Below are 57,671 nucleotides of genomic sequence, written 5' to 3'. Positions count from 1 at the left end.
AACAGCTATTGCAGAAGGCTTGGCCCATCGAATCATTCGAGGTGACGTTCCGGAAAACTTGAAAGACAAGCAAATTTTCTCTTTAGACATGGGAGCACTAATAGCCGGTGCAAAGTTTAAGGGAGAATTTGAAGAACGCCTAAAATCTGTTGTGAAAGAAGTTACTGGAGCCGATGGAGATATCGTATTATTCATCGATGAAATTCACACACTCGTCGGTGCTGGAGGAGGACAAGGAGCCATGGATGCCGCGAATATATTGAAACCTGCCCTTGCCCGTGGTGAACTCCGTGCCATTGGAGCGACCACCTTAGATGAGTATCAAAAGTACTTTGAGAAAGACAAAGCCTTGGAACGTCGTTTTCAGAAGGTATTGGTCGATGAGCCTGATACGGAAAGTGCTATTTCTATACTTCGAGGTATCAAAGACAAATACGAAACACACCACAAGGTGCGCATAAAAGACGAAGCCATCATAGGTGCCGTAGCCTTATCACAACGCTATATCACCAATAGATTTTTACCGGACAAAGCCATCGACCTCATGGATGAAGCCGCGTCAAAACTCCGTATGGAAATAAACTCGAAACCCGAAGAACTGGACGTGCTTGACCGCAAAATCATGCAGTTAGAAATTGAAATTGAAGCGATAAAACGCGAAAATGACGACCAGAAACTCAAAAGCCTCAATGCTGACTTAGCCAATTTAAAGGAAGACAGGAACGAGATCAATGCTAAATGGCAATCTGAAAAAAGTGTTGTTGACAAAGTACAGCAATTAAAAACCGAGATAGAACAATTTAAAATTGAAGCCGAAAAGGCAGAGCGCAATGGCGATTACGGAACCGTTGCTGAATTGAGATACGGTAAAATTAAAGCTGCTCAAGAGGCCTTGGAAACTCAACAAGCGCTGTTAGCAGAACAAAGTGAAAACGCACTCATCAAGGAAGAAGTCAATTACGATGATATTGCGGAGGTAGTAGCGAAATGGACCGGAATCCCCGTGACGAAAATGCTGCAATCAGAACGCGAAAAACTACTGGCTTTAGAAAACGAACTACACAAACGCGTCGTTGGTCAGGAAGAAGCCATTGAAGCTGTTTCCGATGCTGTTCGTCGCTCGAGAGCCGGGCTTCAAAACCCGAATAAACCTATAGGTTCCTTTTTATTTTTAGGAACTACCGGTGTTGGTAAAACAGAGCTCGCGAAGGCCTTAGCATCCTATTTATTTGATGATGAAAACGCCATGACACGTATTGATATGAGCGAATACCAAGAGCGTCATTCCGTGAGTCGACTCGTGGGAGCTCCTCCGGGATATGTAGGTTATGACGAGGGTGGACAGCTTACAGAAGCTGTAAGAAGAAAACCGTATTCGGTAGTTTTACTAGATGAGATTGAGAAGGCCCATCCAGATACTTTTAATACCCTATTACAAGTACTCGATGAAGGGAGGCTTACCGATAACAAAGGTCGTGTCGCGGATTTTAAAAACACCATTATCATCATGACTTCCAATATGGGGAGCCATATCATCCAAGAAAAATTCGATACGATGAAAGGAGAGATTGACACGGCAATGGAACTCGCAAAGTCTGAAATATTGAGTTTATTAAAACAACAGGTTCGTCCTGAATTTTTAAACAGAATTGACGACATTATTACCTTTACCCCGCTCACACAAGCGAACATCGAAAAAATTGTTGCGCTTCAGTTGGAGCAGGTCAAAAAAATGGTAGCAGCACAGCAAATAACCATCGACGCTACAGACGAAGCCATTCGATACCTCGCCCACAAAGGGTATCAACCGGAATTTGGTGCACGTCCTGTAAAACGAGTTATTCAAAAAGAAGTCCTCAATCAGTTATCAAAAGAAATCCTATCTGGGAAAGTCACCACCGATAGCATAATCTTACTCGATGCTTTTGACGAGCAACTGGTATTTAGAAATCAATCCGATTTGGTGAATCAATAAAAAAAGCTGCGAATGCAGCTTTTTTTTATAATTAAATTGCCGTTAGCGCAAATTCAGCTACAGCATGATCGTTTTCAACGGTGCTACCGCTAACTCCGATGGCCCCGATAACAGTTCCGTTGTTATCTTTAATAGGTAAACCTCCTGGGAAAGTAATCAATCCTCCGTTCGAATGTTCGATATTAAACAAGGCTCCTCCTGGTTGTGATAGTTCTCCAATAGCTCCTGTAGGCATATCGAAGTAACGTGCAGTTTTCGCCTTTTTTTGTGCAATATCAATCGACCCTAACCAAGCGTCATCCATCTTAGCAAAAGCAACTAAATTAGCTCCTGCGTCGACAATAGCTATATTCATTTTCACTCCTAATTCCGTAGATTTTTCACGTGCTGCAGCGAGCATTTTTTCCGCTTGTTCTAATGTAATATTCATAAATATATCTTTTTATTTCCGGTACAAAATTACAGGAGTTGTCTCGTAATTTTTTAGCTATTTAGGGCAGATACTTATGAATACGGGTCACCCTCTTAAGATCGAGCTATTTTGGACGGGCTCACCCCAAATTTAGTTTTAAATGCACTGCTGAAATTTGATAAGCTGGTATACCCCAACTTCCAATAGACCTCTGCAAGGGGTTCTTGTCCGGAATGCAGTAAAAATTTTGCGTGGTCCAATCGTTTATTTCGCAACCACTTTCCCGGTGACTCTTTGTAGAGTTGCTTAAACTGCCTTTTGAACGTCGATAAACTTCTGTTAGACAAAAAGGCCAACTCCTCTACGGAAAGCGAACTGTACGTATTGGCTTGTACCACAGCCGCTACATCTTGATTTTGAACGCTGCTCAGCAAACCTGCTAAATACGCTTCAAAAGGAGTACCGTACTTCTCTAATAAATACAATAGTAATTCTTCAAACTTAAGCGACAGAAACCTTTCTTGAAAGCGCTTTAACGCTGGGACCTGCCCTAAAGAAACGACAAAGGCGTCGATATAGGCATCATTTTCAATGATAAACGAACTCCTCGCACTGATAGTAGCAGAGACGCCACCGTATTCTTGTAATACGCGTCGCAGTGCAACATCTGAAAAAAACAAAAGCTTGCAATAGTAGGTAGCCTCAGCGTCTAAGGTTTCTGACCATAAGCAGTGTCCTTGTTTAAGCATAAGCGATTGACTTGCATCGACCTGAAAAGATTTAGTAGACAGATGTACCTGTTTGGTTCCTCTTTGCAAAAAACTAAACATATGCCTACTGAGCTGTACCTTATCTTTTACAATTGCAGACTGCATGTGCAAATCGTACACCATCAATTCCGGTACATCGGCGCCTTCAGCAATATATACTTCAGGAATAGAGGCTATGTTTACAAAGGAATCTTGCGTCATTTCCTACAAAAAACCTTGTTCTTTCATCCAATTATCAGAATAAATCTTATTCATATATCGCGATCCATGGTCTGGAAAGATGACCACAACAACACTGTTTTCATCAAAGTAACCTTTAGCAGCGTATTGTAAAGTTCCCTGAATAGCGGCTCCAGAAGTATAGCCTGCGAAAATACCTTCTGACTTTACCAATGCTCTCGCCATTAATGCTGACTCTTTATCCGCAACTTTTTCATAGACGTCAACCACGTCAAAATCCGTTGAAGTAGGAATTAAGTTTTTCCCCAAGCCTTCTATTTTATAAGGACTAATTTCATCGGCATCAAACTCACCAGTCTCGTGATACTTCTTAATCACCGACCCCATGGCATCGATACCTAATATTTTTATTGCTGGATTTTTTTCTTTTAAAAATCTCGCTGTTCCCGAAATCGTCCCCCCGGTTCCACTAGCAGCTACTACATGGGTCACACGACCTCCGGTTTGCTCCCAAATTTCAGGCCCAGTACTTTTGTAATGCGCTTCTATATTGAGTTCATTAAAATACTGATTGATATAAATAGACCCTGGATTTTCACGGTGTAAACGCTTAGCCACTTCATAATACGATCTCGGATCGTCAGCTCTTACATTAGCAGGGCATACGTGAACCTCTGCTCCCATAGCTCTTAGCATATCAATTTTATCTTGTGACGACTTATCACTCACAGCCAAAATACATCGATACCCTTTTACTATGCTTATCATAGCCAATGAAAAACCTGTATTTCCCGATGTTGTCTCAACAATAATATCCCCTTTCTTTACAATACCTTTCTTCTCCGCAGTTTCAATAATATGCAGTGCAATACGGTCTTTGGCCGAATGCCCTGGATTAAAAGCTTCTACTTTTGCGTAGTAGGTACCAGGTAAGTTTTCTGTAATTTTATGAAGTTGTACTAAAGGGGTTTCTCCTACAAGTTCTAATACGGATTGGGTAATACCGGGATGTCTCATTCTTAATAAATATAAAAGGCGTCATTACGAGTAGTGCGCTTTATACAAACTTATACTCGTAATGACGCCCTACTTAATTTCGTGGGCAAAAATATAACTATTTTTCTAACTGACCTTCTAACATCAAAAAGAACGCGTATTCTTCTGCTGTTTCTTTCAGTGCTTCAAAGCGACCTGAAGCCCCACCATGTCCTGCATCCATATTTATATGCAAAAACAACATATTGTCATCCGTTTTGTATTCTCTTAATTTAGCTACCCATTTTGCAGGCTCCCAATACTGCACTTGACTATCGTGCAACCCTGTTGTCACCAACATATTAGGATACGCTTTTTTCTCAATTTGATCATATGGCGAATACGATTTAATATATTCGTAATATTCCTTATCGTTAGGATTCCCCCATTCATCGTATTCTCCTGTAGTCAACGGAATGCTATCGTCGAGCATGGTTGAAATCACATCAACAAATGGTACCGCTGCAATCACTCCATTGTAAAGTTCTGGATTCATATTAATTACTGCTCCCATCAACAATCCTCCTGCTGAACCTCCCATTGCATACAAATGAGCTGGAGAAGTATAGCCTTGATCAATTAAATACTTAGAGCAATCTATAAAATCTGTAAAAGTATTTTTCTTGTTCAACATCTTTCCGTCTTCATACCATTCTCTTCCCAAGTATTGGCTTCCTCGAATATGTGCTAGTGCATAAACAAATCCTCGATCCAACAAACTCAAACGCGTCGTTGAAAATCCGTCTGATATGGTATATCCATACGACCCATAGGCGTACTGTAATACTGGAGTGTCTTTCGTCAACTTGGTATCTTTGTGGTGTACTATAGAAAGTGCAATTTTTTTACCGTCTCTTGCAGGCACCCACAAACGCTTACTTACGTAATTTGCCTTGTCAAATTTACCTCCTAAAACTTCCTGCTCTTTTTTAACCTCTTTGGTTTTATCCGCCATATTAAAATCGATTACAGAGCTCGGTGTTGTCATCGAATTGTACGAATAACGAATCACGTCTGTATCGAATTCAGGATTTGAATACACTCCTGCTGAGTAGGTTTCCTCATCGAATGGCAAATAATAATCGGCTTTTCCATCCCAGCGCTTGATACGGATTTTATTCAAACCTTCCGTACGCTCTTCGAGTACTAAATAATCTTTAAAGATCGAAAAATCTTCAAAAAAGGTATCTTCTCGATGTGGAATTACATCTACCCAATTCTCTTTAGTAGTCTTGTCTTCTGGAGTTTTCATCAACTTAAAATTGACTGCTCCATCTTTATTTGTCTTGATATAAAAATGATCTCCGTAGTGCGCAATATCGTACTCTAAATCTCGCTCTCTAGGCTGAATTACATGTAACGCTGCATTCGGGTTATCCGCTGGTAATACCTGATACTCGGAAGACACCGTTGAATACGAACCTACAACAATATACTTTTGAGATTTAGTTTTGGTTACAAACACGCCAAAAGTATCGTCTTTTTCCTCAAAAACTAATTGATCTTCGGAAGCTGGCGTTCCTAAAACATGCTTAAAAATCTGAGAACTTCTCAAGGTTACTGGGTCCTTTTTGGCATAAAACAAGGTTTTATTATCGTTGGCCCAAACAGATCCTCCTGTAGTATTTTCTATCTTGTCTGCGTATACCTCACCTGTCGTTAAATTTTTTACCTGTATGGTGTATTGTCTTCTACTTACCGTGTCCACAGCAAATGCCACCAAAGCATTATCCTTAGACACATTAAGACCTCCTAACTGAAAATACTCATGTCCTTCTGCCTCTTTGTTCACATCGAACATTACTTCTTCTGCAGCTTCTAAACTTCCCTTTTTACGACTGTAAATAGGGTATTGTCCTCCTACCTCATAACGAGTAATGTAATAGTAATTATTTTTGTAGTACGGTACCGACTCATCATCTTCTTTGATTCGTCCTTTCATTTCCTCAAAAAGATCTTTTTGGAAATCTTTGGTCGCTGCTGTTTGCTCCTCGTAATAGGCATTTTCAGCATTCAGGTAATCGTATACTTTTTGCGTTTGTTCGTCTTTATTCTCGGCATTTTTTTGCTCGTCCGACAAGCGCATCCAAAAATAATTATCTATTCTTTTATCTCCGTGTTTCTCTAATACAGTTGCTTGTTTTTCAGCAACAGGGGCTTTGGTATCTATTTTCATTCTCTCATTTTTGCAGGCTGCAAAAATAAGACTAAAAGCCATAGTAGGCAGCATTATTTTTTTCATTTTTTTAAAGTATGGTTAAGATTTCAGTGAAAATACTACTTTTGTACCTTTAAATTCGTTAAAATTAAAATAAATGTTCGGAGATATCTCAGGAATGATGGGTAAGTTAAAAGAAGCCCAAGAAAAAGTAGAAGAGACTAAAAAGAGACTAGATACGGTGCTTATTGACGAAGCTGGTGCAGACGGTGCTGTAAAGGTAACCGTAACTGCGAATCGCGAAATCAAAGCCATCCGCATAGACGACAGTTTACTGGAAGACACAGAAGAGTTAGAAGACTACCTCATTTTAACACTGAACAAAGCGCTTTCAAGAGCTAGCGCCATCAATGAACAGGAGCTTGCCATCGCAGCCAAAAGCGGCATGCCAAACATCCCTGGAATGGACCTCTTTAAATAGTTCTTATGCAAGGTAAAGCTGAAGAGTACATGCTCCCCTGCCTCAATAAAAAATTATTGGGCGTTGAATGCCCTGGTTGTGGAATGCAACGCGCTACGGTACTCGTTTCAAAAGGCGAATTTCAAAAGGCGTTTACCACATTTCCACCAGTGTATACCACTTTGCTCTTTTTATTGGCGGCTGTGGTTCATTTGTGGATCCGGAAAAAGAAATCAGCTAGACTCTTACTCATATTAGCTGTAATTAATGGACTCTTTGTAGCGATTGCCTACATTGTAAAAATGACTAAATAATAAATTCATATCTCATGCACGAATTCGAAGAAAAAAAACTCCCCAATGCCACAGCAGTGCTCATCCTAGGAATATTCTCTATCCTAAGTTGCTGTTGTTATGGACTCCCGGGAGTTATTATGAGTATTGTCGGGATTATTCTCTACAATAAAGACAAAAAACTGTACAATGAAAGTCCTGGTATCTATACCAACTACAACAGCCTTCACACGGGGTTTATACTTTCAATTATAGGAATAGTCCTCAACGTACTGAGTCTCATTTACATCATTGCCGTGATTATTATGTTTGGAACAGGTGTATTTGACGATCCAGAACAGCTCCGTGAGTTCTTTGAACAAGCGAGCTAAAAAAAACACCTTGTGAATCACAAGGTGTTTTTTTTTAGGAGTACCCAACTCCCCTTCAACAAGTTATCAAAAGAACAGTTCATTTGTTAACATCCCTTGTGCATTCGGCATAAAAAATCCTATTTTCGCAGGCCTTCAAATCGAAAGAATTTGAAATGTATTAGGGAATAGCAAGCACCATATGAACGACGAAAAAAACTGGCTGTTATACTATAAAAACAGTCTTTTTGACAGCGAAAACCTCGCGGTAGATATCGCGAGAATCAAACATTTGTACCGACAAAACTCTTCTGATCTCAGCGCACCACAACTGAGCGAAAAACACGCTACAGAATTGGTAGACAACGAAGAAAGGCGCATCAATAGACTTCGAGGGGTTACTAAAAAAGACAGTACACACTGGTATGAAATTACCGATACGGAAATACTTATTGCTCCCTTTTATCTAGAACACGATTCGGAAAACACCAAGTTTAAACAACGTATCATCCACCCATTTTGGATCAAAGCTCGCATTGACAGGAAAGGACAATTGTCGGCTCCAAAAGACTTGTTTCCTCTCATTGTTCGCAATTACCTAGCGCCCATCGCCGATGTGAAAAACGACTTTATTTTTTCGAGTATTGACGCAGTTTCTGAAGCACAACTCATAGAAACTCCAGAGCCAGAGTACGAAGATGAAACAGTTGGATGGGACAGTTATTGGAGCTATGTAAACGAGGTGTTCCAAACCATTTGTTACAGCTCTGTATACCACTACAAAACAGCAAAGTATTTTACCCGCTACAAACTGACCTATTTCGCTGTAAGTTCAAAAATATCAACGGCCAAAAGCATCTTATTCCTCTATGATAATTTGCTGGATACCGCACCTGAATTACCGCTGTTATCAAAACTTATCACTCCAGAAGACCGACTCCGAAAAGATCCGGTGACGGACGAAGGTTTCTTATACTACAATCACCTTCACTTAGGGCAAATGTCTAATGAGTTTCCGCTATCTATTAGTCAGCGCAAAACGCTACTGTCTTATCTCACTGGTGAAGAGAGTCCTATTATGGCCGTTAACGGTCCTCCTGGTACTGGAAAAACTACCTTATTACAAAGTTTGGTTGCTACGGAAGTGGTCAAAGCAGCCATTCGAGGAGAAGATGCTCCTGTCATACTCGCTTGCTCTAACAACAACCAAGCAGTGACGAACATCATCGACAGTTTTATTAATTCGGTAAGCACTTTAGAAGCCCTATCAAAACGCTGGATACCGGACTTTAACGGCTATGCTACCTACCTACCCTCAGGATCAAAAGGAGACAAAGCCCTTAAAGACATCAATTACTTAAAAGGGAACTTATTCAAGCACGAAGGAACCCTTTGCGAACTAGAAAATCACAACTACCTCTACGAAGCTGAGCAGTACTTTCTGGAACAGTACAACAGTTACTTCGACATCGACGAAACATCTTTAGAAGATGCCTGTGTGCATTTACAAGAGGAAATTATTGCCATAGAAGACCAACTCATTGACAGCGTCAAATATTCCAATGATTTTTTGACGGGATTAAAAACGCTAAACAACCTTCTGTATCACCCAGAAGACCAGTTGCCAAATGCTCCTATCGACATACGAACCTTACACAATATAAGAACCAGCTTAAACGAATTAAAAGCGGCCAAAAAATCACCTGATTTTCTGGAGCGCGTAGCTAGCTATTTTTGTTCCAACTCAGGGAAGCCAACGGCAACTACCAAATTCCGCATCAACGAAGAAACTTTGGCTGATGCAGATGCCTGCTTTTCATATATCAAACAACAGCTGGCCAATATAAACCTCCTACAACAAGCCGACCACAAATTAAAAAACTGGAAAAGCGAACACGAAATTGAAGGGCATCCTTTTACCTCGGAAACACTTATGTGGGAGTACGAATACGAAAAAATACAGGAGCGTGATTTTGCTCCGCGCTTTTTCTACGATGAAATTGACTTAAAACTCCGTCATACTGCTTTTTTATTGGCGACCCATTACTGGGAGGCACGGTGGATACTAGAAACCATGGACGCTCTTGACGGAAGCTCAGAACGCGGAACAGGAGAAAAGGCAGTGACCACCAAATGGAAGCGTCGCGCCATGCTCACCCCTTGTTTTGTCGCTACCTTTTATACAGCGCCATCACATTTTGTTTACAGCCAGTTTCGAGGTGAAAGTGAAGAAGGCAAACCGCTGTTTGACTATTTACCGCTGTACAATTTCATCGATTTGCTAATCATCGATGAAGCAGGACAGGTTACTCCAGAAGTTAGTATTCCTTTATTTTCACTCGCACAACAAGCTTTTGTAGTGGGTGATTTAAAACAAATTGAACCTATTTGGGCCATCCCCCCACGCATTGACTTGGGAAATCTGAGTACCGTAGACCTACTCGAAGACGAACACACCTTTGACGAATTAAGCAGACTCGGCTTTTTAGCTTCCAACGGTAGTATCATGAAAATGACACAAAATGCCTGCGAATACGCAACTCCTCTGGACGACAAGCTTGAAAACGGTTTAATACTACTAGAGCACCGAAGGTGTAATGATGAAATCATCGGTTTTTGTAACGAATTGGCCTATGGAGGCATCCTAAAACCCATGAAAGGGACAGCGCGTGACGACCAAGCCTTTCCATCCATGATTGCATATCACGTTAACGGAATCAGTGAACGAAAATACAATAGCCGCTGTAACCTTGAAGAGGTAAAAGCCATCGTTTTATGGCTACAACAAAACAAAGATGTGATTCAAAAAGCCTACGGAGTAGCAGCAATTGAAGAAGTTTTAGGAATCATTACCCCTTTCGCCAGCCAAAAGGGAGAACTCGCTAAAGCACTCACTGAAGCCGGTTACAACATCAACAATATCAAATTGGGTACTGTACACGCCTTACAAGGGGCAGAACGCAGTATTATTTTGTTTAGCTCCGTGTACAGCAATGAAGATGAAGGCACGATGTTCTTTGACAGAGACAACAAGCCCAACATGCTAAATGTCGCTGTTTCTCGTGCCAAAGACAGCTTTATCTTATTTGGAGATACTCGTGTTTTTGACGCCAATCAAAACACTCCTTCAGGCCTACTCAGAAAACACCTCAACGTATACGAACTGACCAACTAAAAAAGCAGCACCTTTTAAAGGTACTGCTTTTACACTATAACTGTTACTCAGCTTATTTTTTATATTCTGAAATTGTTCTCTTAATAATATCGATACAATCTCTTAACTGCTCTTCATTCATTACTAATGGCGGAGCAAAACGAATAATATTACCGTGTGTTGGTTTTGCCAACAAACCGTTGTCACGTAACTTCATACAGATGTTCCAAGCAGTATCGCTATCTTCTGTATCATTGATGACAACAGCATTTAACAATCCTTTCCCGCGTACCAAAGTAACTAATTCATTCTCTTCAGCGAAATTCCCTAACTCTTCGCGGAAAATTTTACCTAAACGCTCTGCATTATCAGCTAACTTCTCTTCTTTTACAACCTCTAAAGCTGCCATCGCTACTGCTGCTGCGATTGGGTTTCCTCCAAAAGTTGAACCGTGGTTTCCAGGACGAATAACGCCCATGATGTCATCATTAGCTAATACTGCTGATACAGGGTATGCACCTCCACTCAATGCTTTTCCTAAGATTAAAATATCAGGTTGCACTTCCTCGTGTTGTACTGCTAATAACTTTCCTGTTCTCGCAATTCCAGTTTGCACCTCATCCGCAATAAACAATACATTGTACTTTTCACACAACGCTTTTGCCGCTGCTAAATACCCTTCTGACGGTACGTAAACCCCAGCTTCTCCTTGAATTGGCTCAGCCATGAATCCAGCTACGTTTTTGCTCGATGCTAACGCCTCTTCTAAAGCCTGTAAGTTATCGTACTCTACCTTGATAAATCCATTGGTAAACGGCCCGAAGTTCTTTCTTGCAACAGGGTCATTTGAAAAAGAGATGATCGTTGTTGTTCTTCCGTGGAAATTGTTTTCACAAACGATAATTTCTGCTTCGTTTTCGGCGATTCCCTTTACTTCATAAGCCCATTTTCTACAAATCTTTAACGCCGTCTCTACTGCTTCAGCACCAGTATTCATCGGTAATAATTTGTCAAATCCAAAATATTCGGTAGCAAATTGCTCATAGCGCCCTAACATATCGTTGTAAAACGCTCTTGACGTCAATGTTAAGGTCTGTGCTTGATTCACCATTGCTCCAACAATTTTAGGATGACAATGCCCTTGGTTTACAGCTGAGTATGCAGATAAAAAATCGTAATACTTTTTTCCTTCAACATCCCAAACAAACACTCCTTCTCCTTTACTCAATACCACTGGTAATGGGTGGTAGTTATGAGCTCCGTACTTGTTTTCTAAATCGATTGCTTGCTGTGAAGTTAATTGTTCTAAAACAGCCATTTCTTTAATTTTTTTTAAAATTCATAAAATAACCATTCCTACTATACCTTTATTCTTTCGAAGAACTCGAAAAAGCAGCGTGGGAGAGAAATCATCCCTAGAGCCCGCAAATTACTAAATATTCGTTGTTTCTTAAAATCTTAGTCGGACAATTTTGAAGATAATGACAGTATTTGTAACTCTAATCGCTTGATTTCTCTTAAAATAGCATTTTTATCCATTTGCAACCACGCAAAAACCTTTAACATACTGACACCCAACATAAAAATCACCGCTCCCCCAACCCATTTGAGTAGTTCTTTTAACTCTTCGGCCTGAAAAAACTTCCAAACGCAATAGACAAATAAACCAAAAAACACCAGGGTCATGATATTCATGGCAAACATAATCCATCTGTTTTTACCATCAAACAGCCCCCATACCATTTGCCATATCGATTGCTCTTCCAATTCTTGATAAAATTTAGCTTCTTCTTGCGTCAAGGTTTCCTTGATTAACGCATCTATTTCTTCTGTTGTTTTCATATTATGTAACTTTTACGTTTTTTTTAATCTTTTCTCTCGCGTGAAACAATCTAGATTTCACGGTCCCTTCTGATATTCCCAGCAGGCTAGCCATCGTTTTCAATGAATACTTGTCAACATAAAACAAACGAAGAACCTGCCGGTGTTCTTCCGAAAGTGTTTTGTATACTTTAAGTACAGCCCGATATCGCTCTTCCTTCCCAATGCGTTCCGCTTCGTTTACTTCCCAGTTGAAACCAGTCCTCAACAGGGCTTGCTGCCTAGCCCTCAGTCGGAGTTGTCGCCTCAACTCATCGATACTCTTATTTTTCACAATCCGTGCCCCCCAAGCCTTGAACTTCACTGTTGCACTTATCGCGGGTAAACTGGCTATTATCACTTTCCAAGCTTCCTGAGCCACGTCTTTAGCCAAATCGGCATCCTTTAAAATTTCATAGGCCAATGCACACCATAGTTTATGATACCGCTTTACCAAGGGCACTAGAGCCTTTGAATCTCCTTTTTGAAACTTTCGAATCAGTGCTTCCTCTGATATGTTTTGCTTATTTTTCATGGTATTTTCTACACACAGAACGTTAAAACTACAGAAAGGTTCACTAATTTCTTAGAAAAAAATTAAAATCAGACTTGGTACGCATCCATACAAAATTTCTTTTCTAATTTTGCATTCGATAAATTAAACGAGAGATGCCAAGAAGAGAACGCAACAAATTTGTGAAGCGAGGAGAAACTATTGAAATTCTTATCGAAGACTATGCCTTCGGTGGAAAGGGAATTGGACGCATTAAAAACGAGCACGGAGAATTCGTCGTGTTTGTTCCGAACACATTGCCAGGACAATTTGTAAAAGCCCGTGTAGATAAATCAAAAAAGAAGTATGCTGAATGCAAACTTTTAGAGGTACTTACACCTTCTGATCAAGAAGTAGACATGCCTTATCAAGAAATCCCAGGAGCTCCTTACATCAAACTCCCAATAGAAAAACAACACGAGTACAAATACCAAAGTACCATGGATTTGTTTCGAAAAATTGGAAAGGTTAGTGACATCGAAGACTATTTCGACGAGTTCGTAAGCTCACCGAGCACGTTCCACTACAGAAATAAAATGGAATACAGCTTCTCTGCTATTGGGTACGATGCCGAGAAAAAATCAGACGTCGATGAATTCACGTTAGGCTTTAAGAGACGTGGTACTTGGTGGATGGGTGAAAACTTAAACACCGACAGTGGTCTTTTTGACGAAGCGCTAGAAGCAAACCTACACAAGATCAGGAACTATTGTGAAAACACGACATTAGCACCTTGGCACGCTCCGAGAAAAGAAGGTTTTTTCCGCTATTTTGTGGTGCGAAAATCATACAAAACCAATCAACTTTTGTTTAACCTGGTAACTACCTCTAACGGATTAAAACAATTTGACTTGGATGCTTTTGCTCAGTATTTGGTTTCTTTATTTGGAGATCGCGTTGCTGGTTTTCTCCATACTATCAATGATGAAATAGGTGATCGTACGATTGCTACTAGCGGAAGCATCGAATTGATTTACGGTAAAGAAAAAATTGTAGAGCAATTACTCGATTTAAATTTTGAAATCAGCATGAAAAGCTTTTTTCAAACCAACCCAAAATCTGCAGAAAAACTGTACAGTAAAGTTGTAGACTACGCTTTAGAAAATAAAGAAGCAATTGACAATACCGTTGTCATGGATTTGTTTTGCGGTACAGGAACCATCGGTCAGATTATTGCTTCACGCGCTACAAACACCCAAATTATCGGTGTAGATATTGTGGCTGCAGCCATTAAAGATGCTCGCAAAAATGCGAAGCGTAACAATATAACTGGCGTTGAATTTTTTGCTGCCGACGTAGGAAAATTTTTACAGGAGCACCCGAAATACCGCAACAAAATCCGCACGATTATCTTAGATCCTGCCCGAGCTGGTATCGCTCCAAAAACACTTAAAAAAATCATAAATTTAAATGCTGACCGCATGGTTTATGTATCTTGTAACCCTGCAACCCAGGCTCGTGATACAGAAGAGCTCATGGCGGCAGGATATCAAATCAAAAAAATAAGTTTAGTAGATCAGTTTCCACACACGGCACACATAGAAACAGTTGTACTATTCGAAAAGTAAGTTCTACATGAAAAAAATATTCTACCTCGGCATCCTAGCACTGCTCGGACTCACCAGTTGTGAGAAAGATGATTTTTGTACGTCTTCTCCGGTAACTCCTAACCTAGTACTTCGATTTTATGACAATAGTGACCAAACAAAAACTAAAAACGTTTCGCGTTTATCGATTATTGCTCAAGGAAAAACAGACAGTCTGGTCATTAACCAGAGTTTGGACTCTATAGCCATTCCCTTAAACAGTGCAGCGACGACCACGGTATACACTTTAAAAATCAACGAGGTAGACGGAAAGGTTGCCAACAATCAAATCAGCACCCTCACCATCAACTACAAAGCCCAGGAGGAATACGTTTCTCGTTCCTGCGGTTACCGCTATATTTTTAACAATGTTACGGTAACTGCCCCTTCGGGTACTTGGATTCAATCACTTACACCAACCGATGTAAACACCATCGACAATCAATCACGAGCTCATGTCAAAATATATCATTAGTATCACCGTCTTTTTGAGTATTATTTCGTCGAGTTTTGCTCAAAAAAAAGAGCAAAACAGCACTCCAAAAGACAGCACGCAGTACAAAACAGCCTATGGAATTCGACTTGGAGTTGACCTGAGCAAACCCACCTTGTCTTTTGTCGATAAAAGTTACAGCGGTTTGGAAATCGTGGGAGATTATCGCATTAGCAAAAGCTGGTATGTAGCTGCTGAAATGGGGTATGAAAAAGAGACTTCTTTTGAAGATTTTCTGACCTCGAGTTCGAAGGGAAGTTTTATGAGAGTCGGAGTAAATTACAATGCCTACAAGAATTGGCTCGACATGACCAATGAAATTTTTGTAGGATTTCGTTATGGTTTGGCGCTCTTTGAACACAGTTTAGACAGCTACACCCCTAACGTAACAACAGGCTCAACCAATACCCCTATTTACTTTCCAAGTACACCAGTTACCACACCCAGAGCAGAATCAGGACTTATGGCACACTGGACTGAATTTCAGCTAGGTATCAAAGTAGAAACCTTAAAGAACTTGTACGTGAGCGGTGGATTTTCGTATAAAATTATGTTGAGCGTAGATGACCAGAGCAACTTTAAAACCTTGTATGCACCAGGATTTAACCGTGTATTTGAAACGAATACTGGTTTTGGATTCTTCTATACGCTCTCGTATATGATCCCAATTGTTAATAAGTAATTTTCCTTCATACGCTTGATTTCACTACCTTTACAGCGTAAAAAATAAAACTTATTAACAATGAATAAAATTCCAAGTGTAAATTTACAAGACTTTTTATCTGGAGATGAAGCTCGTAAACAAAAGTTCATCAACGAGATAGGGAATGCTTATGAAAATATCGGATTTGTCGCTTTGAAAGGTCACTTCCTTGACGACAAATTAGTTGACGATTTATACGAAGAGATCAAAAACTTCTTTGAACTGCCTTTAGATGTGAAGCAGAAGTACGAAATTCCTGGAATTGGAGGACAGAGAGGTTATGTTTCATTTGGAAAGGAATCTGCAAAAGGAAAGAAAGAAGGTGATTTAAAAGAGTTTTGGCATTTTGGACAATACGTTGAAGACGATCCAGCATTAGAGGCGGAATATCCAAAAAACGTTTCTGTTAATGAATTACCTAAATTCAATGAAGTAGGAAAGCAGGCTTATAGAATGTTAGAAAAGACTGCGCAATACGTATTGCGTTCACTCGCATTGCACTTGGGCTTAGAAGAGACTTACTTCGATGCATATATCAAAAATGGAAATAGTATTTTACGTCCTATCCACTACCCTCCAATTCAGGAAGAGCCTAAAGGTGCAGTTCGTGCAGCGGCTCACGGTGATATCAACTTAATTACCTTGTTAATGGGAGCTCACGGAAAAGGATTACAAGTTCAAAACCACGAAGGAGAGTGGATTGACGCTATCGCTCAGCCTGATGAATTAATGATTAATGTTGGTGACATGTTATCACGTCACAGTAACAATAAATTAAAGTCAACTATTCACCGCGTGGTAAATCCTCCAAAAGAATTATGGGGAACTTCAAGGTACTCTATTCCTTTCTTTATGCACCCAATTTCAGAAATGAAGTTAGATGTATTAGACAATTGTGTGGACGAGAATAACCCAAAACAATTCGAAGACATCACCGCTGGAGAATTCTTAAACGAGCGTTTACGCGAACTGGGATTAATCAAGTAAGATGGATTTACAAGATCAATTAAAAAACCTTTTTCCGGAACATCAATTTGAAGAGCAACCGGAAGAAACCAAGCCAGACATCTGGATGCAGGACGATCCTATACTGTGTAAATACGAAAAACGCAAAGGAAAACCCGTAACGATTTTAGCTGGTTATACAGGAGCTACAAGCGATTTCAAAAAGCTAGCTAAGGAAATCAAAACACATTTGGGTGTTGGTGGTAGTTTTAAAGACGATCAGATTATCATTCAAGGAGATTACCGAGACAACATCATGGAACTCCTAAAAGATAAAGGCTTTCGCGTAAAGCGCGTGGGCGGATAAAACAAAAATGCCGAGAAAATTTTCTCGGCATTTTTGTTTTTCTATTTTTTTCTCTTAATATTACAAAATGTTAAAAATGAGCACACTAGTACTTTTTACCAGAATTGCTCGTTTATACAGTAACTGTTAAGAACTATTACTAATCCCCAGAAATATGGCATCTTTAAAATTACACATCACTAATGGTGACTGCACCACAAATCTCCTAAAAAAACTCAACTTCTCAGGCACCATTGTCACTTGGAGAGAAATGCTCTGCGAAGGAAAAACCATCATGGACGTCGGAAGTGAAAGCTTTTGGAAAACGCGCTATGACTTTTTTAGTCAAGCTTACAAAACGCCGAAACAAACGTTTATAGATTTAACGGTAAAAGAATACCGGAAATTGTGTAATCAAAAAGAACAAGATGAAATTGTACTGTGGTTTGAATACGATCTGTTTTGTCAGATCAACATGCTGGCCGTTATCAGTTGGTTAAAACGCTACCGAAAAAACAGGCAGATTTCTTTGGTATGCAGTGGTTCATTGACGACTCGTGAAGGTCTTTTTGGACTGGCAGAATTGAGCGATGAAGAGCTACAAAACCATTATGACAATCGAAAAACACTCAGTCAAGACGATATTGAATTTGCAGATTATATGTGGCAATTGTACTGCTCCGATAGTCCGCTGCGTCTAGAAACGGCACTTCAACTGAATAAGAACTCTGCCTTTACCTATCTTCACGAGGCAATCATTGCCCATTTACAGCGCTTTCCGTCTATTAAAAATGGTTTAAACAAACTAGAAAATCAAATTCTTCAACTGGCTACCCAAGAAAATTTCACTTCAGAACACCAATTCGTCGGTGGCATTTTACGAAATCAAGGCAACTACGGATTCGGTGATAGTCAATACTTTAACAAACTCACCCAGCTAAAAGGACTCTTTGATAAATTCAATCCGGTAACACTGAGTGAAAAAGGAAAAGCCGTTTTGGAAAACCAATTAAACTACTATGCACAAATACGTTCTGATTTTTCGTATCTTGGCGGTTCGAAAAAATACAGCTACTTGTACTTAACAGATACAAACAAGCTTCTCAAAATTACATCGTAAATGAATATTAAACACTCTGAACTCATTTTAAATGCCGACGGAAGTATTTATCACCTTAACTTAAGACCAGAACACATTTCTAACGATATTATCTTTGTTGGAGATCAATATAGAGTTGACAAAGTAACTAAACATTTTGACCATATAGAATTCACTACTCAAAAAAGAGAATTCAAAACTACCACTGGTACCTATAAAGGAAAACGACTAACCGTTATTTCAACAGGTATCGGTCCTGATAATATTGACATCGTACTTAACGAACTTGACGCTTTAGTCAACATCGACCTAACTACGAGAACTGTTAAAGAAACACATACGCAGTTATCAATTACGAGAATTGGAACTTCCGGATCGCTACAAGCTGACATTCCTGTCGATTCATTTTTATTGAGTTCTCACGCGCTCGATTTAAACGGGATGATGCACTCGTATCAAATTGACAGTATTGCGAACCCAGATTTGGAAGAGGCCTTTATAGCACATACGCAATGGCATCCTCACAAGTCTCGTCCTATCGTCATTTCGAACGATGCGAGTTTAGGAGCACAATTGTCATCTGAAAAAGTAGTTCAAGGAATCACAGCTACTGCCGGTGGATTTTACGGACCACAAGGACGTGTATTGCGCCTCGCATTGCAAGACGCTGACCTCAATGCTAAAATTGACAGCTTTGCTCACGGAGCACACCGAATTACCAATTTAGAGATGGAGACTTCTGCCATTTACGGACTAGCGAAACTACTAGGTCACCGCGCGGCCTCGATGAATGCTATCATTGCGAATAGAGCCAACGGAACCTTTAGTGAAAATCCAGGTCAGACAGTAGAAGATTTAATTCGTTATACACTTGATAAATTAGCAGAATAGATGCTGAACTTAAAAGTTGGTGGTGTACCAGAGCACTTTAACTACCCTTGGTACATTACTTTAAAAAACAAATCATACACCAAAGAAAACATCAATCTCCGCTGGAAAGATTTTCCCGGCGGAACTGGTGCTATGTGCAAAGCTTTGCGCTCTGGTGAGATCGATATCGCCATTGTCCTTACCGAAGGAATCATCAAAGATATCATCAACGGCAACCCGTCAAAAATAACGCAAACCTTTGTCAAAAGCCCACTTATTTGGGGGATTCACGTCGGTGCTAAATCAAAGTTTCAGCACATCGACGATCTGGAGAAGGCGACTATTGCGATTAGTAGATACGGTTCCGGATCGCATTTGATGGCCATAGTAAATGCTCATAACAGAGGTTGGAACCTTGACGAACTCAAATTTAAGGTAGTCGGCGATTTACAAGGAGGTATTGCTGCCCTAACCGACGGCAGCGCAGATTATTTTATGTGGGAACACTTTACCACCAAACCCCTAGTAGATAACGGTACTTTTAGACGACTTGGTGATTGCCCTACTCCATGGCCTTGTTTTGTGGTGGCCGTTAGAGATGAAGTGCTCGAATCGAACTTTGAAGAAGTACAAAAAGTGTTGAATATCATCAACGCTTGTACTCGAGATTTTAAATCGATTCCCCAAATTGACCAAACGCTTTCCGTTCGCTACGAACAGCAATTGAACGACATTCAAGAATGGCTATCGATTACTGAATGGAACGACGGAACCCCGATGACAGAAGAATTAATTTCAACCGTGCAAAATAAAATGATTGCACTCAACGTTATAGATTCGAAAGAAGATTCTGATAAATTAATCAGAAATATGTATATTTGATTCCTTTAAATTATTAAATAATGAAAAAAGTAGTATTTATTGCAATTTGTACAGTTAGTTTATTAGGTTTTTCTTCTTGTGGAAGTACAAGCCCTTGTGGTTTAGCACAACAAACCAAACAAACGAAACAACAGTCACAACAACAAGAAGTTATTGTTGCTGAAACAACAGTAGCTGAATAGTTGTTTACTCAATTCAAATTCAATAAATCCGCTTTTGAGCGGATTTTTTTATACCTTCAACTTTTCTAACAGATGATATAAGGCGACATATTTTTATTCTCAAAAAAATGCGAATTTAGAGGTAATAAGAGAGCTGTTCTCTCAAAAAATACGAGTACTAACCTTAAATTCTAACTATTATGGGAAAAGGAGCTTTTATCCACATCACCAACAAAACCAAACAAGGACAACTCATGCGCGTTTCAGTAACAGCGCATCACTGTATGAACGCCACAGGAAATTGGGACGATTTGTTGCCCTACAATTCCAGTGCTGATAATTATATCGAAGCGAAAGCTTCGGGAAGTTGCGCTTTTAGCACCAGTGAATTTGGTCTTAAATTTAGCATATTGGACACGACAACGGGAAATTTCGATACGATAGGAACGATTATGTTGAAAGAAAAGAACAACACCTGGCGTATATCCAATAACAGCCCGAATGTACACCTCGCTAGAGAATACGAAGACAAGCAATTTCACTTTTGGTTTGATATCTCTGAACCGATGACTTTAGAGACAGCCCAAAATGGTGACGCTGCAGCTGCTCAGAACAATTCCTAAGCTGGAATAAAAACCGAGCTTACAAAGTCATAAGCACTACAAAGGGCTTATGGCTTTGTTCTAATCGCAACATTCTACTAATTTTTCTTCTTTAACATGGGGACGAACTTAAAATCGCCCAGTTCGTATTTTTCAAACTCTTTAGGGCTTTTTCGGATGAACAAGGTCATTATTTGCGCTCCCTCGCCCACAGGAATCAATAATTTTCCTCCTACTTTAACCTGCGCTAGCAAAGCTTTGGGTACATAAGGAGCACCTGCCGTAACGATTACCTTGTCAAAAGGAGCTTCTTCTGGAAGTCCTTTGTAACCATCACCAAAAACAAATCGCTTGGGTCGATATCCAATTTTAGGTAAAAAGAGCTTGGTTCTTCTAAACAACTCATGCTGACGTTCAATAGTAAACACCTCTGCTTGCAACTCCAGTAACACCGCTGTTTGATACCCTGATCCCGTACCTATTTCCAATACCTTTTCACCCGGACTAATTTCCAACACTTGACTTTGAAAAGCCACGGTATACGGATGAGAAATGGTTTGATCTGCTGCTATAGGAAATGCCTTGTCTTGATAAGCGTGCTCTTCAAAACTGCTATCGATAAATAAATGTCTGGGAATTTTACGCACTGCAGCGAGTACGCGATCATCTGTAATCCCCTTCGCTTCCAATACGTTGGCCAATTGATTTCTAAGCCCTTGATGTTTGGTTGTATCTCTCACTAAATTGCCTAATTTCAGTGGCTCAAAAATAGGAATAAATATCTTTAAAAGTGTATCTTTGTTAGCGTTGATTTTTAAAAATCTATAGCGCATTAATAACACTTTCACTACCGGGACACTGCGGCGTAGCCTTTCGAACCCCACGGTACTTCTCGGTAACTAAAACAATTTACTATATGTTAAAAGCTGGAGTTTTAGGAGCAGGTCACCTCGGAAAAATACACCTGCGTTTATTACAACAATCGGAGAAATACGAATTGGTTGGATTTTACGACCCGTTTACAGAAAACGCTCAAAAAGTTGCCGACGAATTTGGCTATACCTTATTTGATTCCGTAGCATCTTTGATCGATGCCGTTGATGTTGTTGATATCGTTACTCCTACTCTTTCTCATTTTGATTGTGCTCAAGAAGCTATCAAAAAAGGGAAGCATATATTTATCGAAAAACCGATAACGAACACCTTGCAAGAAGCTGAAGCAATCAGAACTTTGGCTAGCCAATACCACGTTCGTGGACAAGTAGGACATGTGGAGCGTTTTAACCCTGCTTTTACAGCCGTTAAAGACCTTATCGACTCTCCGATGTTCATCGAAACACATCGTTTGGCAGAATTTAACCCGAGAGGTACAGACGTTCCTGTAGTATTAGACTTGATGATCCACGATATCGATATCATTCTATCGGTAGTACCATCAAAGGTTAAATCCGTAAATGCTAGCGGGGTTTCAGTTATTTCGGAGACTCCGGATATTGCCAATGCCCGAATCGAATTTGAAAACGGCTGTGTTGCCAATCTTACCGCAAGTCGTATTTCTATGAAGAACATGCGTAAGTCTCGATTTTTCCAGAAAGACGCCTATATCTCTGTCGACTTTTTAGAAAAGAAATCAGAGGTGGTAAAAATGAAAGACGCTCCTGAAAAACCTGGTGAATTTGCCATGATTTTACAAAATGCCGAAGGTGTTAAAAAACAAATCTATTTCGAAAATCCGAAAGTGACTGCCAACAATGCAATTTTGGACGAGTTAGAATCTTTTGCAGACGCTATTCACAACAATACGACCCCTATCGTTTCACTGCGTCAAGGAACGGAAGCACTGCGCGTTGCACATCAAATAATTGATTGTTTCAAAAAGTAAAACATACACAAAAAATAAACACACTAAATACTACATTTATGAAAAATATCGCTGTTATCGGAGCTGGAACTATGGGGAATGGTATTGCCCATACTTTTGCACAATTCGGATATCAAGTACAATTAATTGACATCTCACAAGCTGCTTTAGACAGAGGTCTTGCTACCATTACTAAGAATTTAGACAGAATGGTTGCCAAAGAAAAAATCACTGAGACTGATAAAAACACGACACTAGCAAACATCACTACCTTTACCTCTGTTCAAGAAGGTGTTCAAAACGTCGGTTTGGTCGTGGAAGCTGCTACCGAGAATGTAGACTTAAAATTAAAAATATTCAAAGATTTAGATGCTGCGTGCGGACCTGATACTATATTGGCTACCAACACCTCATCAATTTCTATTACGCAAATAGCAGCGGCGACTTCTCGTCCTGAAAAGGTTATTGGTATGCACTTCATGAACCCAGTGCCAATTATGAAATTGGTTGAAATTATTCGCGGGTACAACACTACTGATGAAGTGATGGAAGTAATTGTAGACCTTACCAAAAAAATCAATAAAGTTCCTGTTGAAGTAAATGACTATCCAGGATTCGTGGCAAATAGAATATTAATGCCTATGATCAATGAATCTATCGAAACACTTTACAACGGTGTTGCAGGTGTTGCCGAGATCGATACAGTGATGAAATTAGGTATGGCACACCCAATGGGACCTTTACAATTAGCCGATTTTATTGGATTGGACGTTTGCTTATCTATCTTAAATGTTATGTACGACGGATTTAAAAATCCAAAATACGCACCTTGTCCACTATTAGTAAATATGGTGATGGCAGGAAAGTTAGGAGTAAAGTCAGGAGAAGGCTTCTACGATTACAGTGAAAGCAGAAAGGCTGAAAAAGTTGCGAAAATGTTCTCATAATCACTTTTAGTATGATTGCACAACGTTTACAAGCACTTAGACAATACATGGCATCTAATCAATTAGATGCCTTTATTATACCCTCTACTGACCCGCATCAATCGGAGTACGTGGCAGACCATTGGAAGTTACGCACCTATTTTTCTGGATTTACAGGATCAGCAGGTACCTTAGTCGTAACGCAAGAAATCGCCGCGCTGTGGACAGATTCTCGTTATTTTCTTCAGTTTGAAGATGAGTGTAAAGACACACCTGTTACGCTCTTTAAGCAATCCATTCCGCACGCACCTGAACACGTAGCTTGGCTAACTGAATTGCTGGCTGCGAACAGCAGTATAGGTTTGGATTACCGTCAGTTTTCTAAGGCGCAGATCACTTACCTACAAAGCTTTACTGCTCAAAAGAATCAACAAATCACAAATTGTCCACACTTTGCAAAAACACTTTGGACAGACCGACCTGCGTTGCCAAACTTTGCCGTAGACATTCATCCTTTAGAGTTCAGTGGTGAAACCACTGCTTCTAAACTACAGAAAGTACAGGAAGTTCTCAAAGAAAAAAATGCAGACTACTACCTATTTTCTTCTTTAGACGAGATTGCTTGGCTCTTTAACATACGATCAAGGGATGTCGATTTTACACCCCTAGTAACGGCTTACGCACTGGTAGGCGTAACAACGACGGTACTATTCTGCAACACAGATCGTTTTAACCAAGGAGCTTTAAAGGCTTTTCAAAAGTTGGGAATCGAAGTACAGAATTACGATGCTATCGCTACTTATCTGCCAAGTTTGGACGCGAATACAACGGTACTTACCGATGCTGCGAGCCTGAACTACGCTTGTTTTGAAGCTATCCAAGGACGTTTCGCTTTTGAAAACTCATTGGTAAAAGAATTGAAAGCCATCAAAAATGAGGTTGAAATTCAAGGTGCTAAAAACTGTATGATCAAAGACGGAGTTGCCTTGACCAAATTTTTCATATGGTTAGAAAAAACGTTGAAGAAACAAACCCTATCGGAATACGAAATCGGTCGAAAACTCAACAGCTTCAGACAGCAACAAGAATACTATACCGGAGAGTCTTTTGCCGCCATCGTTGGATATAAAGGTAACGGTGCCATCATTCATTATACCGCTCCTTCAGAAGGATCGGCAACTGTTAGTAATGAAGGTATTTTACTCGTCGATAGTGGAGGTCAATACCAAGACGGAACTACAGATATCACCAGAACTATCTGGTTAGGAGGTACTCCAACTGAAAAAATCATCACCGCCTACACAGGTGTATTAAAAGGCTATATAGAACTCGAGCAAATAGAATTTCCGCTGGGAACAACTGGAGCACAACTCGATGCTTTTGCCCGAGTTCACTTGTGGAAGCAAGGAATGAACTATCCACATGGAACCGGACACGGAATCGGAAGTTTTGGTATGGTACACGAACCTGCTCAAGGTTTTGCGACAGGAGCTACGACTGCAAGAGGTACCACCCCACACTTAGCAAAGCAATTGACCACTATAGAACCTGGATGCTACGTTGCCAATGAATTTGGAATTCGTACAGAAAACATCGTAGTCTCAAAAGAAGTCAATCAAACAAGTTTTGGCACCTTCTTAGGTTTCGAGGCATTGACGCTTTGTTATATCGATACTCAATTAATAGATACCACCGCACTTACCACTGCAGAAATTAACTGGTTAAACAAGTACCACGAACACGTGTTGACTCAACTCACGCCCCATTTAAATGAGGAAGAGGCCAGTTGGTTACGACAAAAATGTAAAAGTTTATAAAAAAAACGCCCTAGCTCACTAGCCTAGGGCATTTTTTATTTGGCTTTAAATCGAAGCACAACTTCTGTATTGGTCAACCTCGACTCTTTTAAAACAACTAACTGGTAAAGAGCTGACGTCGGGTTCATTCTTTGAAATTCTTCAGCTGTTAACAGATGTTGGGTATAGAATTTTCGATACTGTTGAACGCGTTTCTTTCTTGGGTAATTTACCTCGATCAACCTTTCGCAAACAGCAATAATTTTACTCGCCAACAAAGCCCTTTCTAATCTGCTTAGGTTCTTTGCTGCTCCAACGTACTTACTCAATAAGGCTAACTCCAATGCTCGAAATTCACCGGGTGCTAGCAAGCTTTTATAGTTTTTTAAATCTTCATAGGCCTGACGATGGTCTCCTTTGCTAAACCTATGTAACACAACTTGATTCACGTAGTTGTCTTTCTGTTGTTTTGTGAGCCGTTCGGGGGTCTTTAAATCCTTCTTTAAAGCATTTATACTGCGGTCTTCTGGTGTTAATAGTAGTTTTTTATTCACCATTGCCGTTTAGGGATTTGAATAAACGACCTTCTGATCAAGCACAAATGAGAATCTAATTTTAGTTTTAAAACTGCCTTTAAATCTGGATTGCTCATAACTTTCTTGCGTACAGTAATTGCTAGGGATGGTCAAAGAACGCAAACCAGTTCCACACCAATAAGCATACTTACTTTCTTGATCATAGGGTTTCCAACTACCGTTATTGTCCTGAATCTCTTTGTTAAAACGTATTTTCCCAGAATATCCGCCAAAAACTACGAGCGTATCGCTAGTACAATTCACTAGAGTTACCTGAATATCACCATTCTTTTCTGTAGCTGATTTTATAATAACGTTTGAACCCGCGGCACATTGGGGCGCCTTACACTTTGCTACTTCTTGGCTAAAAAGAGATTGAGCCACACAAAAAGTTAAACAAATTTGCACAAATTTCCTCATCGTTTTTTAGTTAACGATTTCAAAAATCAGACCAAAATCATCCTATAAAACCTTGATAAACTTCCATTCTTTCTAAAATCCTCTGATGTAAATATTCATTTGCTTCTCCTAGCGTCGTAGCTATCTCTTTTGCTTCATGCAAATAATTTTGCTTTTTCTCTTCCGTCCAATGAGGTGGCGGTTCTTGAAGGTTGGTAATTCTATCAGCCAATTTTACGATGCTTACCTCTTTGCATTGCTGGCGGATTCTCTGCAAACTATCGCGCATTTGTAAGAATTTCGAAATTAGCTCTTCATTTTTCGTCAATGCCAGTACGCCAGAAGCTACAGCATTTCCAAAAGTCTTTTGCAAGCATTCATAACTGGTATCCGTATCTTCTAACACATCGTGCAGCAGGGCTACTTGAACCGCATAAACTAGGTTAAAATCTGGATTGGCTTTATGGGCTACTAACACTTCCATAGCTACATTTGACAAATGCACTACGTAGTTGGATGAGCTCCCGGGTACGAGTTGATTTTTATGTTGTGTTCCCGCAAAAGCGATGGCTTTTTGATAAACTTCTTGTATGTTCATAGAATAAAAAAAGAGATCAGCAGATCTCTTAATTTTTGTTACTTATTCAAAACAGACTTCTAACATGAAGTATCTGCTATTATTCTCCATTGTCCGTTAATTTTTTTGAAGATAATCATAAAAACTCCGTTGGCAGCTCCCATGGTTCTCGTCAAATGATATTCCCCCATTACCGAATAGGCTCCTGGGGTTATTTCAGAAACATCGTGGATGGTAAATTTCAAAGTTCCGGAATACTCCTTAGTCGGATATCCTTTTTTATAATTACTCAAGGTTTTTTCCCAACCGGTAGTCACTCCATTACTACCAAAAAACTTCAAGGAATCACTTTTCCAATACCCTTGCATAAAGCCTTCTAAATCATGATTAGACCAAGCTTTTTCTTGAGCTTTCATCACGGCTAAAATTTCACTTTTATCCTTTTCATAATCTACGACAGGGGTTTCTGTCGTTTGGCAACCAAGCAAAAAAATGCTGAGGAGCACTACTCCAATAATTCTTTTCATCATATATGACAATTGCGTTTCTGACACTCTAAAATACTAATAAAATAGTAGCTACGCTACTTACTACAGGATTCCTTTTCAACTTTAATACACGATCTTAACTTCTCGGCGGCCATTTCGGCTGTGATATCGCGTTGTGGCATCCCAAACATTTCATAGCCTACCATAAATTTTTTCACAGTAGCACTGCGTAATAATGGAGGGTAAAAACTCATATGCCAATGCCAGTAATCATGAGTTTCTCCATTAGTAGGTGCTTGATGTATACCACTAGAATAAGGAAATGAACAGTTAAACAAACGATCGTAGGCCTTGGTAATTACCTGAATTGCCTCTGCAAAATGCCAGCGGTCTTCCTCAGACATTTCTGTAATCGCTTCCTGCTGTTTTTTCGGTACAATCATCGTTTCGTAAGGCCATACTGCCCAGAAGGGTATTAAAACAACACAAAAATCATTCTCGTATAAGATGCGTTCTTGCAGGGTCATTTCACTTTCTAAATAGGCTTGCAATAAGCTTTCCTTCCGAGCTCCATAATAGTCTTTTTGAGTTTTTTCTTTTTTAACCACCTCATTTGGCAAACTTGATTGTGCCCATATTTGACCATGAGGGTGTGGGTTACTACAGCCCATAACGGCTCCTTTATTCTCAAAAATTTGGATGTAATTAATATCGGAATGCGCTCCTAACGTTTCGTATTCAGTTTGCCATAAAGCGACCACTGCTGAAATTTCCGCTACTTGCATCGTTGCCAATGTTTTTGAATGATCTTCACTAAAACAAACAACTCTACAGATCCCTTTTTCTACTTGAGTTTGAAACAATCCTTCCCGAACTCCTTCGGTTTCACAATCCATATTCAATGCAGCAAAATCGTTCGTAAAAACATAAGTTCCCTTATACAATGGGTTTTTTGTCCCATTTGCTCGCTTATTTCCGGCACATAAATAACAACTAGGATCGTAATAAGTAGCTTCGGGGGTCGCCGGAGTTTCTTTTTGCCCTTGCCATGGTCGTTTGGCGCGATGTGGTGAAACTAACACCCATTCATCCGTAAGAATGTTTCGCCTTTTGTGTGATTTTTCTGGTAACAACATATTCTAATTTTGCAATTTATTTATTATCGAGTAAGCGAGTCCCTTCACAGAGTTGCACGGTGTAAGCTGAAAGTGCTACCTGAAAACGTTTTTGATACGCTTGAGACAATGCAACGATAAAATCTTCCTTTACTTCCTTATGTACTAGGTTAAGCGTACAACCTCCAAAACCAGCCCCCATCATTCGAGCTCCGAGTACTCCATTAAATTTCTGCGCCTCCTCAACGAGAAAATCCAATTCGTCACAACTCACTTCGTACTTTTCAGACAGTCCTTTGTGGGTGGCAAACATGAGTTGACCAAAGCCTGCGTAGTCTTTGGCCAATAAGGCTTGAGCCGCTTGTGCTGTCCGAGCATTTTCTTCGACCACATATTCGGCCTTTTGCACAAAATTCGACGGTAATTCTCCTTGCACCCTTTCCAACATATCAAGTGATACATCGCGCAGCGAAGCGGTTCCCAATGCAGCCGCTACGGACTCACAGGCCTCTCTTCGTTGATTGTAAGCACTATCACCCAAGCTGTGTTTCACATGCGTATTCAAGAGTACAAAAGTATAGGTTGGTAAGTTCATTGAAAAATACTGCGCTTGCAAGGATTTACAATCCAATAACATGGCCTGATTTCTCTTTCCGAACATCGAAGCATATTGATCCATGATTCCACATTTTACACCTACAAAATTATGCTCGGCTCTTTGTGAAATTCGAATGAGTTCTCGTTTAGGGATCCCTAAGTCGAATAAGAGATTAAGCCCTAGTGCCAAAGCATTTTCTAATGCCGCTGACGATGATAATCCAGCTCCAAAAGGTATGGTGCCTGCAAACACCACTTTAAAATTACTGTTAATTCGACGTTGCTTTTGAACTTCAGCAACTACGCCCAACAAGTAGTTTTCCCAACCTCCTAATTCACTAGGTTCTACCTGGTCAACCGAAAAGCGATAGGTTTCATTCTTGTCCAATGCCACCAAAGCGCTAGTCGCTTCATCGGTTTTCTCCAAAGCCATTACAATACCTTTATCAATAGCAGCAGGAAATACAAAACCTTGATTGTAATCTGTATGTTCTCCCAGTAAATTAATTCTGCCCGGCGAAAATACGAGCATAGGACTCGATTTAAAACGCTGTTTAAATTGTTGCTTTACAATATTTTTTAAGGTTTCATTCATAACTATGAGAAATAGATATAGATACACACTACGATTACACAAATTACTGCTCCAAAGGTATAGGCCATGTTCCAAGGTTTAGAATCTACCTTTTTAACATCCTTTAATTCGAAGGCTTCCTTCCTAGGATACCACTTTCCTATCAACAGCATTATCAGTGCATTCAAAACAAAAAGTATGGCCATTACGTGTAAAAAATGAGGGTAATTATCCTCTCCTACTACATAAGGTTTAAGAATAAATTGACTTAAAATGTACAATAAAGACCCTGAAACGATCCCTATTTTGGCAGCGATTGCAGGAACTCTTTTCGTAAAATACCCCACCACTATCACTGTTAGTATGGGAATTGAGTAAATTCCGTTTGCTTCCTGCAAATAGGAAAAAATTGAACCTGCATACAACAGCAACGGTGCAACACACATGGCAACAATTGCCAACACTACCCCAAACTTCTTCCCGGCTTTTACCATTTGTGCTTCACTGGCATCCTTGCGGATATGAGATTTGTAAATATCTACGCCAAACAAGGTCACTGAAGAATTCAAAGCAGAGTTAAAGGACGATAATATAGCTCCGAATAAGGTAGCTGCGAAAAACCCTACCCACCCCGGAGGAAGTACTTTTTTTACCAACTCCGGGTACGCCTCATCTCCATTGGTCAAGGAATCACCAAATAGGTAAAACGCTATGATACCAGGAAGCACCACAATTAAGGGACCTATAATTTTAATCGCTGCGGCATACATCAATCCCTTTTGTCCTTCCTTCAAATTCTTAGCTCCGAGCGCTCGCTGGATGATGGCCTGGTTGGTACCCCAATAAAAAAGCTGCACCAGCATCATTCCAGTAAAAATCGTTGAAAAAGGCACCGATGCTTTGTGGTCACCGATACTGTTAAATTTTTCAGGAACCTCTGTTAACAATACTTCCATTCCGGTAATAATACTGTTGTCTCCTATGAGTAATAGACCAAAAACCGGAATCAGCAAACCTCCGACTAGCAACCCAACAGCGTTAATTGTATCAGAAATTGCCACGGCACGTAATCCGCCAAAAATGGCGTAAATACTACCAATGATTCCTATTGCCCATACCGTTATCCAGAGTCCTACAGTTTTAGATACCCCCAAAATTCCCGGCACATCGAACATCGAATTTAATGCCAGCGCCCCAGTATAGAGCACTATGGGGAGCAATACAATCATGTATCCTGATAAAAACAAGGCTGATGCCAATGTTTTGGTAGTTTTATCATAACGAGATGCTAAAAATTGAGGCACGGTAGTTATTCCTTGCTTTAAATACCTCGGCAATAACACTATAGCCGTTACCACCATTGCTATGGCTGCCAAAGTCTCCCAGGCCATCACGAGAATCCCTTCTTTAAATGCCGCTCCGTTAAGTCCAACGATCTGTTCTGTTGATAAATTGGTCAAGAGCAGAGAACCTGCAATCACCCAAGCTGTTAAACTTCTTCCTCCTAAGAAGTATCCGTCGGAGGTTTTTTCGTTAGTTCCCTTGCTTTTTATATAAGAAACAAGAGCCACAAGTGCGGTAAACGCAATAAAAGTTATGAACTGCATAGTTTAATGTTTTTTAGGTTCAATTGTAAATGTATAGCGGTACTTACGATTCGCTGGCAGGGTATATTCGGGATGAACACGTCGTCCCCAAGAAGTATCACCTCCTACTCCCATTTGTCCGTAATCAATATTCCATTGCACGCAATTATCAATGCGAATATCTGCTCCGTGCTTTTTTGTAACAGGTACCAAGCCAGATGCCGAGCTCGCAGCTTCTTCTGTGCTAAAATCCAATGCCTTCATCAAAAACGGCCATGCACTCGTATTAAAGTACCCTTCGTTTTTTGACACAAGTATGGTTAATTCATCCGACTTTACAGCAGCCCAACGAACATTCGTTTTGTTTCCTGTTTCTTGCGGTCGTGCATAGCGATGAAAATCATCGACTATAGTCATTTCATAGGTTCCTGTTTTCTGTCCTAACTTTCTATCCCAATACGATTCATCAGGTCCTTTACCGTACCAAGCTAGTTTCTTGAACTTGTCGGAAAGAGTCAAATACATCCCCAACCTAGGGATAGCAGGAAGTTTAGCTTTTAAGGGTGAATAATCCCATCTAACAGTCAGTGCACCTGAATTGTTAAGGGTAAACACCCCCACTAATTGAGCTGAAGAGCTCGGTATGCGGTATTGTACCTGAAATTCTATCCCCGATTTTGTTATGCTGGGAGTTCCTTTCAATAGTGCTGTATATTGATAACTGGCTTCTTGCCATATCCTTGCCCATTTATCCATACCATTCCCTAAATCATTATCAGTTGGAGGTCTCCAGAAATTAGGTTTGATGGCCGCAGCAGTAATTTGTACTCCTTGAAAAGACCAGTCCTCAATTTCACCAGTTGTATCGTCGATACTGAGTGTAACCACCTCGTTATGCATCGTATAGATTGTTGCCTTATGGTCAAGTTTCAATGTTTCTCCATCAGTGAGTTTAGGCTGAACAACCTTCTTCCCTTTGTGAATCAAAAATTCCTCCCAAGCCCATTCGTGATTCTCTGGAATTAGTGCAGTGGCTTGCGTTTGATGCATTCCTACCCTGAGTAGGTATTCTCCATTATCAAAGGACTGTGGTATCGATTTCAACAACACCACTGTCGATTGCTGTGGTGCTATTTCAGGCATTTCAAATTCTTCAGAGAGCATAACTTCTCCATTTTTAAGAACTTTATAATTCAATTTTACTCGATGCAACGCTTTAAAGAAATGCTTATTCGCAATTTCTAATTTTCCTTTTCCTTTGTACTTAAATTGAACTGGTTGGTATACTTTTTTAACTTCTGAGAGGTGCGGATGCGGATTGCGATACGGGTCAACCAATCCATTGTTTAAAAAATTCCCGTCCGTTGGTAAATCCGGATGATAATCGTGTCCATAGGCCAAATAGGGATTTCCACGGTCATCCTTGTATTCTAAACTTTGATCTACCCAGTCCCAAATATAACCACCTTGCAAGTTTGGATATCGCTCAATGATTGTCCAATAATCTTGTAAATTCCCAACGGAATTCCCCATGGCGTGGGCATACTCAATCATGATCGCTGGCTTCTTTGCTCCCGATTTCCCATGCGCTTCGAGCGTTTCCGGTTTCGGATACATAGGACAATAGACATCCGTGTACGCTTCATGTCCTGCCGGTTCGTATTGAACTATGCGATGATGGTCTTGTTCTTTTAACCAGCTGTAGGTCTTTTTAAAAATTGCTCCTTCACCTGCCTCATTTCCCAGTGACCAAGCATAAATACTCGGATGATTTCGATCTCGGAAGTACATGCGTTGCGTGCGCATCAAATGAGCTGGTAACCATGACAATTCATTTCCTATTTGCGTAGTTTTATCTATGGCTAAGGGATGACTTTCTATATTTGCCTCATCGACTACGTATAATCCGTAGCGATCACAGAGCGACAACCAATACGGATCATTCGGATAATGCGATGAACGCACTGCATTGATATTGTTTCTTTTCATCAAGGTAATATCTCGTTCCATAGATGCACGAGAAACTACATGCCCTGTATACGGGTCTGTCTCATGCCTATCAACCCCTCTAAAATAAACTGCTTTTCCGTTAATTAGTAGTTGACTATTTTTGATCTCTACACTTTTAAAACCTACGAAAAACCTCAAATACTCGGGTGTTTTACTGTCTGATTTTAAGGCTTCATTTTTAATCTCCAGCTCGTATAATTTCGGAATCTCTGCTGACCACGGTTGTACCTTGTTAACCAAGTCATCAACGGAAATACTTTTCTCTGCATTTCCGGGAATGGTAACTTGAACCCCGTGTTCAAACAGCGTAGTATTCCCATCTTTTAGAGTAAGTGTCAGGTTTCTATTTACGGATTCAGCGGTCGTGTTTTTTACAGTTACCCTTGCATTAAAAACCCCATCCACATACGAATTCGTCAAACTCGAGGTAAGTCCGACATCCTCTACAAATACTTTGGGTCTCGTATACAAATACACTTCGCGCTCAATACCGCTCATTCTCAACATATCTTGACTTTCGAGATAGCTGGCATCAGACCAGCGAAACAGTTGTAAGGCCAAGGTGTTTTTTCCTGTTTGGACTAAGTCAGTAATATCAAACTCAGCGGGAGTTTTAGATCCTTGGGAATACCCCGCGTATTGTCCGTTTACATACACGTACATCGCCGACTTGGCTCCTGCAAAATGAAGTATTACACGCCCCTGTCTAAAGTCTTCTTTCAGGTCGATGGTTTTTCTGTAGGTCCCTACTGGATTGTATTCCTTTGGTGCTTCCGGCCACTTTGTGGTAAATGGAAATCGCTCGTCGAGATAAATAGGGTGCCCATATCCTTCAACCTCCCAATTGCTGGGAACCGGTATGGTTTTCCAATCACTGTCATCAAAGGCGACATTATGAAAATTTTTTGGTCGTTTTTTGGGACTCTTTACCCAATGAAACTTCCAATTGCCATTCAAACTCATAAACCGCTCAGACTGTTCTTTTTTGTCGAGGTTTTGCGCTTCAAAAGCAAAAAAACTCGCTCTTGGCGGAAGTTTGTGTTCTTCAAAAATTTCATGATTAAAATGATTGCGTTGCTCAGGGACTTCCGGCATCGGTGATTGACACCTTGAAAAAAGAAGTCCGCAAGCAGCAGCTAAAACAATGTTTGTAATTTTCATAAGCTATGCTGTTTTGTAGCGATTCATAACATCTTCTCGCAATATTTTTCTCAGATAATACAATAACTCATCCGCATTGGATTGTGAAAACACTAACGGAGGTTTAATTTTAAGCACATTGTAATCTGGTCCATCCGTACTCATTAAAATTTTGTGCTCTTTCATGCGATTTGCTAGATAGGCGGCTTCTTCTGCCAAAGGATGCTTTTGTTTATTGACCAGCTCGATTCCTAAAAAGAGACCTTGTCCTCTAACCTCTCCGATAATTGGAAACTCTGAGCTTAACGCTGTCAGAGCTCTTTTCAAATACCCACCTACTTCAGCAGCGTTATCTTTTAAACCTTCAGTTCGTACTGCTTTTAATACAGCAGTTCCTATGGCACAGGATACAGGGTTTCCTCCGAAGGTATTAAAGTACTCCATGCCATTGGCAAAACTTTCTGCGACTTCTTGAGTACAGGCAACGGCGGCTAAGGGATGTCCATTTCCTAATGGCTTTCCTATGGTCACAATATCAGGAGTCACCCCGTGTAACTGAAAGCCCCAATAAGTAGTTCCCATACGTCCACAACCGGTTTGAACCTCATCGGAAATACACAAACCACCCGCTTTTCTGACATGTTGATATGCTTGGCCTAAAAAACCTTCTGGCAATTCTATTTGTCCTCCACACGAAATAATTGGTTCAATAATAAAGGCACCGACACCGCGTCCTTTGGCTGCTATTTTTTTAACTTGATTGGCTACTTCTTCCGCGTACTTTTCGGCGGCATCCGCCCCAGTATACACCCCTCTAAACGTATCTGGTAAAGGAATAATATGCGTATGTTCAGGGGCTCCTGCTCCCCCTTTCCCATCAAACTTGTACGAAGAAATATCGATACAAGTATTGGCATTTCCGTGATATCCTACTTCTGAAGCAATAATATCTCGTTGCCCTGTATGCGTTTTCACCATTCTGATGGCGAGTTCGTTCGCCTCTGACCCTGAATTGACAAAATGCAGTACATTGAGTTCAGGAGGTAAGGTAGCGAGGAGTTCTTTAGCCAATTCATTAATATTCGGATGCAAATACCTTGAGTTTGTATTTAAAACAGCCATTTGCTCCTGCCCTGCCTTCACTACGTTAGGGTGTTCGTGCCCTACATGGGCTACATTATTTACCGTATCTATATATTTATTTGCAAATTGATCTATCAAATAAACTCCTTGTCCTCGCACCATTTTAATAGGCACCTTATACTGTAGGCTCAGGCCTTTTCCTAAGTGATTTTTTCGATAGATTAACAAGTCTGTATTCGTTGCCCTAACAGGAGGTGCTAATCCTGGATTTTTAAATAGTAAATTCGGGTCTGGGCAAATTGAGCTCCATACTGGAAGTTCGGAATAAAAAGCAACTCCGGGGAAATCATCGACATACCCGAGCGTGCTCAGCAGTACCTGAAAGTGCAAGTGTGGAGACCAAGATCCGTTTTCATCAGAGTTCCCCAGCCAACCAATAAGATCTCCTTTTGCCAATTGCTGTCCTACTGCAATTCGGGTCAAACTAGCGCGCGATAAATGTCCGTACAAGGTATAGAACTCCCACGAATCAACGCGGTGTTTTAAAATAACGAGACCTCCGTATTCCTTGTAACTATTATTATCAGCTACCGTAACTACTTCTGCATCGAACAATGTGTGAACCGGAGTCTCTGCAGGAAGCCAAAAGTCGACGCCTAGATGGATACTTCTCGATTCTCTTCCTTCATTACCGATTCTGTCAAAGGCTGTTGAAGTGTATAAATTTCTCGCCTCCAAATATCCTCCTGCCAATACTTTTTCAGGCATCTCCTTTTGTAATTGTGCCAACTTGAAATCGAATAAACTCAAATCATCACTTTCAGTATAATTTCCTAACCACAAGCTCTCAACACTTAAATCTAGTTCAAAAACACTATCACTAGTAAGCGAAGGAAAGAGTTCCCTGATACTGATAGTTTGTGTTTTTGCCCAAGCTCGAAACTCATCCGCATTCGGATGGGCCGGGTATTCACAGGTAGCTCTAAAGAAATACTCTGCAAACTCCGGAGCAAACGCTTTCCATTTTCGCAGTACTTCCCACGCGGGCTTTTCCGAGATTAACAGGTACGTATTGTCAGGCTCTTTCAATTTGTTCATTGCCGATTTAGTCACCGAAATTACCAAGCGCATAGCAACAGCCCAATACAAATGCTTCAACTCCTCTTCTGAAAAACCATACTCATCGTGATAGGCCTTTACTATGGGAGCCGACGCCTGTAACGGATTCTCAAAGCCCATAACTGCATAGGCAATTGCAATAGCGACGTCGTTGATTACCTGCGTATATATAGCATCTCCAAAATCGATAATGGCCGTAACCTTTTCACTCGGAATACGCGCTTCAACGACCACGTTATTATCATTAGCATCATTGTGGACTACCGATTTTGGCAACTTGTTATAGTGCTCCCAATTGCTTTGAAATCCTCCTTGAAAATAGGCGATTACTTCCCGATCTTCTTGGCTAAACAGCTCCAAATGTTCTTGCGTCCACAAGCCTTGGGCGACATCCCATTCAAAAACGCGATGGGCCTGTGGATGATCAAATCCTTTCAATGCCATCATCACCCGCGCTGCCTCGGTTCCAAGGCTTCCCAACAAACCATTACTAACAGGATTTACCTCACTCCACATTCTCCCTGCAACCCAGGTCAATACTCGAACGAGTCGTTCTTCGCCCTGTTCATCCTTAATACGAACCAGGGAATTCCCTTTTTTATCTCTCAAAATTCTCGGGCTCGTTTCTAGCTGTGTTCCAACGTGTCGAAGTAAGGCTTGTTGGTACTCGATATACGCCACATCTGCATCTGGGCGAGATACTTTTACTATGTAGGAGGGGCTACCCGATACATCAATTCTAAAATTGAAGTCCAATTCTCCAGGAAGCTCTTTTGCAATTCCTGTAATTCCGTAATTTGACGCCAAGATTTCCTCTGCTTGCGCCGTGGTTATTTTAATTGCTGCGTAATCCATTATTCTTCTTTTTGTAGCATCATGAGTACGTGTGCTGCACTCCAACTAAAGTTCTTTGCATTTAATCCCGCTCCAGTAATCGGGTGGTAGTTTTCTCTGATAGAAGGACCTTTTTCCAGCATTCCGTTTGCCCCGTTTAACAGTTTAACGAGCGCGGCATCGGCTTCTTGTTCAAAACCGTAATTGCGCAATCCGCGTATGGCAAAAAAAGCTTGATCTAACCAATTGGGTCCTCTCCAATATCCCTTTAAGGGGTTGAATTTTTTGTGATCAGCGCTCATGGTTTGAAACGGCACACGCGTATAAAATTTATCTGGATTCAACATTTTCAACTTGACCTTTGCCGCTTGATCCTCCGTTGCAACCTTTGCCCAAAGCGGTAGCCAGCCTTCACTTCCCTCTCCTTTGATAAACTTCTTTCCATCGAGTGTCGTATCGTAAAACCAGCCTTCCTCTGCATCGAAAAATTGAGTTCTAATTTGATTTTTTAATACTTGTGCTTCGGCAAACAACCTAGAAACCTCTGACTCTTTCCCTAAGGCTTCTGCCAGTTCAAGTAAGTACATTTTCTCCGCGTATAAAAAAGCGTTTAAATCCACTGATTCCTGATTCATCGAATAGGCCTTTTCCGAATTTCTCAACATTTCTGTCCCATCAAATCGTATGGCATTGTCCATACCGCTTTCCCATTTTGCCGCGACCAAACTTCCATCTGTTGATCCGTATTCACAAAGTCCATCAGCATCGTGGTCTCTATCCGCATACCACCATTGATGGTACTTCAACAATTTAGGATACATTTGTTCCAAAAAGCTCTTATCTCCATCCCGTTTGTAGACTTCGTACACGGCCCAAGCTGCCAGTGGAGGCTTGGTATCGCGATAATTGTGTTTTTCTATAGTGGTATCACGGAATAAACAATCTGGAATAAATCCATTTTCTTCCTGAAAATCGAACATCAACGCTATTTGTTCTTTGGCCAATCGGGTATCGTAATAGGCCAATCCAACCGCGTGCTTCCACGAATCCCAAGCCCAAAAACCGTGAAACCATTTGTAATGATAACTTGGAAACAGGCCTTCATGTTTTATTTCTCCGGCAGGAACACGCCAATTATTTTGCAAGGTGAGTACTGCTTTTTGTACCAAAGATTGATAAATAGTATCGGTAAATTCAGTGCGGAGGTTGTTGACCAATGTACGTTGAATCGCCGCCTTTTCTTCCACTCTTTCGGTGAGAAGTCTGTTAAAATTCAAAGGACTTAAGTCAAGGGGTAACTCAGGGCTATTCCCAAACTCAAACTGCTGCGCAATCACGTATTGCAATCGCTGCCCAACAGGTAAATTTACTGAGGCAACTGCCTTGTAACTCGTACTGTCAGCTGACAGCTCAAACGCTGAAGGAAAGCGAAGTTTCCCTACTGCTTTTGAATGTTTCGAAAACACATGGAGTTCATTATCCGCTGTTTCCAAATGGATTCCGGCTGCTACTATTGGACTATTCCCTACTACCAACTCTTCCGAAAAATCCTTCTCAGAAGTGTTCTCTAAAGTCAAACAAATAAGTGAACTTCCCGAATTGGCATATAGGAGTTTTAAACTTGCTCGAATACCTGAGGCCAACAAAAAATCTTGTTCCAAGTGGCTCGCATACGATTTTTGACGCATGTTATACGGCCCTTGTACTGTTTCTGTGTTAGGAAATGAAAAACTCACAAAGGATGTTGCCAACCAAACGCCGTTTTCTTGGGTCATTAAAAACGGGCCTGAAAAACCAAAAGATTCACCGGCCTCTTTGTGAAAGCTACTTGCAAACCAGGCTCCCTGATCTGAAAACATCAATCCAGATTTATCAAATTTATCCTTTGGAGTAACCCGATAATCCAACACATTTTCCAATGTCGGTGTTTTTTGCGAGCGTTCTTCGGTTGGTTTCGGTGCACACCCCATTCCTAATATTAGGAAGAGTGCACTATACACTACAATTTTATTCATCTTTTACACGAATTTGCCACTGGATATGAAACACTTCATCGGGGGCTAAGGTTTGCAATCCAATATGATTATTAAAACTATTTGCTGGAGCCGTCACTGGCTCTATGGCGATGTTATTACTCTTTTCTGGAGTGTATACCTGAAAATAGGAATTAGGATATGACGATGATACTTCTAAAGTATGCGATGGTGTTGTATACTTAACTTCTGGCGCATTCATCACAAAACAATGATCAAAGCGCTGCTCACTTATTAAAATACGCTTTGGCAAGCTGTTCTCCGCTATGGCTATAGGAACCATATTATCATCGTGTACTACTTCTTTGTCAGCATCAATTTCCAAAATACTCAACGCCCTGTTGTCAGAAGTAAAATAAGGGTGCCATCCGATAGAAAACGGGAAGCTCTCCTCATCGGTATTCACAACTTCTACGGCTAGTGCTAAACGATCTGAAAACAAGGTATATGTTAAACGTACCTCAAACGCAAATGGAAACCCCGCTAATTTAGTGTGCTGCTCATAACGCAGCACCAAACGAGTGTTTGCTGTGCCTGTCACTAATGACTCCACGTAAAAGGTCTTGTCGTACAACAATCCGTGTATAGCATCGGATTGGTTCACCGAATTTTTCTTCAAATACAGTTCTCGATTGTCAAAGGTATACCTCCCATCGACAATCCTGTTGGCAAACGGAAACAATACCGCAGATGCATAGGATAACTCGTAGGGAATTTCCTCAGAAAAATCTCCTATCACCTCGCGTCCTGCGAGGTGTAAAGATGTTAAAGCGCCCCCCTTTACAACGGAAACTCGCGCAGTAGCATTCTCGAAAGAAAACACTACTTCATCCTTCATTTTTGTGGTTTTGTCCAAAGTGTTCGTATTATAATGAATTTCTAATAATTAAGCTGTTCGGATTCTCTATCTGTTCTCGTGAACCAGTTAATAACATTTTGGCTAACTGACGCCCCATTTCTCTAAAATCAGTTGAAATTGTCGTTATTCCATCTTCTACAATCTCCTTAAGCAAGGTATCGTTATAACAAATAATCCCGACGTCTCTTCCTATTTTCATTTTTCGTTCTTTGATCTTTTTAATGATTCGGATGAGGTTTCGATCGTCCGGAATAATAATGGCATCCCCTTGACTTAAATCGAAATCTTCAATATCCGCTACCTCTATACCCGACACCCGATTCATACTGCAGAATTTTTCAAAGCCTCTCAAAAATCCATCAGGCTGTTTATCATCCTCAAACAAAAAAACGAGGCGATCGTACTTCTTAATCAATTCCAACCCAGCCATGAGCCCTTGAAACATATCTTTCTCAAATGGCTGAAATACCGCTGGGTAATTTTTCAACTCTTCACTCACTTGGTCAAGTAAAAAAACCTTATCTCCAGGAATTTTCTCCAATACGTGCGCAATACCGCGCAACTTCGCTGGCATGATCACATAAAAATTATACTTTCCTATATTGTCGTAAATCAATTTCTTAAACACCTCATAATTGAAATGATGGAAATATATATCCACCTCTATATTTTCACCGAGACTCTCCAAAAAGGCATTGTATAAATCTTCCTTAAAGGCATTCAATTCATCAAATAACAGAAACACCTTTTGAGTGATGTGGACACTCTCACTGTTTACGTAATATCCTTTCCCTGGAATCGACTGGATAATTCCGCGAACCTTTAAATCGTTATAGGCGAGCAAAACCGTATCTCTCGACAACCCAAACTTATTTCGAATACTATTTATGGAAGGTAGTTTATCTCCCAATTTTAGTTGTTTAAAAGTGATGGCTTTCTCAATAGAACTAATGATTTGCTTGTACTTAGGTACGCCTATTTCTTTCCTTACTTCAATGATACTCATATCACAAATATAGGATTTCTTTTTAAAAAACAAACTGGTAGGTACTAGTTGCTTTTTTATTTATAGTTCATTTATATTAGCCCGGGGGTCCACTATTAAAAAGCTGAAAAAGAAAGAGAAAAACTCACCATTTACAAGGGGGTATTACAAAAATTCACCATTTAATCCACGATTAACGACATGAAACAAAAACAACACAGAACAAATCAAAAAATCGCAAAAAAGGCAAAATCCACCCTACTGGTCTGTTTTTTAGCGTTTTTAACTCAATTCACATTCGGACAAGGACGGACGTTGAAAGGAACGATTCGCGCAAATGACGGAGAACCACTACCAGGTGCTACCGTAATTATCAAAGGAACGACCAAAGGAACTGAAGCTGATTTGGATGGAAATTTCACCATTCAAATTACTGAAAACCAAATACTCTTATTTGAATATATTGGTTTTAAACCAAAAGAAATCACTTATGTTGGCCAAGCGAGTTTAAACGTAACACTTATAGAGGATGCACAAGTATTGGAAGAGGTTGTCCTTATCGGATATGGTAGCCAGAAAAAGAGTGATGTTACAGGAGCCGTAGGACAAGTCAAAGCCAAAGAATTAACGAAGGTAGTAACGACCAACCCCACCGATGCCCTGCAAGGGCGTGTAGCTGGAGTTACCGTTACTTCGTCATCAGGAACTCCAGGGGGTGTTGCTGATATTCTTATTAGAGGGGTAGGAAGTTTTGGTAGCAACCGCCCACTATTTATCGTCGATGGCGTTCAAGCTGACCCCTATTTTATCGATTCGAACAATATCGAATCTATCGAAGTTTTAAAAGATGCGGCTTCAGCTGCAATCTACGGAACGCGCGCTGCCAATGGAGTTGTGATCATCACTACTAAAAAAGGGAAAAAAGGACGCATCCGCGTAGACATTGAACAATCGTACAGTTTTAACACCCAACGAAAAAAACTTGAGTTACTCGATGCCAATGGCTACGTAAACGTGCACAGGCAAATGTATGAAAATGCAGGAGCGACTCTTAAAAACTACATCACGAATCCTCCGGCCGTCAATACCAACTGGATCAATGAAACTCATAGAGACGGGGAATTGCACTTGTTAAATGCTCGCATCAGTGGCGCATCTGACAACTTGAATTTCACTCTAGGAGGTAATTACGCAAACGAAACAGGATTGTTAATTGGTTCTGGATTTCAAAAACGCGGTCTTTTTGCCAACGCCAACTTCACCGCTGACAAGCTTCAGATCACAGGAGCTTTAAACTACGCGGAAACCTACAGAGAAAACTACCAGTTTTCACTGCGTGAAACTTTTCAAATATCACCACTCATCCCTGTAAGAGATGCCAGTAAACCTTCGGGATTTGGTTATAGAAATGGTGACTTACCTGATCACAGAAATCCAGTAGGTGATGATTTTTTCCGCCAAGGACATACGAAATTAAAATACTTTATAGGAAATGTCGGCCTCAAATACGAGCTTCTACCGAACTTAAAGGTTGGTGCTAATTACAGTATCTCAAACCTTGCGAATTTCACCTATCGATACCACAAACCATTTCGAGTGAGAGACAACGATGACAACGAACAAAACAAATATCACTTTATTTCGGAGTACAACAGCGATTTTAGGAGACTCAATCAAGAATACACCCTCAACTACAAGTTCGATATTGGCCAGCACAATGTTGAATTACTTGCAGGATACCAACGAATCAGTGAACCATTTCAAGAAAATTACGTCCAAGCAGAAGGTTGGAAACTTTCTGAAACGGATTTAGACGGCAATGGTGATTTAGACGACAAAGAGCCAGTAGCGCTTTTGGATGAAAATTTCAACACCTTGAATGCATTTCGCGATGCCAAAGCGACTTTTTCAGGAAGTGGAACTCGTGCTGCCTATAGCCTCGTATCGCAATTTGGACGTCTCAACTACGCCTACGCAGATAAATACTTGGTACAAGCAAGTGTTCGTAGAGACGGAAGTTCAAAATTTGGAAAAAACAACCAATACGGAGTATTCCCTTCATTCGCTTTAGGATGGAAAATTACCGAAGAACAATTTATGCGCGATCAACAGTGGTTTGATTTCTTAAAACTGCGCTATAGCTGGGGGCAAGCAGGAAACGACAGTGCACTCGGTTATTACTCTTACCAAGCCTTAATTACTCAAGGATCTAACCAGAACAACGGAGGATATATTTTTGGAAATCCTCAAACAGCTTATACTGGAGGAATTGCACGTGATTTAGAAAATCCAGATTTAAAATGGGAAACGAGTATTTCATCAAATATTGGATTGGACTACGCTATGTTAAATAATAAACTGAAGGGATCTATTAACTACTACCACACGAGAACGAAAGACTTACTCATTGTCAAAGAAGTTGCCCCTTCGAGTGGGGTTCGCAACCCCGTTGTCAACGTCGGTGAATTTGTGAACAAAGGAATCGAATTTGAATTGGGGTATACCCATAGTTTTGGCGAGTTAAACTTTTCGTCTTTTGCAACCTTCACTACCCTGAACAGTGAAGTTACAAAGCTCGGAAGAACTGACCAAGTTCTCAAAGGAGCTGGATTGTTGTTTGGAGCAGATCACTTTGTTAACCAAACTCAGGTAGGTTACGAACCTGGAGCCTACTTTTTACCAGTAGCAGACGGCATTTTCCAATCACAAGCTGAAATTGACGCACACGATCCTGCAGGAACCCTACAACCCAATGCTAAACCGGGAGATATTCGCTTTATAGACCAAAACGGTGATGGTGTACTCGATAATGAAGATGCTATCTATCAAGGGAGTGCTTTACCTGCCTACGAATACAGTTTAAACTTATCTGCTGACTATAGAGGGATTGATTTCAACATCTTCTTTCAAGGGGTTGGAGGAAACAAAATCTACAACGGAAATCGCTTCCAATCTATAGGAATGGATACCGGAAGGAACTTTGAAACGAGTACGTTGAACGCTTGGACCCCAAGCAATACGCAAACCGACATACCAAGAGCCGTTTTAGGAGACCCCAATGGGAATAACCGTGCTTCTACCCGTTTTTTAGAAGACGGAAGCTATTTGCGAATCAAAACCATCCAACTAGGATATACACTTCCTAAAAACGTAATTGAAAAGCTCAACATGCACAAGCTCCGCTTTTTCGTTACCGGACAAAACTTGTTTACGTTTACTAATTACAGTGGTTTAGATCCAGAAGTTGCGGGATCTATCTTATCGAGAGGTATCGACCGAACCTTGTATCCACAATACAAATCTGTCATCCTCGGTGTTCAACTTCAATTTTAACCAAAACATCTACTATCATGAAAAAAATTATCAGTATACTCGTTTTAGGACTCGGTTTGATTGCTTGTAATGACAACGAGTTTTTAGAACAACAATCACCAGATCAGCTAACCTCTGAATCGTATTGGAGGAACGTTGAAGACGCACAAGCAGGATTGACAGCTACCTATGCAGAATTAGAATCGAGAAGTAATTTCTGGAATGGTTGGCAAGAAGGAAGACCCGTGGTTGAATACTTCCGTTCAGACTATTCCTTACCAGGGCCAGACGCTTCTAACTACGCACACTGGATGTCTATTTTCAATTTTAATTACAACAACGGTCATACCTTTGTGAATGTTTTGTGGACCACAAATTACAAAGGAATCAATTTTGCGAACCAGGTAATCACCAAAGTGGGTGCCATGACTGCCGATCAAATTTCGGATGCTGACAAACGTCAAATTATAGGAGAGGCTACTTTTTTACGTGGCTATTACCATTTTAAACTCCTTACCCTTTACAAGAATATCATTGTAAGAAAGGAAATCATTTCTGACCAAACGCTCGACAAAGCACTGGCTTCACGAAGAGAAGCTTGGCAGGCTGTCATCGATGATTTTAAAACGGCCAGTGGCATGTTGAAAACAAAAGGCAACACGGAAGCTGGACGAGCCACGATTGGGGCGGCACAAGCCTACCTCGGTAAAGCCTATCTTTACAAAGCTGGAGATCCTAGTGCATCGGACGCAAGCGATTATCAAAATGCCATCGACGCCTTTAAACCTGTAATCAACGGTACTACCGGAGCTTACAACCTCGTTAGTAATTATTCAAGTCTGTTCAACGGCGAGAACGAAAACAACCCGGAGTCAATTTTCGAATTACAGTTCAAAACTGGAGATGCAACCTCTTGGAATGCTACCCGATTACACGCTTTTATAGGAGACTGGTCTATTGGTGGATGGGGAGGTATTGAAGCGACAAAAGCTTTAGAAACCACTATGAAGTCTGAAGGTATGATTGCCACGAACGGACTGTACGACAACCGCCTTTATGGGAGTATTTACTTTAGAGATCCCTATTTCAACGACAGCGCCACCCCACGCATGCAAGGATATACCTGGGATCAATTAATGAACTGGCAATATGGAAATACCAACGCAAACAAGGTGTACTACAGAAAATGGCTACCGAATTACGTATGGAATAATTCTTACATCGGTCTCAATGTAACTTTGATGCGCTATGCTGACGTATTGCTTATGTATGCCGAAGCATTAAATGAAACTGGAGCGACAGCGCAGGCCATTCCGATCATCAATCAAGTGAGAGCTACTCATGGATTAATGCCTGCTATTACAGTGAGTTCGCAAACAGATGTTAAAAAGCAACTGATTCACGAACGAACTATGGAACTCACCTTGGAATCTGTTCGTTTCTTTGATTTAAGACGTTGGGGCATGCTAGATCAGGCTATGCAAGCCGCAGGAAGAACTAATTTCAAAGCATCAGAACACGCGTACTTACCTGTTCCGCTATCTGAAATCAACAACAACAATAACATTAACTAACGTAAGAGGGTATTTAAATTTGTTAGTTAAAAAAGGAGGATGCCTTATGGTATCCTCCTTTTCCTTTCTTTCGTAGTACTTTGCCCCCAAGCACTAACGCAAAATGAACCCGTTTTTCATCGGGTCTGCAGGGTCTATCACAAAACAGTGTTTCCCCGTAATATGTGCGGTACCCGTAACCTCTGGAATCACCGCTGTAAACGGACCGTAATCTTCTTCTCGAACTACAGCTCCTTTAAATACTGATCCGGTAATACTTTCGATGCGCATCGAGTCTCCGATACGAAGTTCTTTTCTTTGATGATGAATAGCCATTCGACCTGAAACTCCTGAACCAGTAGGACAACGATCTACCTCTCCTTCCGCGAAAATGCATACATTCCTGCTATCAGCACCCGATGCTTGTTTCGTATTGTCGATAAAAATTGTCCCGTATAAGAAACTTAAATCTCCTTCAAACGGATGCACCACATCCTCGTCTTGCGACATTACGGCCTGTTTAATATCCATCCCTGTTTGTATCAAAGTTCTATAAGAGGCTTCTGTTAGATCGAAATTAAAATTGTGCTTCGCCAAATCTACATAGGCATAAAATGCACCTCCATAAGCCAAATCATAACGCACGGTACCTAGGCCAGGTACGGTAACCTGCTTGTCAAGCCCCACAACAAAACTCGGTACACAGTGAAATCGCACTCCTTGTACCTCTCCTTTTTCCACGTCGACATACGATAGTATTCTCCCGCATGGCGCATCAATTTTTAAGGTATTTTCTCCTTCTTTTACATCAATCCACTCCTGCTGAACAGCCAGCGTAGAAATGGCAATGATGGCATGCCCACACATGGTAGAGTAGCCTTCGTTATGCAAAAACAAAATTCCAAAATCCCCTTCGTCATCATTGGCTGGCACCAAAATACAACCGTACATGTCAGCGTGTCCTCTCGGTTCGAACATCAAAGCCGTTCTCAAGTGATCCCAGTTTTCCTTACAGTAGTTTCTGTATTCCAATACCGAATTTCCTTTCAGTTCTGGAAATCCATTTAAAATTACTCGCAATGGCTCACCGCCAGTATGCATATCTATCGTTTCTATCTGTAGCCAACTGTCGGGAAAGGTTGTCGACTTAGCATTCCTAATTCTCTGATAGGTTTTATTTTTCATTTGTGTACTTTCCATAATAATAAGCTGCTGCCGACACGTCTTCAAGCGCGTGACCGACAGATTTAAATAAAGTTATTTCCGCAGTTGTTTCTCGTCCCTGATGTCCTTTGCCGCAAAGTTCAAAAAGATCCGCTAGCACCTCTTCTCTTTGCAAAACTCCAGTTGACAACGGCAGCACGATATCTCCGCTTTCTTTGAGTCCTCCTTGAAAAGTATCGACAAAAACACGGGCTTTTTGCACCGCCTCATCGTCCGCTTCTCTCATGTCCTTTTTATAGGCCCCTACCAAATCAATATGCTGTCCAGGTACCAAATCACAACCAAATACCAAAGGAAGTTTTGATAAGGTTGCACAGGAAATAATGGCCACTTCTGAAACTAATGAACGGTATTCTGTTACCGCTTCCACCCTGATATGTTTAGGTAAGCAAAGGGTGTCAACTACCTTTTGTGCCTTTGCTAATGATCTGCCCCAAACATAAACTTTCGTAATTGGACGTACAGCACAGTGCGCCGTAATCAAACTAGCACTCAGTGCGCCCGTACCTAACATCAATAAGGAATCGGCATCTTTTCTGGACAAAAAACTTGAGGCTAACGCAGAAGCTGCGGCGGTTCTTTTGGCCGTCAAACTCTTAGCCTCTAATAGGGCTTTAATACTTCCTGTAGTTGCATCTAGGTAGATATAAGTACCTTGAATAGCTGGTAAATCAAATTGACCATTGGCCGGACTCACGGTTACAATTTTCACCCCAGCATCTTCACTCGGATTCCATGCTGGCATTAACAATAATGTTGAATCTTCTCCTACTTCTGGATTTGGAAAATCGTGATGATGACGCATTGGAACGGTTGTCACATTCTTTCTAAACGCTTCTTTCAAACACTGAATCAACGACTTAAAGTCGGTTGTTTTTTCTATAAATTCTTCGGGAATTTGAACTATTTCATTCATACGATAAAATTAACCAATAATCCCTAAACTAATTCAATACTACCCGATAACGAATAATATACTATTAGCTATGGATAATTTAATCCTATTCGTTCTCTAGCAGAGCCTGTATTTTTAGACTCTAAAATTCACTGATTTATGAAATTACTGTCGCGTGCGCTACTCTTATTGCTATGTATCAGTTTCGGTGTTTCTTGCAAGAAAAACACCGACAACTCCAAACCAATCACTATTAAAGACGAAATTCAAAACCTATTTCCGAATGCTCAAATTGACAGCATCCCGAGCAAAGGTCATTTTAAAAACTCCTTCCGAATTCAATACGATAGCCCTTTAGATCCTAAACACCCCGAGTCCGGAAGTTTTAAACACACACTATACCTTTCTCATGTCGATGTGAATGCGCCTACCGTATTGGTTACTGACGGATATGCATCGTATCCGAGAAAAACGGAGTTGAGTACCCTACTACAGTCGAATCAAATAATCGTAGAGTACCGCATGTACGGAAGTTCACGTCCAAACCCAATACCTTGGACCTATTTAACAAATGACAACGCTGTAGAAGATTATCATTTTATCGTAGAAAAGCTAAAAAAGATATACCGTGGCGAATGGCTGAGTACCGGAATTAGCAAAGGAGGAGAAACTACGATGATTTACAAAAGTAAGTACCCCGATGACGTAGACGTTGCCGTTCCTTATGTCGCACCTCTAATCAACGGCGTAGAAGATCCGCGCCCCAATACGCATATTAACAGCGTTGGTGAGGCGAGCTGTCGTCAGCGAATTCGAGACATTCAAAGAGCTATTTTACGCGACAAAAAACAAGCGTTACTAAGCTTCCATAAAATTGCGACAACAGAAAAGTTGTCCTTCACGGAAGTGAGGCCAGCAGAAGCCTTAGAATATGCTGTACTAGAATTTCCGTTCTCCTTTTGGCAATGGAATGGCAATTGCACTGCCTTACCCCAAAAAGGTGCTACGACCGAAACTTTAGTTAACTTCGTACACGAAGTGGTAGGTATTGGATTTTACAGCGATGCTGGTTATGAGCGTTATTTGCCCTCTTTTTATCAGCATCTGAGAGAATTAGGGTACTACGGTTTTGACCTCACTCCTGTTGCTGATTTGTTAACTGAAGTCACGAGTAGTTCAAACAGCAGGTTTGCTCCAAAAAACGCAGCACTCAATTACAATCCAAACTATATTAAAAAGGTTCGTGACTACGTAGAACAACGCGGAAATCACATCCTCTATATTTACGGGGGCTTAGACCCATGGGGAGCTTGTGCCCCAGTTCCCAATGCGCAACTGAACGCCTTAAAAATGGTACTGCCGACAGGAACCCATAAAACAAGAATCAAAGATTTTAGCCCAGAAGCACAAGACAGTATTTATGCTACTTTACAATCTTGGCTGGGCAAAGACATCAAAATACACCCACTCTACAAAAAACAAACACGATAGAAATGATAGGAATTGGCGGATCAACGGCAGCGGAAGAGCTTGCCAAAATTAGTCCATGGACAACGGGGATTACCCCGATTCAAAAAAAGGAATTTGCGGAACGACTCAAGAAGGCGACGGCCTTACTAAAACAATCAGGAGCAGCGGCCATGTACTTGCATGCTGGTACCAACTTATACTACTTTACAGGTATGCATTGGCATCCCAGCGAGCGGATGGTAGGTGCCCTACTATTCGCAGATGGCCAACTGGAATACATTGCTCCATCCTTCGAAAAAGGAACCTTACTCGACTTTATGGTACTCGAAGGTACGGTTCACTGTTGGGAAGAACACGAAAGTCCATACCAGCTATTTATTCAACTATTAGGTCAACACAACTCCGTTTCTGGTACTGTGTTGCTGGACGAGACAACTCCTTTTTTTGTCAGTAATGGATTGCAACTCGAAGGAGCTGCATACACCTTTAAGGATGCCAAACCCGTGACCGCAGGCTGTCGTATGTACAAATCAGACAATGAACTGGCTATCATACAGCGCGCCATGGATATTACCTTGGCAGTCCAACAAGCGGCGGCTCGAATCTTAAGAATCGGTATCAGTACCGCTGAGGTCGTTGCATTTATCGATGCTGCTCACAAAAAATACGGCATTCCAAGCGGTTCGTATTTTTGCATAGTATTGTTCGGAAAAGACAGTTCTTTTCCACACGGAGTAAAATCTCCAAAAACCCTAGAAGAAAATGAAGTCGTACTTATCGACACCGGCTGTCAACTCCATGACTACATTTCTGACATTACACGAACCTACGTATTTGGGACTCCCAATGAAGCACAAAGGCGCATTTGGCAAATAGAAAAGCAAACACAACAAGCTGCTTTTGATGCCGCTCAGCTCGGGGCTCCCTGTTCGAATATTGACAAAGCTGCCAGAAGCGTCTTGGAGGCACACCAATTGGGACCAGAATACCAGCTCCCAGGACTCCCCCATCGAACAGGACACGGAATAGGCCTCGACATTCACGAATGGCCTTATATCGTTAGAAACGACCAAACCCCTCTCGCGGCAGGCATGTGTTTTAGCAATGAGCCTATGATATGCGTCCCGAATGAATTTGGTATACGACACGAAGATCACATATACATGACGGAAACAGGACCGAAATGGTTTACAGAACCGATGTACAGTATTGAAAATCCGTTTGGGATTTTAGAAAATGAAAAAGCTCAGTAAAACTGAGCTTTTTTTATATTAAAATAAAGATTTGATTATTTTTTCTAAGCTAATACCTTCGGCTTCTGCTTTGTAATTTTTTACAATTCTATGCGATAAAATCGGAATGGCCACTGCTTGTACGTCTTCCATATCTGGAGAGTACTTCCCGTTCACCGCTGCATGCGCTTTTGCTGCCAAAATTAAATTTTGAGAGGCTCTAGGCCCAGCTCCCCAATCTAAGTATTTCGTAACCATTTCAGTAGCTCGTTCCGAGTTTGGACGCGTTTTACCAACAAGTCCCACGGCGTATTCTACCACGTTATCGGCCACGGGTATTTTACGAATTAGCTGCTGAATAGCCATGATTTCTTTTGCTGAAAATATAGAGTTAACCTCTTGCTTAGCTATGGAAGTCGTGTTTTTCACCACGGCTACTTCCTCTTCAAAACTAGGATAGCCAAGGTTAATAGAAAACATAAATCGGTCTAACTGTGCTTCCGGAAGCGGATACGTTCCTTCTTGCTCAATAGGATTTTGCGTTGCCAAAACATAAAAAGGCAGTGCCAACGGATAATGTGTTCCAGCCACTGTTACCGAGCGTTCTTGCATTGCTTCGAGCAAGGCTGCTTGCGTTTTTGGCGGTGTTCTATTAATCTCATCAGCCAGAATTATGTTTGAAAAAATAGGTCCTTTTATAAACTTAAACTGACGCTTTTCGTCTAGTATTTCACTTCCTAAAATATCAGAAGGCATCAAGTCAGGTGTAAACTGTATGCGTTTAAAATCTAACCCCAATGCTTTTGAAATGGTATTTACCAATAAGGTTTTCGCCAATCCAGGAACTCCGATAAGCAAGGAATGCCCACCACAAAATACAGATAACAACGTAAAATTAACGGCTTCTTGCTGACCGATAATCACCTTACCTATTTCTTTTTGTAATTGCGCGTATTTCGTAACCAGTCCATCGACTGCTGCAACATCTGACATATACTAATGTATTAAAATAAAAAATCCGTTTTTTTGCAGTCTAAAACTACAATAAAAACGGATTTATTTAGCAATAAATAATTATTTATTTTCTTTCTTCCAGTTCTTTTTAAACGTACAGCTCTTATAAGCATTAGCCATCTTTATGTACGTTTCACCAATTTTGTCTTTGGTCCATTTTTCCAACTCTTCCTCTTTCTTTTTTTCCAAAGCGAACTTTTGCATACGTACATAATCATCGATGATATCTGCCTTATGTGTATCGGTACGCTTCTTCATAAAGATCACTTTGTACATTTTTTCTCCTCCTCGAGTTTCGTCGTAAAATACGTCAGATAGCTGTCCTTCTTTCAATTCACTGATACGACCAAATAAATCTGGCGGCATACGAGTTAATTCAAAGGTAGGTTCTCCGGTATATGGGTTCATTAACAATCCTCCATTCAAACGGGTATCTTTGTCTTCTGAGTATTTTTTAGCAGCATCTTCGAAGGTTATTTTACCTTCTTTCACTTCCGCTACTATTTTTTCAATTTCTTCTTTGGTTTTCTTTAATTTTTCATCAGAAATTTCAGGTTGCATTAAAATGTGCGACACTTCACGTCCTTTACCTCTAATCTTGTGCAATTTAATAAGGTGGTATCCAAAAATAGTTTTGATAGGTTCAGACATCTGTCCTTCCTCTAAATTAAAAACGGCTTCCTTAAACTCTTTGATAAAAGGTGTTTCTTTAGTGATTATTCCTAAATTTCCTTTGTTCTGAGCAGAAGATGGATCTTCCGAGTGGATAATTGCCTTTAAATCAAAACTCGCTCCATTTAAAATTTGCTGTTTGATATCGTTTAGCTTATTTACAACGCGGTCATTTTCTTCTTTCGTTGCTTCAGCATACAATACTATCTGAGCCAATTCCACTTCTGCAGGAATTTCTGGTAACTCGTCTTTATCTCGCAACCCGTTAAAATACACACGTACTTCTTCAGGAGTCACGTCTAATTTCTCTGTTACTTTTTGCTGTTCTTTTTCGATCAGTACATTTTCTTTCTGTACGCGCTCCAATTCTCGTCTCAATTCTTGAGTATTCGCAAACCCGTATGCCGCTGCGGCCTTTTCAGGAGATCCGTATTCATTTTCGAAAAAAGACAGACTTCGATTCACACGTCCATCAATTTCACCTTGGCTTACGGTAATACTATCGACAACAGCGTGATGCGCTAATAATTTTTGTTGCATTAACTCTTCCAACATCTCGCAGTCCGAAATAGTAACCTTACCTTCCGAACGCAATTCCAACTCTTGTTTAAACTTTGCAATGTCAGAATCTAATACTATGTTTTTCCCTACTACCACAGCAACTCCATCGACTTTCGTCGCCTGTGCATGCCCTGTTAATGTAGCCCCCATCAAGGTTAAAATAAGACTAGTATTCCTTAAAGTTTTTGTTTTGAATAGCATCATTTATCAGCGTTTTTTCAATCTCTCTTATTAATTCTAATTTCCTCTTGTGTAAAATAATCTGTCGAATCTGACCTTCCACCTCACTCAGCGGTGCCACTTGATTCTTCTGTAAAATATTATTTACAGCGACCAAATATACTCCTAAACTATCTTCTTTCTGTATGAATTTTGATATTTTTAACAGATTTTCTTTGGATTCGTTAGCAAAAGGTAAAATTTTGCTTTTTAAATTGCGAACCGACACCCAAGTACTGTCGTGCAAACGATATGACTTTAGGCTCAACAAAAATTTTTCCAAGCTCTCTCGGTCTTCAACGTCGTCTGATTTAAACAACTTTACAATCTCTTCACGTTCTAGGTGATCCTTATCAAAATACAGATAATCGTATTGTAACAGGCCTTCACTTAACTTAAAATTGTCTTTGTGTGATAGGTAGTAAGTTTGTAATTCCGATTCGCTAACTACCGTATCTAATTTTTGCTTGATCAGCTTTTCTTTGTATCCGTTGATGTATAAACTGGCCTTGTAGTCATTGACCAATTTCTCGATTTCCAAACTATTGACCTCTGTAATATTTTCCTCAGCCTTGATTAAAAACAATTGTTTTTTTGCCCAATTGTTAATGAGTCCTTTGACAAAGACTAGACTATCTTGCTTGGATATATTTTTAGGTACTAAATTAGCGATATCCCTTTTGTACAAATGTTTATTGTATACAGAAGCGATCGGTTTTTCTTCTTGTGTTCGTTGTTTCTTTAATGTAATTAAATCACATGCCCCTAGCACAGTTAGTAGCAGCAGTGATATTGTCCAAATACTTCGTTTCACTTTCCCCCTTGTTTATGTCCCTTATTGATTGTATATTTTTTTAAGTTTCTTTAATTCTCTTCCTTTTATTTTGATACTGCTGCTCGCGCGCAAGTCTTTGATCCAATCTTCCTCTAGCTGCTTTTGATAATCACTGATTACCGTTCCCTTCACCTCGTCCAACTTCTTCTGAGCATACTTCTCTTTGTTGGCCGTGAAATACTTTTGAAGTCCGAGTGTGTCGTTTGACGATTTCTTCCAAATTTTCTGTTGCATTAATTCAAAAAGCAACAATCCTTCTTTGTACTCGGTTAAAGTATTTCGAAAATCAGGTTCTTTATTAATGAGATCATCCTTAAAATAACGAACGAGTTCACTATTTTTAAATTGTTCAAATGCCTCTTTCACATCAACACCTTTGCGGTACTTTATTTGATCAAAGAATTTCGCTTGTCCTATTTTTTTTCCTTCAATTGCGATGATCCAATCGTTTAATGGTGCTTGTGACAATTCTCCTATAGACTTGGTTAAAAAAGGTTTGAGTCCGGCTTTATGCACCTTAAGCTTGTAATCTTTTTTCAACCGGTCCACCACGGCCGTATAGGATACGTTTAGGCGATCAGAGCGTTTTACCTTTTTCTCCAAAGCGCGCTTTTCTTCTTGAAAACTCGCTACGGGGTGTTCCTTGATCAGTTGCACAATATGCCAACCGTATTTAGTTTTAAAGGGTTTACTTATCGGATTCGAAGGACTTAAACCTAACACAGCCTGTTCAAAAGGCTCCACCATACTTCCCGTTCCGAACTTAGGCAACTTCCCTCCTTGCCCAGCAGTTCCAGTATCTTCTGAATACTTCAAGGCTACAGCAGCGAAATCAGCACCTGCAGCCAGTTCCTTTGCTGCTTTATCAATCTTGGCTTTACCAGCAGCTTCTAGGTCTCGAACCAAAATATGAGCTGCTTCGAATTGTCCTTTTGACTTTCTCTTGCCCGTTACTTTTACTATGTGATATCCAAAACGAGTTTTAAAAGGCTGTGATAAGGCTCCAAGCTTCGTTTTGTAGGCATTGTCTTCAAAAGCATATACCATTTTAAAGGCGGAAAAGTATCCCAAATCTCCTCCGTTGAATTTTACCGATGGGTCTTGTGACACTTCTTTTGCCACCTTTACAAAATCTTCACCTGCTTCAATTCTTTTGCGTGCCTCCATAATTTTCGCGTAAGCTGCAAGGGTATCCCCTTTTTTCATACGCACTAAAATATGACTGGCTCTAATTTCGTTAATCGTGCGCTCATACGCCTCTTTAATGAGTGCATCAACCGTAGCTTGATCTTGTAAATACGGCGTCATTAACTGCTGCTTATACCCTTCCAATTCCCGTTTGTACGAGGGTAAAGTATCCAATTGCAACGCATAGGCCTGATTGACCTTGAGCTTATAATTGATATACAAGTCCAGATACTTATCGATATTCTTTGCGTCTTCATCAACTACCAGGTCTAAATTTTTTTCATACACCCGCTTAAACTCTTCGACACTTACGGGCTTATCATTAATTTTAAATAACTCCTTGTTACTTTGAGCAACACCTGATACTATTGAACTGAGCGCAATAGCGATAAATACAACTTGTTTTTTCATTTATAAATTTTTTACAACGATATAATGCCTTCGATAGCCTCTGCCTTTTGGTAATAAGCAATCACTTCATCGGCACTCGCAACGGTTATATGTATAGAGACACTGATATACTTACCAGTTCTCGATTTTTTTGTTTCAATTACAGGACCTCCTTGATCAAACAAAGCTTTTACTTCTGATTCTTGGTCTCCATTAGTTGGAACTATAAATTTATACAAATATTTTGTAGGAAATGTAGAGGTATCTTCTAATTGTGCTTTTAACTTCGTATAAAATGCTTTTCTATCTGACATAATTAATTCTTAAACTTCAATTTATAAATTCTCGCGAATGTTAAGAGCACAAAATTACACTATTTATTAAATTTATAAATTGAATCTGTTATTTTTGCACGATGCAACAGAAAATAGTTCTTATAGGAGGCCCTGGAACGGGAAAATCTTCGATTTTGAATGAATTTATTCGAAGAGGTTATGAGTGTATGCCGGAAATTTCGAGAGAAGTTACCCTAAAAGCACAAGAAGAAGGTATCGATCAACTATTCTTAGAGAAACCCTTATTGTTTAGTCAATTACTACTAGAAGGAAGAGAGTTACAGTATCAAAACTCGCTCAAATCTGACAATAAATACATCTTTTTTGACCGTGGTGTCCCAGATGTGCACGCGTACATGAACTACTTGGGAACCGACTACCCAGAAGATTTTTTACAGAAGAGTAAAGCTTGTAAATACGATAAAGTATTTATGCTCGCTCCTTGGGAAGAGATTTACCAATCGGATAACGAACGTTATGAAACTTTCGAACAAGCCGTTAAAATTTCGTCATTTTTACACGAAGCCTACAGCGAAATAGGCTATGATATTATCGATGTTCCTTTCGGGACTGTTGACGAGCGTTGCGATTTTATTTTAGCATCGTTAGCTCAAAATGTCTAATGAAAGTTTACATATATTAAAACACTATTGGGGGTACCCCTCTTTTCGTACCCCCCAACAAGCTATCATTGATAGTGTGCTGGCTGGGAAAGACACCTTAGCTTTGCTTCCTACGGGTGGAGGTAAATCGCTTTGTTTTCAAGTTCCAGCTCTACAGTTACCCGGAGTTTGCTTAGTCATTTCTCCATTGATTGCCCTGATGCAAGATCAGGTTCAAAACCTGACAAATCGCGGAATCAAAGCTGCCACTATTGAAGCAGGGAGCACTCAAGATGAGCTCATCCGATTTTTTGACAACATCCGCTTTGGGAATTACAAATTTCTCTACATGGCACCGGAGCGCCTACAATCGCGTTTTATCCAGGAAAAAATTAAACAACTTCCTGTAAATCTCATTGCCATTGACGAAGCCCATTGTATTTCGGAATGGGGACATGATTTTAGACCGTCCTATTTACAAACAGCCATCCTGAGAGAACTGCTTCCGAAAACTCCCGTCATTGCCTTAACGGCCACAGCAACGCCACTAGTACTCAAAGATATTGAGCACTATTTGCAGTTAGAAGAACCCGCTGTATTTAAAAAGTCTTTTCGCAGAGAAAATCTCGCCTACCAACTGTTTCCTACCGAAGACAAACTGGACAAACTCGTGCAGATTTTCAAAAAAATTAAGGAACCTTGTATCGTGTACGTGAGTTCGCGTC

Annotated in this window: 51 protein-coding genes (2 of these 51 cut by a window edge); 24 read left to right on the top strand and 27 right to left on the bottom strand. The window is 40.4% G+C overall.

The genetic code is table 11. The features are described 5' to 3' along the window. Nucleotides 1-1,975 carry the 3' portion of an ATP-dependent chaperone ClpB gene (clpB, locus tag ACXAG7_RS15545; RefSeq protein ID WP_476667394.1) on the top strand. 629 nt of this gene lie to the left of the window's left edge, so the window shows 1,975 of its 2,604 coding nt (coding positions 630-2,604); the start codon falls outside the window, past its left edge; its stop codon occupies nt 1,973-1,975. A gap of 31 nt (nt 1,976-2,006) precedes the next feature. Here clpB and ACXAG7_RS15540 read toward each other — a convergent pair whose 3' ends face one another. The 4 genes from ACXAG7_RS15540 to ACXAG7_RS15525 all read right to left on the bottom strand — a co-directional run bounded on the left by ACXAG7_RS15540 (nt 2,007) and on the right by ACXAG7_RS15525 (nt 6,590). Continuing rightward, entirely contained in the window at nt 2,007-2,405 is a 399-nt protein-coding gene (locus ACXAG7_RS15540; protein ID WP_476667393.1) for a GlcG/HbpS family heme-binding protein, read from the bottom strand. 95 nt (nt 2,406-2,500) lie between these two features. Next, nucleotides 2,501-3,358 (bottom strand): helix-turn-helix domain-containing protein, encoded by an 858-nt coding sequence (locus tag ACXAG7_RS15535; protein WP_476667392.1) that lies wholly within the window; start codon nt 3,356-3,358, stop codon nt 2,501-2,503. A gap of 3 nt (nt 3,359-3,361) precedes the next feature. Continuing rightward, nucleotides 3,362-4,354 (bottom strand): cysteate synthase, encoded by a 993-nt coding sequence (gene capA, locus ACXAG7_RS15530; protein ID WP_408044305.1) that lies wholly within the window; start codon nt 4,352-4,354, stop codon nt 3,362-3,364. A 97-nt stretch (nt 4,355-4,451) separates the two neighbouring features. Next, nucleotides 4,452-6,590, bottom strand: coding sequence for a S9 family peptidase (locus tag ACXAG7_RS15525; RefSeq protein WP_476667415.1), 2,139 nt, complete (start codon nt 6,588-6,590; stop codon nt 4,452-4,454). Between the two features lie 97 nt (nt 6,591-6,687). On the opposite strand from ACXAG7_RS15525, the gene ACXAG7_RS15520 reads away from it, so the two are divergent. The 4 genes from ACXAG7_RS15520 to ACXAG7_RS15505 all read left to right on the top strand — a co-directional run bounded on the left by ACXAG7_RS15520 (nt 6,688) and on the right by ACXAG7_RS15505 (nt 10,808). Next, nucleotides 6,688-7,011 (top strand): YbaB/EbfC family nucleoid-associated protein, encoded by a 324-nt coding sequence (locus tag ACXAG7_RS15520; protein WP_476667391.1) that lies wholly within the window; start codon nt 6,688-6,690, stop codon nt 7,009-7,011. A 5-nt stretch (nt 7,012-7,016) separates the two neighbouring features. Further along, nucleotides 7,017-7,304 carry a DUF2752 domain-containing protein gene (locus ACXAG7_RS15515; RefSeq protein ID WP_408044308.1) on the top strand — a complete coding sequence of 96 codons (288 nt, stop codon included), beginning with the start codon at nt 7,017-7,019 and terminating at the stop codon, nt 7,302-7,304. Nucleotides 7,305-7,318: 14 nt separating this feature from the next. Then, nucleotides 7,319-7,654, top strand: a complete 336-nt coding sequence (locus ACXAG7_RS15510) for a CCC motif membrane protein (RefSeq protein ID WP_408044309.1) — start codon at nt 7,319-7,321, stop codon at nt 7,652-7,654. A 181-nt stretch (nt 7,655-7,835) separates the two neighbouring features. Continuing rightward, a complete protein-coding gene (locus ACXAG7_RS15505) occupies nt 7,836-10,808 on the top strand; it encodes a DEAD/DEAH box helicase (RefSeq protein ID WP_476667390.1) in 2,973 nt (990 codons plus the stop codon). Nucleotides 10,809-10,860: 52 nt separating this feature from the next. On the opposite strand, the gene rocD is transcribed toward ACXAG7_RS15505, so the two are convergent. From rocD to ACXAG7_RS15490, 3 genes are all read right to left on the bottom strand, one after another. Continuing rightward, complete coding sequence (gene rocD / locus ACXAG7_RS15500) at nt 10,861-12,105, bottom strand: ornithine--oxo-acid transaminase (RefSeq protein WP_408044311.1); 1,245 nt, start codon at nt 12,103-12,105, stop codon at nt 10,861-10,863. A gap of 140 nt (nt 12,106-12,245) precedes the next feature. Beyond that, nucleotides 12,246-12,629 carry a DUF6768 family protein gene (locus ACXAG7_RS15495; protein ID WP_408044312.1) on the bottom strand — a complete coding sequence of 128 codons (384 nt, stop codon included), beginning with the start codon at nt 12,627-12,629 and terminating at the stop codon, nt 12,246-12,248. Nucleotide 12,630: 1 nt separating this feature from the next. Then, nucleotides 12,631-13,182, bottom strand: a complete 552-nt coding sequence (locus ACXAG7_RS15490; RefSeq protein ID WP_476667389.1) for an RNA polymerase sigma factor — start codon at nt 13,180-13,182, stop codon at nt 12,631-12,633. 134 nt (nt 13,183-13,316) lie between these two features. Here ACXAG7_RS15490 and rlmD point away from each other — a divergent pair, with 134 nt between their 5' ends. The 10 genes from rlmD (at nt 13,317) to ACXAG7_RS15440 (ending at nt 20,908) form a co-directional block, all read left to right on the top strand. Further along, nucleotides 13,317-14,768, top strand: a complete 1,452-nt coding sequence (rlmD, locus tag ACXAG7_RS15485; protein WP_408044314.1) for a 23S rRNA (uracil(1939)-C(5))-methyltransferase RlmD — start codon at nt 13,317-13,319, stop codon at nt 14,766-14,768. 7 nt (nt 14,769-14,775) lie between these two features. Next, nucleotides 14,776-15,261 carry a DUF6452 family protein gene (locus ACXAG7_RS15480; RefSeq protein WP_408044315.1) on the top strand — a complete coding sequence of 162 codons (486 nt, stop codon included), beginning with the start codon at nt 14,776-14,778 and terminating at the stop codon, nt 15,259-15,261. Then, nucleotides 15,242-15,961, top strand: a complete 720-nt coding sequence (locus ACXAG7_RS15475) for a DUF6048 family protein (protein ID WP_476667388.1) — start codon at nt 15,242-15,244, stop codon at nt 15,959-15,961. Before ACXAG7_RS15480 ends, ACXAG7_RS15475 begins: the two co-directional genes overlap by 20 nt. 60 nt (nt 15,962-16,021) lie before the next feature. Beyond that, nucleotides 16,022-16,969 carry an isopenicillin N synthase family dioxygenase gene (locus tag ACXAG7_RS15470; protein WP_408044317.1) on the top strand — a complete coding sequence of 316 codons (948 nt, stop codon included), beginning with the start codon at nt 16,022-16,024 and terminating at the stop codon, nt 16,967-16,969. Nucleotide 16,970: 1 nt separating this feature from the next. Then, entirely contained in the window at nt 16,971-17,294 is a 324-nt protein-coding gene (locus tag ACXAG7_RS15465) for a translation initiation factor (RefSeq protein ID WP_408044318.1), read from the top strand. Between the two features lie 154 nt (nt 17,295-17,448). Continuing rightward, nucleotides 17,449-18,393: a DUF1835 domain-containing protein gene (locus tag ACXAG7_RS15460; RefSeq protein WP_408044319.1), complete on the top strand. Its 945-nt coding sequence runs from the start codon at nt 17,449-17,451 to the stop codon at nt 18,391-18,393. After that, nucleotides 18,394-19,263 (top strand): nucleoside phosphorylase, encoded by an 870-nt coding sequence (locus ACXAG7_RS15455; RefSeq protein WP_476667387.1) that lies wholly within the window; start codon nt 18,394-18,396, stop codon nt 19,261-19,263. After that, a complete protein-coding gene (locus ACXAG7_RS15450; RefSeq protein ID WP_476667386.1) occupies nt 19,264-20,124 on the top strand; it encodes a substrate-binding domain-containing protein in 861 nt (286 codons plus the stop codon). 20 nt (nt 20,125-20,144) lie between these two features. Next, nucleotides 20,145-20,306, top strand: a complete 162-nt coding sequence (locus ACXAG7_RS15445; RefSeq protein WP_408044322.1) for a hypothetical protein — start codon at nt 20,145-20,147, stop codon at nt 20,304-20,306. A gap of 179 nt (nt 20,307-20,485) precedes the next feature. Next, nucleotides 20,486-20,908 carry a hypothetical protein gene (locus ACXAG7_RS15440; protein ID WP_476667385.1) on the top strand — a complete coding sequence of 141 codons (423 nt, stop codon included), beginning with the start codon at nt 20,486-20,488 and terminating at the stop codon, nt 20,906-20,908. 77 nt (nt 20,909-20,985) lie between these two features. On the opposite strand, the gene ACXAG7_RS15435 is transcribed toward ACXAG7_RS15440, so the two are convergent. Then, nucleotides 20,986-21,627, bottom strand: coding sequence for a protein-L-isoaspartate(D-aspartate) O-methyltransferase (locus tag ACXAG7_RS15435; protein WP_408044638.1), 642 nt, complete (start codon nt 21,625-21,627; stop codon nt 20,986-20,988). 176 nt (nt 21,628-21,803) lie between these two features. Between ACXAG7_RS15435 and ACXAG7_RS15430 the strand changes: the two genes are divergently transcribed. Genes ACXAG7_RS15430 through ACXAG7_RS15420 form a run of 3 tightly spaced genes read left to right on the top strand, consistent with a single transcriptional unit; the run spans nt 21,804 to nt 25,491 of the window. Further along, on the top strand, nt 21,804-22,769 hold the full coding sequence (locus ACXAG7_RS15430) for a Gfo/Idh/MocA family protein (protein WP_408044324.1): 966 nt from the start codon (nt 21,804-21,806) through the stop codon (nt 22,767-22,769). A 38-nt stretch (nt 22,770-22,807) separates the two neighbouring features. Continuing rightward, complete coding sequence (locus tag ACXAG7_RS15425) at nt 22,808-23,695, top strand: 3-hydroxybutyryl-CoA dehydrogenase (protein ID WP_476667384.1); 888 nt, start codon at nt 22,808-22,810, stop codon at nt 23,693-23,695. Nucleotides 23,696-23,706: 11 nt separating this feature from the next. Continuing rightward, nucleotides 23,707-25,491 (top strand): aminopeptidase P family protein, encoded by a 1,785-nt coding sequence (locus ACXAG7_RS15420; RefSeq protein WP_476667383.1) that lies wholly within the window; start codon nt 23,707-23,709, stop codon nt 25,489-25,491. 35 nt (nt 25,492-25,526) lie between these two features. Here ACXAG7_RS15420 and ACXAG7_RS15415 read toward each other — a convergent pair whose 3' ends face one another. Genes ACXAG7_RS15415 through ACXAG7_RS15360 form a run of 12 tightly spaced genes read right to left on the bottom strand, consistent with a single transcriptional unit; the run spans nt 25,527 to nt 41,465 of the window. After that, nucleotides 25,527-26,027 carry a hypothetical protein gene (locus ACXAG7_RS15415; protein WP_476667382.1) on the bottom strand — a complete coding sequence of 167 codons (501 nt, stop codon included), beginning with the start codon at nt 26,025-26,027 and terminating at the stop codon, nt 25,527-25,529. Between the two features lie 6 nt (nt 26,028-26,033). Continuing rightward, on the bottom strand, nt 26,034-26,465 hold the full coding sequence (locus ACXAG7_RS15410; protein WP_476667381.1) for a hypothetical protein: 432 nt from the start codon (nt 26,463-26,465) through the stop codon (nt 26,034-26,036). Between the two features lie 37 nt (nt 26,466-26,502). After that, nucleotides 26,503-27,042 (bottom strand): HD domain-containing protein, encoded by a 540-nt coding sequence (locus ACXAG7_RS15405; RefSeq protein ID WP_476667380.1) that lies wholly within the window; start codon nt 27,040-27,042, stop codon nt 26,503-26,505. Nucleotides 27,043-27,101: 59 nt separating this feature from the next. Beyond that, on the bottom strand, nt 27,102-27,551 hold the full coding sequence (locus ACXAG7_RS15400; RefSeq protein ID WP_476667379.1) for a YybH family protein: 450 nt from the start codon (nt 27,549-27,551) through the stop codon (nt 27,102-27,104). A 53-nt stretch (nt 27,552-27,604) separates the two neighbouring features. Beyond that, a complete protein-coding gene (locus ACXAG7_RS15395) occupies nt 27,605-28,645 on the bottom strand; it encodes a UDP-glucose--hexose-1-phosphate uridylyltransferase (protein WP_476667378.1) in 1,041 nt (346 codons plus the stop codon). Nucleotides 28,646-28,661: 16 nt separating this feature from the next. After that, complete coding sequence (gene galK, locus ACXAG7_RS15390) at nt 28,662-29,816, bottom strand: galactokinase (protein ID WP_476667377.1); 1,155 nt, start codon at nt 29,814-29,816, stop codon at nt 28,662-28,664. 2 nt (nt 29,817-29,818) lie between these two features. After that, nucleotides 29,819-31,402 carry a solute:sodium symporter family transporter gene (locus ACXAG7_RS15385; protein ID WP_476667376.1) on the bottom strand — a complete coding sequence of 528 codons (1,584 nt, stop codon included), beginning with the start codon at nt 31,400-31,402 and terminating at the stop codon, nt 29,819-29,821. Between the two features lie 3 nt (nt 31,403-31,405). Then, entirely contained in the window at nt 31,406-34,552 is a 3,147-nt protein-coding gene (locus tag ACXAG7_RS15380) for a glycoside hydrolase family 2 TIM barrel-domain containing protein (protein ID WP_476667375.1), read from the bottom strand. 3 nt (nt 34,553-34,555) lie between these two features. Further along, nucleotides 34,556-37,588, bottom strand: coding sequence for an aminotransferase class III-fold pyridoxal phosphate-dependent enzyme (locus tag ACXAG7_RS15375; protein WP_476667374.1), 3,033 nt, complete (start codon nt 37,586-37,588; stop codon nt 34,556-34,558). Next, a complete protein-coding gene (locus tag ACXAG7_RS15370) occupies nt 37,588-39,582 on the bottom strand; it encodes an MGH1-like glycoside hydrolase domain-containing protein (protein WP_476667373.1) in 1,995 nt (664 codons plus the stop codon). The genes ACXAG7_RS15375 and ACXAG7_RS15370 overlap by 1 nt, the downstream gene beginning before the upstream one ends. Beyond that, entirely contained in the window at nt 39,575-40,438 is an 864-nt protein-coding gene (locus tag ACXAG7_RS15365; protein ID WP_476667372.1) for an aldose epimerase family protein, read from the bottom strand. Before ACXAG7_RS15365 ends, ACXAG7_RS15370 begins: the two co-directional genes overlap by 8 nt. Nucleotides 40,439-40,466: 28 nt before the next feature. Continuing rightward, complete coding sequence (locus ACXAG7_RS15360; RefSeq protein WP_408044337.1) at nt 40,467-41,465, bottom strand: substrate-binding domain-containing protein; 999 nt, start codon at nt 41,463-41,465, stop codon at nt 40,467-40,469. Nucleotides 41,466-41,645: 180 nt separating this feature from the next. On the opposite strand from ACXAG7_RS15360, the gene ACXAG7_RS15355 reads away from it, so the two are divergent. Together ACXAG7_RS15355 and ACXAG7_RS15350 are read left to right on the top strand one after the other, a co-directional pair. Then, nucleotides 41,646-44,777 (top strand): SusC/RagA family TonB-linked outer membrane protein, encoded by a 3,132-nt coding sequence (locus ACXAG7_RS15355; RefSeq protein ID WP_476667371.1) that lies wholly within the window; start codon nt 41,646-41,648, stop codon nt 44,775-44,777. A gap of 17 nt (nt 44,778-44,794) precedes the next feature. Continuing rightward, on the top strand, nt 44,795-46,330 hold the full coding sequence (locus ACXAG7_RS15350) for a RagB/SusD family nutrient uptake outer membrane protein (RefSeq protein ID WP_408044339.1): 1,536 nt from the start codon (nt 44,795-44,797) through the stop codon (nt 46,328-46,330). Nucleotides 46,331-46,423: 93 nt separating this feature from the next. On the opposite strand, the gene ACXAG7_RS15345 is transcribed toward ACXAG7_RS15350, so the two are convergent. After that, nucleotides 46,424-47,494 carry a proline racemase family protein gene (locus ACXAG7_RS15345; RefSeq protein WP_476667370.1) on the bottom strand — a complete coding sequence of 357 codons (1,071 nt, stop codon included), beginning with the start codon at nt 47,492-47,494 and terminating at the stop codon, nt 46,424-46,426. After that, a complete protein-coding gene (lhpI, locus tag ACXAG7_RS15340) occupies nt 47,484-48,449 on the bottom strand; it encodes a bifunctional Delta(1)-pyrroline-2-carboxylate/Delta(1)-piperideine-2-carboxylate reductase (protein ID WP_476667369.1) in 966 nt (321 codons plus the stop codon). The genes ACXAG7_RS15345 and lhpI overlap by 11 nt, the downstream gene beginning before the upstream one ends. 138 nt (nt 48,450-48,587) lie before the next feature. Here lhpI and ACXAG7_RS15335 point away from each other — a divergent pair, with 138 nt between their 5' ends. Beyond that, nucleotides 48,588-49,919, top strand: a complete 1,332-nt coding sequence (locus ACXAG7_RS15335; protein WP_476667368.1) for a S28 family serine protease — start codon at nt 48,588-48,590, stop codon at nt 49,917-49,919. Nucleotides 49,920-49,921: 2 nt separating this feature from the next. Beyond that, the gene (locus ACXAG7_RS15330) at nt 49,922-51,151 is read left to right on the top strand and encodes a M24 family metallopeptidase (protein ID WP_476667367.1); all 1,230 of its coding nucleotides are present in this window, start codon (nt 49,922-49,924) and stop codon (nt 51,149-51,151) included. Between the two features lie 18 nt (nt 51,152-51,169). On the opposite strand, the gene ACXAG7_RS15325 is transcribed toward ACXAG7_RS15330, so the two are convergent. The 5 genes from ACXAG7_RS15325 to ACXAG7_RS15305 all read right to left on the bottom strand — a co-directional run bounded on the left by ACXAG7_RS15325 (nt 51,170) and on the right by ACXAG7_RS15305 (nt 56,323). Then, nucleotides 51,170-52,123, bottom strand: a complete 954-nt coding sequence (locus tag ACXAG7_RS15325; RefSeq protein WP_408044344.1) for an AAA family ATPase — start codon at nt 52,121-52,123, stop codon at nt 51,170-51,172. An 81-nt stretch (nt 52,124-52,204) separates the two neighbouring features. After that, a complete protein-coding gene (locus tag ACXAG7_RS15320; RefSeq protein WP_476667366.1) occupies nt 52,205-53,527 on the bottom strand; it encodes a peptidylprolyl isomerase in 1,323 nt (440 codons plus the stop codon). A 16-nt stretch (nt 53,528-53,543) separates the two neighbouring features. Continuing rightward, nucleotides 53,544-54,410, bottom strand: a complete 867-nt coding sequence (locus ACXAG7_RS15315; protein WP_476667365.1) for a peptidylprolyl isomerase — start codon at nt 54,408-54,410, stop codon at nt 53,544-53,546. Nucleotides 54,411-54,431: 21 nt separating this feature from the next. Next, entirely contained in the window at nt 54,432-56,030 is a 1,599-nt protein-coding gene (locus tag ACXAG7_RS15310) for a peptidylprolyl isomerase (protein ID WP_476667364.1), read from the bottom strand. Nucleotides 56,031-56,041: 11 nt separating this feature from the next. Further along, nucleotides 56,042-56,323, bottom strand: a complete 282-nt coding sequence (locus ACXAG7_RS15305; RefSeq protein WP_408044348.1) for a DUF493 domain-containing protein — start codon at nt 56,321-56,323, stop codon at nt 56,042-56,044. Nucleotides 56,324-56,424: 101 nt separating this feature from the next. On the opposite strand from ACXAG7_RS15305, the gene ACXAG7_RS15300 reads away from it, so the two are divergent. After that, nucleotides 56,425-56,967: an AAA family ATPase gene (locus ACXAG7_RS15300; RefSeq protein WP_408044349.1), complete on the top strand. Its 543-nt coding sequence runs from the start codon at nt 56,425-56,427 to the stop codon at nt 56,965-56,967. After that, nucleotides 56,960-57,671, top strand: partial view of a RecQ family ATP-dependent DNA helicase gene (locus ACXAG7_RS15295; RefSeq protein WP_476667363.1) — the start only. It continues 1,175 nt past the right edge of the window; 712 of the gene's 1,887 nt are visible here — the first part of the coding sequence; its start codon is at nt 56,960-56,962; the stop codon falls past the right edge of the window. Before ACXAG7_RS15300 ends, ACXAG7_RS15295 begins: the two co-directional genes overlap by 8 nt.

The organism is Tenacibaculum sp. AWR4_210, from assembly GCF_056160945.1.
This window is presented reverse-complemented; position numbering and strand designations above follow the sequence as displayed.

Coding starts and splice junctions, on each gene's coding strand:
- ACXAG7_RS15305 (WP_408044348.1), bottom strand. CDS start 56,323: ATGTCAGATAGAAAAGCATTTTATACGAAGTTAAAAGCACAATTAGAA.
- ACXAG7_RS15515 (WP_408044308.1), top strand. CDS start 7,017: ATGCAAGGTAAAGCTGAAGAGTACATGCTCCCCTGCCTCAATAAAAAA.
- ACXAG7_RS15395 (WP_476667378.1), bottom strand. CDS start 28,645: ATGTTGTTACCAGAAAAATCACACAAAAGGCGAAACATTCTTACGGAT.
- rlmD (WP_408044314.1), top strand. CDS start 13,317: ATGCCAAGAAGAGAACGCAACAAATTTGTGAAGCGAGGAGAAACTATT.
- ACXAG7_RS15400 (WP_476667379.1), bottom strand. CDS start 27,551: ATGATGAAAAGAATTATTGGAGTAGTGCTCCTCAGCATTTTTTTGCTT.
- ACXAG7_RS15325 (WP_408044344.1), bottom strand. CDS start 52,123: ATGTCAGATGTTGCAGCAGTCGATGGACTGGTTACGAAATACGCGCAA.
- ACXAG7_RS15510 (WP_408044309.1), top strand. CDS start 7,319: ATGCACGAATTCGAAGAAAAAAAACTCCCCAATGCCACAGCAGTGCTC.
- ACXAG7_RS15465 (WP_408044318.1), top strand. CDS start 16,971: ATGGATTTACAAGATCAATTAAAAAACCTTTTTCCGGAACATCAATTT.
- ACXAG7_RS15420 (WP_476667383.1), top strand. CDS start 23,707: ATGATTGCACAACGTTTACAAGCACTTAGACAATACATGGCATCTAAT.
- ACXAG7_RS15415 (WP_476667382.1), bottom strand. CDS start 26,027: ATGGTGAATAAAAAACTACTATTAACACCAGAAGACCGCAGTATAAAT.
- lhpI (WP_476667369.1), bottom strand. CDS start 48,449: ATGAATGAAATAGTTCAAATTCCCGAAGAATTTATAGAAAAAACAACC.
- ACXAG7_RS15385 (WP_476667376.1), bottom strand. CDS start 31,402: ATGCAGTTCATAACTTTTATTGCGTTTACCGCACTTGTGGCTCTTGTT.
- ACXAG7_RS15300 (WP_408044349.1), top strand. CDS start 56,425: ATGCAACAGAAAATAGTTCTTATAGGAGGCCCTGGAACGGGAAAATCT.
- ACXAG7_RS15470 (WP_408044317.1), top strand. CDS start 16,022: ATGAATAAAATTCCAAGTGTAAATTTACAAGACTTTTTATCTGGAGAT.
- ACXAG7_RS15330 (WP_476667367.1), top strand. CDS start 49,922: ATGATAGGAATTGGCGGATCAACGGCAGCGGAAGAGCTTGCCAAAATT.
- ACXAG7_RS15475 (WP_476667388.1), top strand. CDS start 15,242: ATGTCAAAATATATCATTAGTATCACCGTCTTTTTGAGTATTATTTCG.
- ACXAG7_RS15430 (WP_408044324.1), top strand. CDS start 21,804: ATGTTAAAAGCTGGAGTTTTAGGAGCAGGTCACCTCGGAAAAATACAC.
- ACXAG7_RS15450 (WP_476667386.1), top strand. CDS start 19,264: ATGCTGAACTTAAAAGTTGGTGGTGTACCAGAGCACTTTAACTACCCT.
- ACXAG7_RS15445 (WP_408044322.1), top strand. CDS start 20,145: ATGAAAAAAGTAGTATTTATTGCAATTTGTACAGTTAGTTTATTAGGT.
- ACXAG7_RS15320 (WP_476667366.1), bottom strand. CDS start 53,527: ATGGGGGCTACATTAACAGGGCATGCACAGGCGACGAAAGTCGATGGA.
- ACXAG7_RS15535 (WP_476667392.1), bottom strand. CDS start 3,358: ATGACGCAAGATTCCTTTGTAAACATAGCCTCTATTCCTGAAGTATAT.
- ACXAG7_RS15505 (WP_476667390.1), top strand. CDS start 7,836: ATGAACGACGAAAAAAACTGGCTGTTATACTATAAAAACAGTCTTTTT.
- ACXAG7_RS15370 (WP_476667373.1), bottom strand. CDS start 39,582: ATGAATAAAATTGTAGTGTATAGTGCACTCTTCCTAATATTAGGAATG.
- ACXAG7_RS15540 (WP_476667393.1), bottom strand. CDS start 2,405: ATGAATATTACATTAGAACAAGCGGAAAAAATGCTCGCTGCAGCACGT.
- ACXAG7_RS15480 (WP_408044315.1), top strand. CDS start 14,776: ATGAAAAAAATATTCTACCTCGGCATCCTAGCACTGCTCGGACTCACC.
- capA (WP_408044305.1), bottom strand. CDS start 4,354: ATGAGACATCCCGGTATTACCCAATCCGTATTAGAACTTGTAGGAGAA.
- rocD (WP_408044311.1), bottom strand. CDS start 12,105: ATGGCTGTTTTAGAACAATTAACTTCACAGCAAGCAATCGATTTAGAA.
- ACXAG7_RS15490 (WP_476667389.1), bottom strand. CDS start 13,182: ATGAAAAATAAGCAAAACATATCAGAGGAAGCACTGATTCGAAAGTTT.
- ACXAG7_RS15495 (WP_408044312.1), bottom strand. CDS start 12,629: ATGAAAACAACAGAAGAAATAGATGCGTTAATCAAGGAAACCTTGACG.
- ACXAG7_RS15365 (WP_476667372.1), bottom strand. CDS start 40,438: ATGAAGGATGAAGTAGTGTTTTCTTTCGAGAATGCTACTGCGCGAGTT.
- ACXAG7_RS15355 (WP_476667371.1), top strand. CDS start 41,646: ATGAAACAAAAACAACACAGAACAAATCAAAAAATCGCAAAAAAGGCA.
- ACXAG7_RS15405 (WP_476667380.1), bottom strand. CDS start 27,042: ATGAACATACAAGAAGTTTATCAAAAAGCCATCGCTTTTGCGGGAACA.
- ACXAG7_RS15410 (WP_476667381.1), bottom strand. CDS start 26,465: ATGAGGAAATTTGTGCAAATTTGTTTAACTTTTTGTGTGGCTCAATCT.
- ACXAG7_RS15350 (WP_408044339.1), top strand. CDS start 44,795: ATGAAAAAAATTATCAGTATACTCGTTTTAGGACTCGGTTTGATTGCT.
- ACXAG7_RS15440 (WP_476667385.1), top strand. CDS start 20,486: ATGGGAAAAGGAGCTTTTATCCACATCACCAACAAAACCAAACAAGGA.
- ACXAG7_RS15375 (WP_476667374.1), bottom strand. CDS start 37,588: ATGGATTACGCAGCAATTAAAATAACCACGGCGCAAGCAGAGGAAATC.
- ACXAG7_RS15460 (WP_408044319.1), top strand. CDS start 17,449: ATGGCATCTTTAAAATTACACATCACTAATGGTGACTGCACCACAAAT.
- ACXAG7_RS15345 (WP_476667370.1), bottom strand. CDS start 47,494: ATGAAAAATAAAACCTATCAGAGAATTAGGAATGCTAAGTCGACAACC.
- ACXAG7_RS15360 (WP_408044337.1), bottom strand. CDS start 41,465: ATGAGTATCATTGAAGTAAGGAAAGAAATAGGCGTACCTAAGTACAAG.
- ACXAG7_RS15520 (WP_476667391.1), top strand. CDS start 6,688: ATGTTCGGAGATATCTCAGGAATGATGGGTAAGTTAAAAGAAGCCCAA.
- ACXAG7_RS15455 (WP_476667387.1), top strand. CDS start 18,394: ATGAATATTAAACACTCTGAACTCATTTTAAATGCCGACGGAAGTATT.
- ACXAG7_RS15525 (WP_476667415.1), bottom strand. CDS start 6,590: ATGGCTTTTAGTCTTATTTTTGCAGCCTGCAAAAATGAGAGAATGAAA.
- ACXAG7_RS15380 (WP_476667375.1), bottom strand. CDS start 34,552: ATGAAAATTACAAACATTGTTTTAGCTGCTGCTTGCGGACTTCTTTTT.
- ACXAG7_RS15425 (WP_476667384.1), top strand. CDS start 22,808: ATGAAAAATATCGCTGTTATCGGAGCTGGAACTATGGGGAATGGTATT.
- ACXAG7_RS15335 (WP_476667368.1), top strand. CDS start 48,588: ATGAAATTACTGTCGCGTGCGCTACTCTTATTGCTATGTATCAGTTTC.
- galK (WP_476667377.1), bottom strand. CDS start 29,816: ATGAATGAAACCTTAAAAAATATTGTAAAGCAACAATTTAAACAGCGT.
- ACXAG7_RS15310 (WP_476667364.1), bottom strand. CDS start 56,030: ATGAAAAAACAAGTTGTATTTATCGCTATTGCGCTCAGTTCAATAGTA.